Source organism: Bacillus swezeyi, from assembly GCF_001969815.1.
Taxonomy (GTDB): Bacteria; Bacillota; Bacilli; order Bacillales; family Bacillaceae; genus Bacillus; species Bacillus swezeyi.
Genome location: NZ_MRBK01000028.1, coordinates 1 through 47,053, shown reverse-complemented (window position 1 = coordinate 47,053; position 47,053 = coordinate 1). Strand labels below are relative to the sequence as shown.

General features: G+C 42.2%; 49 protein-coding genes and 4 pseudogenes. 43 read left to right on the top strand and 10 right to left on the bottom strand.

Features of this window, described 5'->3' with window-relative positions; genetic code table 11:
• A partial coding sequence (locus BTA30_RS18955) for an MGDG synthase family glycosyltransferase (RefSeq protein ID WP_434061760.1) occupies positions 1-333 on the bottom strand: 333 nt, incomplete at its 3' end.
• Between the two features lie 293 nt (positions 334-626).
• A complete protein-coding gene (metA, locus tag BTA30_RS18950) occupies positions 627-1,535 on the bottom strand; it encodes a homoserine O-acetyltransferase MetA (RefSeq protein ID WP_076762932.1) in 909 nt (302 codons plus the stop codon).
• A gap of 150 nt (positions 1,536-1,685) precedes the next feature.
• On the opposite strand from metA, the gene BTA30_RS18945 reads away from it, so the two are divergent.
• The 11 genes from BTA30_RS18945 (at position 1,686) to BTA30_RS18890 (ending at position 12,002) form a co-directional block, all read left to right on the top strand.
• Positions 1,686-3,365, top strand: a complete 1,680-nt coding sequence (locus BTA30_RS18945; protein WP_076762929.1) for a formate--tetrahydrofolate ligase — start codon at positions 1,686-1,688, stop codon at positions 3,363-3,365.
• Positions 3,366-3,379: 14 nt separating this feature from the next.
• On the top strand, positions 3,380-3,859 hold the full coding sequence (locus tag BTA30_RS18940; RefSeq protein WP_076762927.1) for a glutathione peroxidase: 480 nt from the start codon (positions 3,380-3,382) through the stop codon (positions 3,857-3,859).
• Positions 3,856-4,497 carry an HD domain-containing protein gene (locus tag BTA30_RS18935; protein WP_125921373.1) on the top strand — a complete coding sequence of 214 codons (642 nt, stop codon included), beginning with the start codon at positions 3,856-3,858 and terminating at the stop codon, positions 4,495-4,497. Before BTA30_RS18940 ends, BTA30_RS18935 begins: the two co-directional genes overlap by 4 nt.
• A 59-nt stretch (positions 4,498-4,556) precedes the next feature.
• A complete protein-coding gene (locus BTA30_RS18930; protein ID WP_076762922.1) occupies positions 4,557-5,696 on the top strand; it encodes a conserved virulence factor C family protein in 1,140 nt (379 codons plus the stop codon).
• A 368-nt stretch (positions 5,697-6,064) separates the two neighbouring features.
• Entirely contained in the window at positions 6,065-7,741 is a 1,677-nt protein-coding gene (ilvD, locus tag BTA30_RS18925) for a dihydroxy-acid dehydratase (protein WP_076762920.1), read from the top strand.
• A gap of 77 nt (positions 7,742-7,818) precedes the next feature.
• Positions 7,819-8,253: a BrxA/BrxB family bacilliredoxin gene (locus BTA30_RS18920; RefSeq protein WP_076762918.1), complete on the top strand. Its 435-nt coding sequence runs from the start codon at positions 7,819-7,821 to the stop codon at positions 8,251-8,253.
• A gap of 40 nt (positions 8,254-8,293) precedes the next feature.
• Positions 8,294-9,088 (top strand): class I SAM-dependent methyltransferase, encoded by a 795-nt coding sequence (locus tag BTA30_RS18915; RefSeq protein WP_239693709.1) that lies wholly within the window; start codon positions 8,294-8,296, stop codon positions 9,086-9,088.
• A 256-nt stretch (positions 9,089-9,344) separates the two neighbouring features.
• Positions 9,345-9,947, top strand: a complete 603-nt coding sequence (locus BTA30_RS18910) for a YpjP family protein (RefSeq protein ID WP_076762913.1) — start codon at positions 9,345-9,347, stop codon at positions 9,945-9,947.
• Positions 9,948-9,963: 16 nt separating this feature from the next.
• A complete protein-coding gene (locus BTA30_RS18905; protein ID WP_076762911.1) occupies positions 9,964-10,506 on the top strand; it encodes a phosphatidylglycerophosphatase A family protein in 543 nt (180 codons plus the stop codon).
• 368 nt (positions 10,507-10,874) lie between these two features.
• Entirely contained in the window at positions 10,875-11,363 is a 489-nt protein-coding gene (locus tag BTA30_RS18895) for a dihydrofolate reductase (protein WP_076762906.1), read from the top strand.
• A 15-nt stretch (positions 11,364-11,378) separates the two neighbouring features.
• Positions 11,379-12,002, top strand: coding sequence for a lysophospholipid acyltransferase family protein (locus tag BTA30_RS18890; RefSeq protein ID WP_076762904.1), 624 nt, complete (start codon positions 11,379-11,381; stop codon positions 12,000-12,002).
• Positions 12,003-12,063: 61 nt separating this feature from the next.
• Here the strand turns inward: BTA30_RS18890 and trhA are convergent, their stop codons facing one another.
• Both trhA and BTA30_RS18880 read right to left on the bottom strand, forming a co-directional pair.
• Positions 12,064-12,687: a PAQR family membrane homeostasis protein TrhA gene (trhA, locus tag BTA30_RS18885; protein WP_076762902.1), complete on the bottom strand. Its 624-nt coding sequence runs from the start codon at positions 12,685-12,687 to the stop codon at positions 12,064-12,066.
• A 15-nt stretch (positions 12,688-12,702) separates the two neighbouring features.
• Positions 12,703-13,704 (bottom strand): sigma 54-interacting transcriptional regulator, encoded by a 1,002-nt coding sequence (locus BTA30_RS18880; RefSeq protein WP_076762900.1) that lies wholly within the window; start codon positions 13,702-13,704, stop codon positions 12,703-12,705.
• Between the two features lie 235 nt (positions 13,705-13,939).
• Between BTA30_RS18880 and ilvA the strand changes: the two genes are divergently transcribed.
• The 7 genes from ilvA (at position 13,940) to ypmT (ending at position 18,890) form a co-directional block, all read left to right on the top strand.
• The gene (ilvA, locus tag BTA30_RS18875) at positions 13,940-15,208 is read left to right on the top strand and encodes a threonine ammonia-lyase IlvA (RefSeq protein WP_076762898.1); all 1,269 of its coding nucleotides are present in this window, start codon (positions 13,940-13,942) and stop codon (positions 15,206-15,208) included.
• A 90-nt stretch (positions 15,209-15,298) separates the two neighbouring features.
• The gene (locus BTA30_RS18870) at positions 15,299-15,550 is read left to right on the top strand and encodes a YpmP family protein (RefSeq protein WP_076762895.1); all 252 of its coding nucleotides are present in this window, start codon (positions 15,299-15,301) and stop codon (positions 15,548-15,550) included.
• A 144-nt stretch (positions 15,551-15,694) separates the two neighbouring features.
• Positions 15,695-16,537, top strand: a complete 843-nt coding sequence (locus tag BTA30_RS18865) for a DegV family protein (protein WP_076762893.1) — start codon at positions 15,695-15,697, stop codon at positions 16,535-16,537.
• Between the two features lie 18 nt (positions 16,538-16,555).
• A complete protein-coding gene (locus tag BTA30_RS18860; protein WP_076762890.1) occupies positions 16,556-17,137 on the top strand; it encodes an SCO family protein in 582 nt (193 codons plus the stop codon).
• 140 nt (positions 17,138-17,277) lie between these two features.
• On the top strand, positions 17,278-18,030 hold the full coding sequence (locus BTA30_RS18855) for an SGNH/GDSL hydrolase family protein (RefSeq protein WP_076762888.1): 753 nt from the start codon (positions 17,278-17,280) through the stop codon (positions 18,028-18,030).
• A 9-nt stretch (positions 18,031-18,039) separates the two neighbouring features.
• Entirely contained in the window at positions 18,040-18,615 is a 576-nt protein-coding gene (locus tag BTA30_RS18850) for a YpmS family protein (RefSeq protein ID WP_076762885.1), read from the top strand.
• A 74-nt stretch (positions 18,616-18,689) separates the two neighbouring features.
• Positions 18,690-18,890 carry a protein YpmT gene (gene ypmT, locus BTA30_RS18845; protein ID WP_076762883.1) on the top strand — a complete coding sequence of 67 codons (201 nt, stop codon included), beginning with the start codon at positions 18,690-18,692 and terminating at the stop codon, positions 18,888-18,890.
• Between the two features lie 38 nt (positions 18,891-18,928).
• Here the strand turns inward: ypmT and BTA30_RS18840 are convergent, their stop codons facing one another.
• Positions 18,929-19,609: a DUF4397 domain-containing protein gene (locus BTA30_RS18840; protein ID WP_076762880.1), complete on the bottom strand. Its 681-nt coding sequence runs from the start codon at positions 19,607-19,609 to the stop codon at positions 18,929-18,931.
• A 100-nt stretch (positions 19,610-19,709) separates the two neighbouring features.
• Here BTA30_RS18840 and BTA30_RS18835 point away from each other — a divergent pair, with 100 nt between their 5' ends.
• Both BTA30_RS18835 and BTA30_RS18830 read left to right on the top strand, forming a co-directional pair.
• Positions 19,710-21,041, top strand: a complete 1,332-nt coding sequence (locus BTA30_RS18835; protein WP_076762878.1) for an MATE family efflux transporter — start codon at positions 19,710-19,712, stop codon at positions 21,039-21,041.
• A 239-nt stretch (positions 21,042-21,280) separates the two neighbouring features.
• Complete coding sequence (locus tag BTA30_RS18830; RefSeq protein WP_076762875.1) at positions 21,281-22,381, top strand: GGDEF domain-containing protein; 1,101 nt, start codon at positions 21,281-21,283, stop codon at positions 22,379-22,381.
• Positions 22,382-22,456: 75 nt separating this feature from the next.
• Here the strand turns inward: BTA30_RS18830 and BTA30_RS18825 are convergent, their stop codons facing one another.
• Together BTA30_RS18825 and BTA30_RS18820 are read right to left on the bottom strand one after the other, a co-directional pair.
• Positions 22,457-22,705 carry a DNA alkylation repair protein gene (locus tag BTA30_RS18825; protein WP_076762936.1) on the bottom strand — a complete coding sequence of 83 codons (249 nt, stop codon included), beginning with the start codon at positions 22,703-22,705 and terminating at the stop codon, positions 22,457-22,459.
• A 71-nt stretch (positions 22,706-22,776) separates the two neighbouring features.
• Complete coding sequence (locus BTA30_RS18820; RefSeq protein ID WP_076762873.1) at positions 22,777-23,211, bottom strand: MarR family transcriptional regulator; 435 nt, start codon at positions 23,209-23,211, stop codon at positions 22,777-22,779.
• A gap of 368 nt (positions 23,212-23,579) precedes the next feature.
• On the opposite strand from BTA30_RS18820, the gene msrA reads away from it, so the two are divergent.
• From msrA to BTA30_RS18780, 6 genes are all read left to right on the top strand, one after another.
• Complete coding sequence (gene msrA / locus BTA30_RS18815) at positions 23,580-24,107, top strand: peptide-methionine (S)-S-oxide reductase MsrA (protein ID WP_076762870.1); 528 nt, start codon at positions 23,580-23,582, stop codon at positions 24,105-24,107.
• Positions 24,104-24,556 (top strand): peptide-methionine (R)-S-oxide reductase MsrB, encoded by a 453-nt coding sequence (gene msrB / locus BTA30_RS18810; RefSeq protein ID WP_076762868.1) that lies wholly within the window; start codon positions 24,104-24,106, stop codon positions 24,554-24,556. The genes msrA and msrB overlap by 4 nt, the downstream gene beginning before the upstream one ends.
• A 123-nt stretch (positions 24,557-24,679) precedes the next feature.
• Positions 24,680-25,450, top strand: a complete 771-nt coding sequence (locus BTA30_RS18805; RefSeq protein WP_076762865.1) for a GNAT family N-acetyltransferase — start codon at positions 24,680-24,682, stop codon at positions 25,448-25,450.
• An 81-nt stretch (positions 25,451-25,531) separates the two neighbouring features.
• Complete coding sequence (locus BTA30_RS18800) at positions 25,532-25,660, top strand: YjcZ family sporulation protein (RefSeq protein WP_076762863.1); 129 nt, start codon at positions 25,532-25,534, stop codon at positions 25,658-25,660.
• Positions 25,661-26,774: 1,114 nt separating this feature from the next.
• Entirely contained in the window at positions 26,775-27,002 is a 228-nt protein-coding gene (locus BTA30_RS24345) for a YkgJ family cysteine cluster protein (RefSeq protein WP_076762858.1), read from the top strand.
• A 562-nt stretch (positions 27,003-27,564) separates the two neighbouring features.
• On the top strand, positions 27,565-28,095 hold the full coding sequence (locus tag BTA30_RS18780; RefSeq protein WP_076762854.1) for a GNAT family N-acetyltransferase: 531 nt from the start codon (positions 27,565-27,567) through the stop codon (positions 28,093-28,095).
• Positions 28,096-28,287: 192 nt separating this feature from the next.
• Here the strand turns inward: BTA30_RS18780 and BTA30_RS18775 are convergent, their stop codons facing one another.
• Together BTA30_RS18775 and BTA30_RS18770 are read right to left on the bottom strand one after the other, a co-directional pair.
• Entirely contained in the window at positions 28,288-28,638 is a 351-nt protein-coding gene (locus tag BTA30_RS18775; protein ID WP_076762852.1) for a DNA ligase-like domain-containing protein, read from the bottom strand.
• 301 nt (positions 28,639-28,939) lie between these two features.
• Positions 28,940-30,019 carry a Rap family tetratricopeptide repeat protein gene (locus tag BTA30_RS18770; protein ID WP_076762849.1) on the bottom strand — a complete coding sequence of 360 codons (1,080 nt, stop codon included), beginning with the start codon at positions 30,017-30,019 and terminating at the stop codon, positions 28,940-28,942.
• Positions 30,020-30,570: 551 nt separating this feature from the next.
• Here BTA30_RS18770 and BTA30_RS18765 point away from each other — a divergent pair.
• The 10 genes and pseudogenes from BTA30_RS18765 (at position 30,571) to BTA30_RS18720 (ending at position 41,521) form a co-directional block, all read left to right on the top strand.
• Positions 30,571-31,302 carry a hypothetical protein gene (locus tag BTA30_RS18765; RefSeq protein WP_076762847.1) on the top strand — a complete coding sequence of 244 codons (732 nt, stop codon included), beginning with the start codon at positions 30,571-30,573 and terminating at the stop codon, positions 31,300-31,302.
• Between the two features lie 1,332 nt (positions 31,303-32,634).
• Positions 32,635-33,219, top strand: coding sequence for an MFS transporter (locus BTA30_RS23985; RefSeq protein ID WP_239693707.1), 585 nt, complete (start codon positions 32,635-32,637; stop codon positions 33,217-33,219).
• 159 nt (positions 33,220-33,378) lie between these two features.
• Positions 33,379-33,744: a hypothetical protein gene (locus BTA30_RS23980; RefSeq protein WP_239693706.1), complete on the top strand. Its 366-nt coding sequence runs from the start codon at positions 33,379-33,381 to the stop codon at positions 33,742-33,744.
• A 231-nt stretch (positions 33,745-33,975) separates the two neighbouring features.
• Positions 33,976-35,334 (top strand): aspartate aminotransferase family protein, encoded by a 1,359-nt coding sequence (locus BTA30_RS18750; protein ID WP_076762843.1) that lies wholly within the window; start codon positions 33,976-33,978, stop codon positions 35,332-35,334.
• Positions 35,318-36,007, top strand: a complete 690-nt coding sequence (locus BTA30_RS18745; RefSeq protein WP_076762840.1) for a CoA transferase subunit A — start codon at positions 35,318-35,320, stop codon at positions 36,005-36,007. The genes BTA30_RS18750 and BTA30_RS18745 overlap by 17 nt, the downstream gene beginning before the upstream one ends.
• Entirely contained in the window at positions 35,992-36,645 is a 654-nt protein-coding gene (locus tag BTA30_RS18740) for a 3-oxoacid CoA-transferase subunit B (protein WP_076762934.1), read from the top strand. Before BTA30_RS18745 ends, BTA30_RS18740 begins: the two co-directional genes overlap by 16 nt.
• Positions 36,646-36,658: 13 nt before the next feature.
• Entirely contained in the window at positions 36,659-37,927 is a 1,269-nt protein-coding gene (locus BTA30_RS18735) for a peptidase (RefSeq protein WP_076762838.1), read from the top strand.
• Positions 37,928-37,955: 28 nt separating this feature from the next.
• Positions 37,956-38,795: a putative beta-lysine N-acetyltransferase gene (gene ablB, locus BTA30_RS18730; RefSeq protein WP_076762836.1), complete on the top strand. Its 840-nt coding sequence runs from the start codon at positions 37,956-37,958 to the stop codon at positions 38,793-38,795.
• 91 nt (positions 38,796-38,886) lie between these two features.
• Positions 38,887-39,891: pseudogene (gene kamA, locus BTA30_RS18725) on the top strand (lysine 2,3-aminomutase); the annotation flags it as partial.
• Between the two features lie 61 nt (positions 39,892-39,952).
• The gene (locus BTA30_RS18720; protein ID WP_076762832.1) at positions 39,953-41,521 is read left to right on the top strand and encodes a recombinase family protein; all 1,569 of its coding nucleotides are present in this window, start codon (positions 39,953-39,955) and stop codon (positions 41,519-41,521) included.
• 567 nt (positions 41,522-42,088) lie between these two features.
• Here BTA30_RS18720 and BTA30_RS18715 read toward each other — a convergent pair.
• Positions 42,089-42,340 carry a hypothetical protein gene (locus tag BTA30_RS18715; protein ID WP_076762830.1) on the bottom strand — a complete coding sequence of 84 codons (252 nt, stop codon included), beginning with the start codon at positions 42,338-42,340 and terminating at the stop codon, positions 42,089-42,091.
• 311 nt (positions 42,341-42,651) lie between these two features.
• Here BTA30_RS18715 and BTA30_RS18710 point away from each other — a divergent pair.
• The 7 genes and pseudogenes from BTA30_RS18710 to BTA30_RS18675 all read left to right on the top strand — a co-directional run bounded on the left by BTA30_RS18710 (position 42,652) and on the right by BTA30_RS18675 (position 46,935).
• Positions 42,652-42,902: pseudogene (locus BTA30_RS18710) on the top strand (SunI/YnzG family protein).
• Between the two features lie 187 nt (positions 42,903-43,089).
• The gene (locus BTA30_RS18705; RefSeq protein WP_094777360.1) at positions 43,090-43,515 is read left to right on the top strand and encodes an SMI1/KNR4 family protein; all 426 of its coding nucleotides are present in this window, start codon (positions 43,090-43,092) and stop codon (positions 43,513-43,515) included.
• A gap of 13 nt (positions 43,516-43,528) precedes the next feature.
• Positions 43,529-43,765, top strand: a pseudogene (locus BTA30_RS24270) (SMI1/KNR4 family protein); the annotation flags it as partial.
• 166 nt (positions 43,766-43,931) lie between these two features.
• A pseudogene (locus BTA30_RS24535) lies at positions 43,932-45,199 on the top strand (ribonuclease YeeF family protein); the annotation flags it as partial.
• A gap of 42 nt (positions 45,200-45,241) precedes the next feature.
• Positions 45,242-45,874 (top strand): AHH domain-containing protein, encoded by a 633-nt coding sequence (locus BTA30_RS24530; protein ID WP_411813148.1) that lies wholly within the window; start codon positions 45,242-45,244, stop codon positions 45,872-45,874.
• Positions 45,875-45,906: 32 nt separating this feature from the next.
• Positions 45,907-46,371 carry a DUF4274 domain-containing protein gene (locus BTA30_RS18680; RefSeq protein WP_076762826.1) on the top strand — a complete coding sequence of 155 codons (465 nt, stop codon included), beginning with the start codon at positions 45,907-45,909 and terminating at the stop codon, positions 46,369-46,371.
• A gap of 99 nt (positions 46,372-46,470) precedes the next feature.
• Positions 46,471-46,935: an SMI1/KNR4 family protein gene (locus BTA30_RS18675; RefSeq protein WP_076762824.1), complete on the top strand. Its 465-nt coding sequence runs from the start codon at positions 46,471-46,473 to the stop codon at positions 46,933-46,935.
• Positions 46,936-47,053 lie beyond the last annotated feature (118 nt).

Sequence of the window (47,053 nt, the reverse complement as noted above, 5' to 3'; positions counted from 1 at the left end):
CGTATTGATGATGATATCGGGCTGATGTTTTTTAACCAGCTGGTCAAGCCGCTTGTTTCCCATCTTAAAATAAATATTAAATTTTCTTTTATTGTAAATTTTATCGACACCATAGTAAAAAAGGCGATAAAACTGCTTTCCGATTGAAAAACTTTTCAGGTAAAGATATTGGGTAATATCAGACACAATCGGATTTGATTCTTGATACAAATTCGAAACAGTTACATTCTTAAAACCGAGCCTTTCACACTCTTTGTAGAGCGTTTTGGCTACTTGAACATGGCCATTTCCGTAATTTGCAGTCAAAATTAATATATTTTTGTTGGTATTCAAACATATTCACCTCAATTAATTCAAACAACAAGAGCTATAATAGTAAAATAACAGGAGTCAATGTCCAATCATACCATACCATAATTATTATTTTAATTATAAATGATGAACAAAAATTAAGGTATTTTTAAAGTTTGGATCGACAGGAAAACAATGGATGCTGGAACTTTCCTTGTTCCGGGGAAATTCGTCCGAAACAAAATGGATGCTGTCCAAAACTTTTTATGGAATCTTAACCCAACTGTATTTTATCACATTTTGTATATCTTGCATCAGACCAGAGCATGAGAATTTCATTTCCACTCATACGGTGTTTCCTGGTAGACGTAATAGTTCAGCCAATTCATGAACAAAAGAGCAGCATGGGCTTTCCAGCGATTGACGGGCACTGTGCCGTTCGCTCCTTCGTTAAAATAGTGAACAGGCGGATCGATTTTTAAGTTTCTGGATAGATCTCTTTCATACTCTTCTTTAAGAGTATCGGTATCATACTCAGGATGTCCAGTCAAAAAAACCTGTTTTTCATCTTTTGAAGCAATTAAACAAACGCCTGCTTCATCAGATATGCTGAGCACCTTTAAATCGGGAACGGCTTTTAAATCATCCATATTTATATCTGTATGCCTGGAATGCGGGACATAGTAGAATTCTTCAAACCCTCTGACCAATCTTTCGTTCTTTTCTAAGATTCTGTGTTCAAAAACGCCAAATGCCTTTTTTGGCAGCCTGGTTTTGCGGATGCCGTAATGATGATACAGCCCCGCTTGCGCCCCCCAGCAGATGTGAAGCGTTGATGTGACATTTGTTTTGCTCCAGTCCAAGATTTCCTGAAGCTCTTTCCAATAGGACACTTCTTCATACGCCAGATGTTCGATCGGTGCCCCTGTAATGATCATACCGTCGAATTTTTTGTCTTTGATCGAAGAAAAAGTTGTATAAAACTGTTCCAAATGCTGCCTTGGTGTATGTTTTGGCGTGTGTGTAGACGGTATTAAAAAAGTGAAATATACCTGCAAAGGAGAATTTCCGAGCATCCTGAGAAGCTGTGTCTCCGTTTTGATTTTCTGCGGCATCAGATTGAGAATCACGATGTTCAAAGGTCTGATGTCCTGATGGAAAGCCCGTTTTTCATCCATGACGAAAATATTTTCACTTTCAAGAATCTGCTTTGCTGGCAAATCAATAGGTATGTTGATAGGCAACACGCCACCTCCGGTTTTCTCCGCTGATTTTTCTTCATTATAGGAACTTTTTGGCGATATTTCAATGTGTGAATTGTGTTACAATGAAAGAAGTATGTGAAAAATATGGAAACCCATCATGTGATATCCAAAAGGAGGCTTCTCTTTTTTATGAAATCCCGCTTATCAGACATTGAAATCGCTCAAAGCACTGATTTAAAACCGATTGCTGAAGTGGCTCGGCAACTCTCTATAGATGACGAAGAATTAGAGTGTTTTGGTTGCACGAAAGCGAAAATTTCTTTAAAAATATTTGAGCGCTTAAAAGATAAGCCTGACGGAAAAGTGATTTTGGTGACGTCCATCAACCCGACTCCGGCCGGTGAAGGGAAATCAACCGTCACCGTCGGGCTGAGCCAGGCGCTCTGGCAGGCTGGCAGGCAATCGATTGTTGCGCTGAGAGAACCGTCTCTCGGACCGACTATGGGTTTAAAAGGCGGTGCAGCAGGAGGAGGCTATGCACAGGTGCTTCCGATGGATGACATCAACCTTCACTTTACCGGTGATATGCATGCGATTACATCCGCGAACAACGCTTTAGCCGCTTTTATTGACAATCATATTCACCAAGGAAATGAATTAAACATTGATATCAGAAAAATTGTCTGGAAAAGAACCCTTGACCTTAATGACAGGGCGCTCCGTGAAACCGTCATCGCCCTGGGCGGCAAAGCGAACGGATTTCCGCGTGAAGACGGCTTTGACATTACGGTGGCCTCTGAAATCATGGCCGTTTTATGCCTTGCCACAGACTTGGATGATTTAAAAAAACGCCTGGCAGCGATGATCGTCGCCTACACTGCTGATCAAAAACCGGTAACAGTCGAGATGCTCGGGGTGCAAGGCGCACTCGCCCTGCTCCTAAAAGACGCGATCAAGCCGAATCTCGTCCAGACGATTGAAGGAACGCCTGCGCTCGTTCACGGCGGGCCGTTTGCAAACATCGCCCACGGGGCAAACAGCCTGATCGCGACGAAAATGGCTGCGAAGCTTGCTGATTATGTCGTCACTGAAGCGGGTTTCGGCGCTGATTTAGGGGCTGAAAAATTCATGCATATCAAAACGAGAGCGGGCGGATTTACGCCGGGAGCGGTCGTGATTGTGGCCACGGTAAGAGCCCTGAAGATGCACGGCGGAGCATCAGCTGAAGATTTGAAAAAAGAAGGGTTAGAGCCACTGAAAAAAGGAATCGAAAACCTTGAAAAACATATCGAAACGATTTCCGCCTTCGGACTCCCATATGTTGTAGCCGTCAACCGGTTTGTCCATGATACGGAAAAAGAGCTTGAAACCGTGCTTGGCTGGTGCAGGGACCACGGCCACCCCGCTGCCTTGTGCAATGTGTGGGAAGAGGGCGGAAAAGGCGGGCTGGATCTTGCCAAGGAAGTCATCCATGTACTGGAGAATAAAGATCATCAGTTTTCTTATTTATACGAATTAACCGACTCGGTCGAGGACAAATTAGCAAAGGTTTCACGCATCGTTTACGGAGCTGAAGGAGTAAAGCTTACAGAAAAGGCGAAAAAGCAGCTTCAGGAGATTAAAAAGAACGGTTTAGGAAATTTGCCTGTATGTGTTGCGAAAACCCAATATTCATTATCAGATGATCCGGAGAAAACCGGAAGGCCGAAAGATTTTTTCATTACCGTCCGCGAATTAAAACCGTCTGCAGGCGCCGGCTTTATCGTGGCCCTGACCGGCAGCATTTTAACGATGCCGGGACTGCCCAAGCGTCCAGCCGCACTTCAAATGGATGTGGATGAAAACGGCAGGGCAAAAGGGTTATTCTAATAGGAGGGATCGGCATGTCGATTTATGATATCAGCGTCAAAACGATAAAAGGCGAGGAAACGACGCTTAAGCCTTATAAAGGGAAGGTTCTTCTGATCGTCAACACAGCCAGCAAATGCGGGTTCACGCCGCAGTATAAACAGCTCCAAGATCTGTATGATACATATCAAGACCAGGGGCTTGTGGTCTTGGGCTTTCCATCCAATCAATTCATGAATCAGGAACCTGGCGATGAAAAAAGCATCGAGGAATTCTGCAGTTTGAATTACGGAGTGACTTTTCCGATGTTTGCCAAAGTCGATGTCAAAGGGAGTGGGATACATCCGCTGTTTCGGCATTTAACAAACCGGGCAAAAGGGATGCTCGGAATCAAAACGGTCAAATGGAATTTTACAAAGTTTCTCGTCGATCAAAAAGGAGAGACCGTTGTGCGCTTTTCTCCGCAGACCAATCCTAAAGAAATGGAAGAGACGATACAAAAATGGCTGGGATGAATCGGCAAAAAGAGCAACAGATCAGCCGGATGGCAAAGTGGGTAAAGGAAAAGCTCGCACATGAAGGCACAGGACATGATTGGCTCCACATTTCAAGGGTGCGCTCCTTGAGCCTTGTGATTGCAAAAGAGGAAGGCGCAGACCTGTTTATTACAGAAGCAGCCGCTCTTGTACACGATTTGATCGATGAGAAACTGTCCGAAAAGCACCGGGTTCCGCTCAGGGAACTGGCCAGCCGCTTTTCAGAATGGAATGTAGAGAGAAAGGCTGCCGAGAAAATCCTCGGCATCATTACGAGAATGTCCTTCAGAGATAGAGAAAAATATAAAGATACAGAGCTTTCAAAAGAAGGAATGGCTGTACAGGACGCAGACCGGCTTGATGCGATCGGTGCCGTCGGAATTGCCAGGGCATTCATGTATGCGGGCGCCAAAGGCCATTTGCTGTATGATGAGGAGGCTTCTGAAAAAAACATTCCTTCTGCGGCGAGCCATTTTGATGAGAAACTTCTTCATTTAAAAGATCTGATGAATACTCAAACCGGCAGAACGCTCGCTGAAAAAAGGCATGATCTGATGCTTACTTTCCTGAATGAACTGAAAAATGAGTGCTCTATGACGGGCAAACGGCCTTTATAGATCAAGAGTAGGGGTTATGGTAGAATAAGACCCTGATCTTTTAACAGAGGGGGACAATCATGAAAATTAAATCAATAGAACCGACGCCAAGTCCAAATACGATGAAGGTTATTTTGACCGAAGAACTGCCCGGCGGAAAAAGCAATAACTACAAAAAAGACCAGGCTGAAGGTGCGCCTCCCGTCATTCAGCAGGTTTTAAACATAGATGGGGTAAAAGGCGTCTACCATGTGGCAGACTTCTTGGCTGTAGAACGAAATGCCAGATTCGACTGGAAAGACATCCTTCCGGCGGTTCGTTCTGCATTCGGAATGGATGATGGGGAGGAAAGCGGTGCAGCTTCCGAAGAAAAAGAATCATTCGGCGAGGTCAAGGTATTTGTGCAAATGTTCAGCGGCATTCCGATGCAGGTCAAATTGACTGACGGTGAGCGCGAGGAGCGTTTTGGCCTGCCTGAGCGGTTTCAGGAGGCGATTCTAAAGCTCAAAACGGCATCTTCCAATGTCGTGCTTGAGCGTTCTTGGAAGGAACAGGGAGTCAGATTCGGCGATTTTTCCGAAATCGGCCGTGAAGTGACAGAAGAACTCCAAGCTGCTTATGATGACGAACGGCTGCGAAAACTAACGGAATCTGCCGCCTCACAGGATACGGAAGCGAAAAGGCATACCGTGCAGCGAACATCTTACAAAGTGACGCTTAGTATGCTTGATGAGGAAGATTGGCAAAAGCGCTATGCTCATCTGGAACAAATGGATCCAAAGGAAGAGGACATCCCTGTGCTTCAAAAAGCGCTCGATGATCCGAAAACATCCATCAGAAGACAGGCCGTCGTTTATTTAGGCATGATCGAAACGCCTGACGTTCTTCCGCTCCTATATAAAGCGCTGAAAGACAAAACGATTACCGTCAGAAGAACGGCGGGGGATTGTCTGTCAGATATCGGAAATCCCGAAGCCATCCCGGCAATGATCAAAGCTTTGAAAGATCCGAGCAAGCTCGTCCGCTGGAGGGCAGCCATGTTTTTATACGAAGTCGGCGATGAAAGTGCACTTCCCGCTTTAAAAGAGGCTGAAAATGATCCGGAATTCGAAGTCAGCCTGCAGATCAAAATGGCGATTGAACGGATTGAACATGGTGAAGAAGCGAAAGGATCCGTTTGGAAGCAAATGACGGAAAGCCGCAAGAAAGAAAACGGTTAAAAACAAAGACGCTGGAAACAGCGTCTTTTTTATGGATTCAGCAGAGATTTTGGAAGCATTCCCCATCAATCGTTAAACACGGGCAATGGCTATTGGATGATCTCTGAAAAAAACCAGTGTCTTGTTATAAAATATCACTTTTTCTATAAAAATATTTCGAATATTGTTGAAAAACAGCCTGAAAATATATATAGTAGTTAGCAATCATATGGAATGTGGAGGTTCTGATAAATGGGGAATGATTGGCAAATGGATGTCATAACAGCCGCCATCTTGAATGTCAGTCCAAGAAGCGGTTGATAGACAGTTTTTAAAACTGAATATTCAGAAAATATAGAATGTAAAAACGAAGGTTTAGGAGGATCACCATGACAGGTTTACGCAGTGACATGATTAAAAAAGGAATCGACAGAGCGCCGCACCGCAGTTTGTTACGTGCGGCAGGGGTAAAAGAAGAGGACTTCGGCAAACCATTTATCGCCGTTTGCAACTCATATATTGATATCGTACCGGGTCATGTCCATTTGCAGGAGTTTGGAAAAATTGTCAAAGAGGCGATCAGGGAAGCCGGCGGCGTGCCGTTTGAATTTAACACGATCGGAGTCGATGACGGAATTGCAATGGGGCATATCGGCATGAGGTATTCCCTTCCAAGCCGTGAAATCATCGCAGATTCCGTTGAAACAGTTGTCTCAGCGCATTGGTTTGACGGGATGGTATGTATTCCAAACTGTGACAAAATCACGCCAGGCATGATCATGGCGGCGATGCGGGTCAACATTCCGACCGTTTTTGTCAGCGGAGGACCGATGGAAGCGGGAAGAACTAGCGACGGGCGGAAAATCTCGCTTTCTTCTGTATTTGAAGGTGTAGGCGCCTATCAATCTGGGAAAATCGATGAAGAGGGGCTGCAGGAGCTTGAACAGTTTGGCTGTCCAACCTGCGGATCTTGCTCAGGAATGTTCACGGCCAACTCGATGAACTGCCTTTCTGAAGCGCTGGGAATCGCACTTCCAGGCAACGGCACCATTTTAGCGACGGCTCCGGAAAGAAAAGAGTTTGCCAAACAATCGGCACGTCAGCTGATGGAATTGATCCGCTCAGATGTAAAACCGCGCGATATTGTTACAGAAAAAGCGATTGACAACGCGTTTGCTCTGGACATGGCGCTTGGCGGATCGACGAATACGATTCTTCATACGCTTGCGATCGCCAATGAAGCAGGTGTTGACTATTCGCTTGAACGGATTAATGATGTTGCGGCAAGGGTTCCGCATTTATCAAAACTCGCGCCTGCATCTGATGTGTATATCGAAGATTTGCATGAAGCAGGCGGCGTATCAGCGGTCTTAAACGAACTGTCGAAAAAAGAAGGCGCGCTTCATTTAGATACGCTGACGGTTACGGGAAAGACGCTCGGAGAAAACATTGCCGGCCACGAAGTGAAAGACTCAGGGGTCATTCATCCAATCGACGAGCCGTTTTCAGAGCAGGGCGGGCTTGCCGTATTATTCGGCAACCTGGCGCCTGACGGAGCGATCATTAAAACGGGAGGCGTCCAGGACGGCATTACCCGGCACGAAGGTCCCGCTGTTGTCTTTGATTCTCAGGAAGAGGCGCTCGACGGCATTATCAATCGCAAAGTCAAAGCAGGAGATGTTGTCATCATCCGTTATGAAGGTCCTAAAGGCGGGCCTGGAATGCCTGAAATGCTTGCGCCGACTTCACAGATCGTCGGAATGGGACTCGGTCCTAAGGTCGCTTTGATTACAGACGGCCGTTTCTCAGGAGCTTCCCGCGGCCTTTCCATCGGCCACACCTCCCCAGAAGCAGCCGAAGGCGGTCCGCTTGCATTTGTAGAAAACGGCGACCATATTGTGGTGGATATCGAAAAACGGATCTTGAATATTGAGATTTCTGATGACGAATGGGAAAAAAGAAAAGCAAACTGGCCGGGTTTTGAGCCTAAAGTGAAAACAGGCTACCTTGCCCGCTATTCCAAACTCGTCACTTCAGCCAATACAGGCGGCATCATGAAGATTTAAGTCTGACGTTTGAAATTCCGTCCCCTCTATAGTATCCTTGACATCAGTAGTCAAAGGTTTATAGAGGGGGCTTTTATATGTCAACAGCTTATGAAGAATACATGCGCCAGCTCGTTGCTCCAATGCGTCAGGAATTGGTGCAGGCCGGCTTTATGGAGTTAACAACCGAAGAAGAAGTGGAGAATTTCATGGAAGCTTCCGAAGGCACAACGTTCGTCGTTGTCAATTCAGTCTGCGGATGTGCCGCTGGACTGGCAAGACCTGCCGCCGTTCAGGCTGTCTCAGGGAGCGAGAACGGACCTGATCAGACCGTTACCGTATTCGCGGGGCAGGACCGGGAAGCGACGGCAAAGATGAGGGAATATTTTGAAGGATTTGAACCTTCTTCTCCTTCCATGGCTTTGCTGAAAGGAAAAGAAGTCGTTCATTTCATCCCGCGTGAAGAAATTGAAGGCCGTGAGATGACAGAGATTATGAAAAACATCACGGACGCTTTTGAAAAACATTGTTAACATGCCCTCTGGAAGGGCATTTTTTACGGAGAAAAATATGATTATCACAACAAGCTACAGACCCTCAGAGGAGACCGTATTCACAGCAAAAAACATCAGCCGGACGCTTAATGGCCGTTTTTCCGAACGGAGAAAACGGCCGATCTATCAAATTCAGCAGACTGAACAAGATCAGGTTCTCGTGGTCGGGAAAGAGCGTTTTGAGCTTTATTTCACGGATGGAGAAAAGTTTTTCTTTCATCCCAACTCGGCGATGTTTCGCGCCAAGCGGTTTTTAAAAGGGGAAGCAGATCCGTTTATCGAAGCGGCTCAAATTGAGCCGGGCGACAAGGTGCTTGATTGTACACTCGGGCTCGGCTCAGATGCGATCATTGCGAGTTTGGCCGCCGGTGATGAGGGAACAGTCCGCGGAATTGAAAAAAGCCCGCTCCTGGCCTTCCTTGTTAAAACAGGGCTTCAGACATGGGAAACGGATCTTGTACCTATGAATGAAGCCATGAAAAGGATTCAGGTGCTGTCTGAGGACAGTTTTGAATACCTCAATCAGCTCGATGATGATTCAGCAGATGTCGTCTATTTCGATCCGATGTTTGATGAAGGAATCAAAGAATCTGACGGCATCGCTCCTTTAAGAAAACTGGCGCACTCTGATTTTACGCTTTCCGCAAGTTTGAAAGAAGCCCTTCGGGTAGCCAGAAAAAGAGTGGTCCTGAAAGACCACTGGAAGAGTCCGCGATTTGAGAGATACGGTTTTCGCGTGCAAAAACGAAAAACCGCCCTGTTTCATTACGGGGTTTTGGAAGCTAAGCCGAACGATGAAAGCTCAAGGTGTTAAATCCTTGGGTTTTTTTAGTCTGCGATTTCCATGACAATAAAATAAGCGAGGGTTATTAATGAAGCTGTGATTAAAAGCCCTTCTACCATAAAGGATCACTCCCAGTTTTGGAATTTTCATCTTTGATTGTAAACGTTTTAGCGAAAAAAGAAAAGGCGCTTTTGCTTTTCATGTCCATTGTTTTTTGAATGACTGAAAATTCAACATATGATAGAATAAGAGAAAATGAATGTAATCAGAAGGGAATTAATCAGTCATGAAGATGTGGATGAGAAAATCTCTTGTAGCCTTGTTTACAATTGCGACGTTCGGTCTTGTGTCTCCTCCTGCCGCCTTAATGGCGGACAAGCCGACTGAACATCAGAATATCAAACAAACCGGATATACGGCTGTCTATCAAAAGCAGGAAGAATCACAGCCCAACGGGGAACAGGAGTCTAAATCTTCTTTTAACCTCTACAAGAATGAACTGCTGAATGATGCAGAAGACCAATCATTTATCAAATTTGGAGACCGGATTTCGCCTGTAATCGAAGAGGAGTACAGGGAAGAAGTCCTTCCAAAGATTGAAGAGGCCATCGTCAGCCATCTCATGACACTAAAGGACAATGATGACTACCAGGATCTGGTGATTTCTAAAAGACCGGCAGCGGGAAAATCAGAGAAAATCTTCCATGTGTATAACCGGAAGACCGGTGAAGATGTCTTGAGATTTCATGTGCGCAGGGACAAGCCCCCGCATAAAGGCTACTGGTTTAATTTTCATTACCACACCGCAGAAGACGGGTTTCAAAAACATCATGATCTTGGCAGCATTTACTGGGATCGCAATACACCGCCTAACTGGATGAGTCACTAAAGGAGATTGATTGCAGATGAAGAAATACACGATGAATGAAATGGTCCATCTGACAAAAAACATGCTGAATGAGCGTGGAGTCAAGATTGAAGATATCGGGCTCATCGTTCAAAAGCTTCAGGAAAAATATCACCCCGACCTGCCGCTCAGTGTATGTATTGAAAATGTCGAGAAAGTGTTGAACAAAAGGGAAATCGTTCATGCCGTTTTAACGGGTATCGCGCTTGACCAGCTCGCTGAGAAGAAGCTGCTGCCTGAACCGCTTCAATATTTGGTGGAAACGGATGAACCGCTTTATGGAATAGATGAAATCATTCCTCTTTCTATCGTAAACGTATATGGTTCGATCGGTCTTACAAACTTTGGCTATTTAGATAAAGAGAAGTTTGGAATCATTAAGGAGCTTGATGATTGTCCTGAGGACGAGGTTCATACGTTCCTTGACGATATCGTGGCAGCGCTGGCCGCCGCTGCTGCAAGCCGCATCGCCCACACGCATCAGGATCTTGAAGATGAAGAGAAGGAAGAGAAAAACGAGCAGCCCACCATAAAAAGCTGATGACAATAACAAAACCCGCCATTCGGCGGGTTTTTTATGTGGGCATATTTTATGATGGTTTTCTGAAAAATGTCTTGTTTTCCAAAGGCTAATCGAGATACACTACAAAAGGATGAAAAAAATGAAACAAAATCGGGATTTATGCCGTCATATGTTTAGATCACGGGGAACAAAAAAGCATTCAACAAGAACGGGGAATTCAACAGTGCGTTCGGCTGCCTGGTCAGATCAGCCTCCTGTAAGGCTTGCCTTGATTAACACAACTCCATCTTCTGCATTACTGTTCATTGATGATCATAAAAAGAAGACAATTGCATGATCCGGCATTGCCCAGTATTTACATATTATAGATAAGGAGCTGTGAGCACATGATCTCGTTCATCACTGCAATGGACCGAAACCGTCTTATCGGTAAAAACAATGATTTACCATGGCATCTGCCGCAAGATTTGAAATACTTTAAAGAGGTCACAAACGGTCATGCCGTCATCATGGGAAGAAAAACATTTGAATCAATCGGAAGGCCGCTGCCGAACCGGAAAAACATTGTCGTCACAACTGATAAAGGGTTGGATATACCGGGCTGCGAAGTGCTGCATTCGGCAGAGGAAGCGGTGCAGTATGCAAAAAACAGAGATGAAGAATGTTTTGTCATCGGCGGTTCAAAACTATATACAGAGCTCCTTCCTTTTGCGGATAAACTGTATGTGACAAGAATCGATGAAACCTTTGAGGGAGACCGCTACTTTCCGGCATTCGGCGAAGATGAATGGGACGTCGTCTCAAGGCAAAAAGGCATAAAAGATGACAAAAACCTTTATGACTACGAATTCCTCGTTTATCAAAGAAAAGGATAGAGAGGAGGGATTTTCTTGATTCGCTATGGTTTTCTGTTGATTTATGCGGCATATATGCTCATGAAGCATATCAGGCTGTTAAATGAGCTTCAGACGCTTGATCCGCGTCTTTCCTACGCCAATCAGATGAAGGCGGTTTATGATAAACCGAAAGCCTTTATGAGAGGATGCATCGGCCTCACCGGTTCAACCGTATCCATTCATCAGTTCGGAAAAACGCCGGCGGGTCCTGTACTTTATGTCCATCCGAAGCTTAATCTGGCGGAGCTGGCTCTCCTGCTCGGCCACCTCGACAAAACCGCCTCATTTTTTGCAGATCCGCGCGCATTTCGTTATCCGCTGATCAGGCAGTGGCTGAATAAAATGGCTGTGGTTAAAAAAGGCGCGGACAAAACAGCAGCAGTTGAAGAAATAGAAGAAATCGTGCGTAAAGGCCAAAGCTTCATTCTTTCAGAAGATGATGGAGTCGATTACCAATCCTTGTCAAAGCGGCTTGGCGTTCCGATCGTTCCGATCGAGACAGCCGGTATCGCTGATATGAAAAAAGGTGTGTTTTTCAAAAGGCTCAAGCCTGTTGATATCGATTTGACGATCCATCCGGCCTATGTCATTTCCGAAAAAGAGCAGCTTCAAGCTTAGTGCAGAAGGTGTCAGATTCAAACAAAAAACCAGGCTTTAAAAAGGAGCCTGGTTTTTTATATTATGCGACGTAAAAGAGCACACAGAAAAACATTGAGGCGCTGCCTCCGAGTACGAAAGTATGCCAAATCGCGTGGTGGTAGGGGATCTTTCTCCATAGGTAGAAGATCGTTCCAACAGAGTACAAAATGCCTCCTAAAAGAAGCAGGGCAAACCCTTCTCCTGTTAAAGCCGTATAGAGCGGTTTGATGGCGATGATCGCCATCCAGCCCATCAATAGATACATCAATGTACTGACGACGATAAAACGTTTGACAAAAAAGATTTTAAAAACGATGCCGCAAAGGGCAAGCCCCCAGACGATTGCAAGCATCGTATAGCCTAGCGCGCCTTGAAGCGAGCTGAGAAGAAGCGGTGTATAGGTACCCGCAATCAAAACATAAATGGCTGAATGGTCAATGATCTCCAGGATATCTTTCGTTTTTTTGTGCTGAATGCTGTGCAGAAGTGTGGAGCTTAAATAGAGAAACAGCATTGAAGCTCCGAAAATCGAAAAGCTGACAATGTCCAGCGGATTTCCGTAGCGCACCGCAAATATCACTAAAAATACAATGGCGGGAATCGACAGCAAGACACCGATTCCATGTGTAATGGCATTGGCGATTTCTTCTTTGATTGTGTACAAAACGAGTCACCCTTTCTACTCTTGGATAATGTGATTTTTTAACGAGCTTAAAAAACGCAGGCCTTCAAGGGTAATTTTTGTTCCGGCTCTTCCGCGGCCTTTTGTGACATATTCCCTTTTTTCCAAATAATCCAGTCTGCTGCGCACCTGCTGAGGTGTGAGCTCTGATTTTCCGCTTTTGCTTTGTTCAGACAGCACCCTCCGGCTGGCCGGCTCCCCTTTTTCATTTAATTGCTTAATCGTTTCCAGAAGATAGGCAAATTCCTCTTTTTCCATTAATGTGAGCGATTTTGCCACCGCTTTTTTATCTTTTGTTTTGTTCTTTTCAACCTGTTCCCTTAAAACCGGGGGTGTGTCATAAAGCTGAATGGTTTTTTGGTCTGAGACGGTTTTCATGTATTCCGTCATGTTTTTCAGCTCTCTGACATTGCCTTTGAAATCGTACTGCTCCAACGCCTTCCAAACGATAGGTTCGACATATATATCATGATCTCCGCTTTTAAGAAAATGATGTACGAGAAGAGGAATATCGTTTCTTCGTTCTTCAAGAGAAGGCAGCCGCAGATCAAGCACATTGAGTCTGTAATACAAATCCTTGCGGAACTGATTTGTTTCAATCCGCTCGATAAGAGGGATACTTGAAGATGAAATCACTCTTTTGTGCATGCCTTTTTCAATTGCTGCCAAGAGCTTTCCCTGAAGGGGTAGAGAAAGACCCCACACCTCATCGAGAAACAAGGTGCCAGGCTGATTTTCGGGATTGCGTAATAGCTCTTCTGCAGGATCTTCTTCATGCAGCGTACTGCAGCTGACCTGCACGAAAGGACCCTTTCTGAAAGATGATTCATCATGAATGGCCTTCGCAAACAGCCCTTTGCCCGTTCCGGTTTCTCCATGGATGAGAACCGGGTGAGCAGACTGTGCAAATTTTTTTGCTCGGTTTTTCGCCAGTAAAAAAGAATCGCTTTCTCCGATAAGCTCGGCGACTGCAGAAGAAGGATGTTTGCTTTGTATCATAACTATGCTCCTTTTGGTTCCAATTGGTTATATTATAACACCCAATTGGAACAAATAAAGACTTTTTTGAAAAAAGATTCGGCTCGCTGTCATAGTGCATGAAACATTTGTGGCTATCGTATATATAGAAAAGTGTATAATATTCAGTAAATAACAAAGAATCGCCCTTTAAATTTTGAATATTCATGATATAATGGCGTATTAAATAAAGCTTTATAAAGAAAGGATCCTATACATGAAACCGTTGCTTAAAGAAAACTCTCTCATCCAAGTCAAAGATATTTTAAAAGCCCACCAAAATGTAAAAGATGTTGTTATTCATACCCCTCTTCAAAAAAATGAGAGACTGTCTGAGAGGTACGATTGCAACGTTTATTTAAAAAGGGAAGATTTGCAGGTTGTCCGCTCATTCAAGCTGAGAGGCGCTTACTATAAAATGAAGCAGCTTTCAAAAGAAACGACGAAAAACGGCGTTGTCTGCGCGAGTGCCGGAAATCATGCACAGGGAGTTGCTTTTTCGTGCAAGCATCTCGGCATTCACGGCAAGATTTTCATGCCTTCGACAACCCCGCGACAAAAAATTTCCCAAGTCGAACTGTTCGGGAAGGAATATGTCGAGATCCTTCTGACCGGAGATACATTTGATGACGCATACCAGAGCGCCGTCGCCTGCTGTGAGAAAGAGGAGCGCGCATTTATCCATCCGTTTGATGATCCTGCGGTCATGGCCGGCCAGGGAACGGTCGCTGTTGAAATATTAAACGATATCGAAACAGAGCCCCATTATTTATTTGCAAGTGTGGGGGGAGGCGGCCTTCTTTCAGGGGTAGGAACCTACATGAAAAACGTTTCCCCTGAGACAAAGCTGATCGCGGTTGAGCCTAAAGGAGCGCCTGCACTTTTTGAATCCAACAAAAAAGGCGAAGTTGTCACGCTTGAAAAGATCGATAAGTTCGTTGACGGAGCAGCCGTGCAAAAAATCGGCGAGCAGACCTTTAAAACGCTTGAAACCGTCGTGGATGATATTTTGCTTGTTCCGGAAGGCAAGGTATGCACCGCCATTCTTGAATTGTATAACCAGTGCGCGATTGTCGCTGAACCGGCCGGAGCCTTGCCGATTGCCGCTTTAGATCTGTATAAGGATGAGCTTAAAGGGAAAAATGTCGTGTGCGTCATCAGCGGAGGAAATAATGATATCGGCAGAATGCAGGAAATCAAAGACAGATCGATGATGTACGAAGGGCTTCAGCATTATTTCATTGTGAATTTTCCGCAAAGGGCCGGAGCTCTGCGTGAATTTTTGGATGAGGTGCTCGGGCCTAATGATGATATTACCAGGTTTGAATATACAAAGAAAAACAATAAAAGCAGCGGGCCTGCCCTTGTCGGCATCGAACTGAAGCAGCGGGAAGACTACGATCCGCTGATTGAGAGAATGGACAGAAAGGGATTCCGGTATGTTGAAGTCAATAAAGACGAAGGGCTGTTCAATCTGCTGATTTAAGAACTTTTTTTGAAAACGTGCATCATTCAAAGACAACGGCTCCTCAGATTATGTATAATAAAGAAAATATCAAAAATGAGGATTGATAACTTGTTACTTAAAAGCCTAGAGTTCAAACGATCGGATGGACAGCAGGTGAAGGTGACGGAAATACCTTTGTTAAAGGAGGACGACCCGCATTTTTTCATGGCGAATCTGAGGCTTGAAGCGTATTTAAAAGAGCTTTATGGCTCGAAGCGGAAAAGGAGCGTCTACTCCTTCAGGGAATACTTAAAAAGAGCGTTGAAATGGCAGGATTATCTGGCCATTTACCAACACGATGAACTGAAACATAATGCATAATATGTAAAAGCATTCTTTGCCGGCTAACAAGGAAAGCCGCTTGAAAAGGCGGCGGGTGGCTTATGGCCGGCAAAGAATTTTTCATGCGGTTTTTGGCCGGCACCATGTATGACATCATTTGAGACTGACAGGATGTGAAGGGAATTGACAAGCATTAAAATTATAACGGATTCCACAGCTGATTTAGGCGAGGAAATACTGCGCAAATACAACATTTCCGTACTGCCGCTTTCCATCGCGATTGACGGAATTGTATACAGAGATCAACTGGATATTCAATCAGACGAATTTATTGAAAAAATGGAGTCCGCGAAAGAACTTCCGAAAAGCTCGCAGCCTCCTTTGGGCGCTTTTATTGAGCTGTATGAAAAGCTTGCGGCAGACGGGAGCGAACTGATCAGCATCCATCTTTCAAGTGAATTGAGCGGTACGTTCCAAACGGCTGTAAGCGCTTCGAACATGGTCGACGCCAGCATTACGGTAATCGATTCCATGTACATCTCAAAAGGTTTGGGTTTTCAGGTTGTCAGGGCGGCCGCACTTGCCCAGCAAGGCTGGACGGCCGATGCGATTATAAAAGATCTTGAAGATTTAAGAGACCGCATTTCCTTGTATGTGACAATCGACAATTTTGAAAACTTAATAAAAGGCGGGCGCATCGGGAGGGGAAAAGCGCTGCTCGGTTCACTGCTCAAAGTGAAGCCGATTGCAAGGCTTGAGGACGGCATCTATACACCTGAGAAAAATGTCCGCAGCACCAGCCAGCTTATCCGTTATTTAACAGGCCAATTTCTTTCAGCTGTCAAAGGCAGAACTGTGCAGGCGATCGGAATCGCCCATGCCGATGCATTGGATCTGGCAAATAAATTGAAAGCTTCTTTGCTTGAGCATATACCCGGGATCGATATTGATGTTTCCTATACGACGCCGATCATCTCGGTTCATACGGGCAAAGGAGCGATCGGTTTTACCTTTTATACCGATTGATAAAGGGGATGGGAGGATTTGAAAAACGTTTTCACCATATTTTTTGCAGGCGTGCTCATCGTCATCTTATGCGCTTGCGGAAACAGCAAAATAAAAGATCCTTTGAATTATGATGTTGAATCGTTTTCTTTTCAAAATCAAGAGAAAAAAACGGTGTCGCTAGAAAGTTTAAAAGGGGAAGTTTGGGTGGCGGATTTTATTTTTACAAACTGTGAAACGGTCTGCCCGCCGATGACCTCGCATATGGCAGAACTGCAAAAGCAAATGAAACAAGAGAATGTACAAGCCAGGATTGTCTCATTTAGTGTTGATCCCGAAAATGACACTCCTGAAAAATTAAAGAAATTTGCGGCTAACTATCCGCTCACCTTTGAAAACTGGGACTTTTTAACCGGGTATTCACAGGCTGAGATCGAAAAATTTGCGCTGAAAAGTTTTAAGGCAATCGTAAAGAAGCCTGAAAATGATGATCAGGTGATCCATCAAACATCATTTTATTTAATCGACCAGGAAGGGAAAGTTGTTAAAGATTATGATGGTGTGAAGGATACGCCGTACACCGATATTATCGCTGATATTAAGACGCTGGAAAACCGTTGATGAGGGCGGGGGCACCGGCAATTAAGCCTGTTTCGTAAACACGGAAAACAGGCTTTTTTTACACCTTGCAAACGATTTTCAAAAGAATCAAAACATGGTACACTTTTTTTTAGGTCATCAAGAAGGAAGGGGCATCGTTATTGAACATACGGTATATATCACTCATGATGGCCCTTATCTGTCTGCTCTCAGCCTGTGTAAAAGGCGGCACTGGAGCCGAAAAAACATCGGCAGCACCTAAGCGCAATATTGTCATTGCCGCATTGGGCGATTCGATGACAGAGGGCGTAGGCGATCAAGAAGAAAAAGGCTATATCGGCATGGTTGCCGAACAGCTGGAAAGCCGAAGCGATGTAAAATCGGTCACGATTAAAAACTATGCCGTTAAAGGCTATCGGACTGATCAGCTGCTTAAAAAACTGCAAGATCAAGAGGTTCAGCAGGGATTGAAGGATGCAGACTATATCCTGTTTACAATCGGGGGCAATGACCTGATGAAGGTGGTCCGGCAAAACTTTGCACATTTAACGCTGAAACCCTTTCGCAGCGAACAGAAGGTTTTTGAGAAGCGGTTTGCGAATATTTTGGCAGATATCAGAAAACAAAACGGCAGTGCCAAATTGATATATGTCAGCATGTACAATCCGTTTAAGTTCACACTGTCTGAACTGAGGGAAGTTGATCAAGTCGTAGAGGAATGGAATCAAGGGGCTGAAAAAAAACTCAAAAAAGTTCCGGATGCAAAGATGGTGGATATCGCTGATATATTTGAAGAATACAGCGATGAAAAAAAGATTGCAGAAGATGAATTTCATCCCAATCAGTACGGGTATTCATTAATAGCAAAGCGAGTGTACGACCAGATTAAAAAAGAAGACCTCCCAGCAGAATAAGGTGATAAGATGAAGAAATGGAAAGGCTTATTTTTTATTTTAGCAGCAGTCAACGTGATCATAATCATCGGGGTTTTGATTCTCATATTCCTTCCCGGCGCTCAAAAGGAACAAGCCAAACCGACTCCAAGCGAGTATGAATTAAATGTGACCAGCACGAAAGAGTCTTTGGCGGCATTCATTAATACGTATTTAGAAAAGGAATCTTCGCCAGATCTTGACTACAAGATAGAAATTGATGATGAGTTCCACATTGTCGGTGCGATCCGCGCCTTTTCCTCAACGGTCGATGCAAAGGTTTCCTTCCGGCCGACGGTAGAAAAGAACGGGGATGTGGTCCTTGAAGTGACGCGGTTTTCGATAGGCAAATTAAATGTTCCCATTTCCGTTGTATTAAATTACATGGATCAGTTTTATGATCTTCCGGATTTTGTGCATGTCCGGTCAGGGGCTAAAGAAATTCAAGTCCGTCTGTCAGAGATGCCGCTTAAAAACGGGATGTATATTAAAGCAAAAAACATTGATTTAGAAAAAGATCAAATCGAATTTATCTATTATCAGCCGGCTGTATCGTCAGATTCATAAGGTTGACGAAAGCTGTAAAATGAACGAAAATAATAAACAATTGATCTGTTCTTTTTAAATACAGGGGTGAACATATGGAACGCATCTACGGATATTTCAGCTTGCTGTCGCTGTTATTTTCACTGTACTTCGGCAGCCTTGCCGCTTTCAGTTTTTTCGATGAAAATATGGATAAGTTGTATTTAAATATCGGCTACTGCGCTTTATTTTTAAGCATTATGATCTTTACACTTGATGTGAAAAAACACAAAAAAACAGACCGGACCAATCAATAAAAAAAGAGACATGAGAGTCTCTTTTTTTTCGCTTGTATTTAAGCTTCCTTCACTTCAAGTGAAGGAGCACCGTTGGCAAAGCCGAGGCAAAACAAATTGACGTGCCGGCCGGCCTCGAGCTGGAGTTTCGGCACGTTCAGCAAGACGGTGTTTGTGCCGGCGGCCCTTATGTCCAGGTCGATTTTTTGCGATGCAAGCGCAACGTGACGGCTGGCCTTTGCAAAGGGGATGTCTGCGAAAAGAACAGGTCCGTTTCTGACTGCAAGATCGAGAGCCGGAGCGTCCGGGGAGAGGTGGACGAATCTCATGCTGCGAATGTCCGGATCGGCCGCTTTATGGTCAGATACGCTGACCGGAAACAGCTGTCTCGCTGTGCCTGCGGCGGCGATCGTATAATATCCGCCGGGCATCACATGAACATAAGCTGTGAAGAGGGGACGGCGGAAACTGCCTGTTTTAAAAATGGCGATTTGAAGAGAGCCGCCGGGGAGCCGAACATAAGAAGACAGCTCTCTGTACGATACATTTCGAAAAATCATCATCCCGTTGACGGCCACATCTATATTTTCCGTGTGGGGAGCGGCATGGAGCAGTCTGAGCATGACGGCTCCTCTTCCGCTTGCAAAAACGGGGGACGCCATTAAGCTTTCGACATGCCGATGATGATGCCTGCCTTCGAAGTATGCTGCCAGCCGGGCATCTTGTATTGTACAGATCATCTTCTAAAACGCCCCTTTACATTCTTTCTGTCATCATATGAAGCCGGCAGGTCATCTGTCACTTCGCTTAAAAAGCCGGGAGAAGAAGAAGGAGAAACAAATGAAAATGGATTTTACATATGGAAATGTATTGAAACAGCTGATATTTTTCTCAGCGCCAATTATTTTAGCCAATCTATTGCAAATCTCTTTTCTATTCATCGACAGCTTGTGGGTCGGAAACCTGCTCGGCGCCCAAGCGCTTGGAGCCACGGCCGTATCCGGGACGGTGTTCTTTACGGTATTGTCATTTGTACTGGGGGTCAATAATGCAGCTCTGACGATTCTCGCGCAGCAGAAAGGGAAGGGCGATCAAGGAGAACTTGCCTCATATGTCAATGCGTTCGTCGTTCTGATGGCGGTGATGAGTCTGCTGCTCGGCGTAGTCGGCTATGTATTCACAGAACCGCTGCTTGCTCTCTTGCAGACACCCGACAATATGATCGGCTTAGCTGCCGGCTATTTAAAAATTCACTTTATCGGGATTATTTTTTTATTTGGTTATAATTTTATCAGCACCGTGTTACGGGCTGTCGGAGACAGTCAAACACCGCTGCGGTTTATCCTGCTTGCTGTCATCTTAAACGTTTTTATGGATCCGCTATTGATTTCCGTGTTTAAGCTGGGAATTTCCGGTGCGGCTTATGCAACCGTCATTTCGCAAGGGATCGCTTTTTTATACGGGATCGTCTATACGGTCAAAAAAAGACTTGTTCCTTTTACAATGCCGGCGCTTCCTTCGTTTAGTGAGACGTCCGTCATTTTGCGGCTCGGGGTTCCGGCAGGACTGCAAATGATGGTGATTTCCGGAGGTTCCATGGCGATTATGAGCGTTGTTAATTCATTCGGAGAAAGCGTTGTTTCCGGGTTTGGAGCAATCCAGCGCATTGACAGTCTTCTCATTCTGCCGGCGATGGCGATCGGTACAGCTGTCAACAGTATGGCGGGTCAGACAATCGGAAGCGGTGATATAGGGCGTACGAAAAAAATTGCAAATGATGGTGTACTTTATGTCATGATATGCATGCTGGCGATCAGCGCCATCATTTTCTTGACAGGGTATCATGCGGTAAGGCTGTTTATTTCTGAAGCGGAATCGGCGGCGTTTGGGGAACAGTATTTAAAAACAATCGCTTTTTTCTATCCATTTATCGGTATTAATTTTGTGTTGAACGGGGTGGTGAGGGCATCAGGTGCGATGTTCCAAATTTTAGTTCTGAATGTGATATCTTTCTGGGTTTTACGCTATCCGTTTACATACATGTTTTCGCAATGGATCGGAGAAAACGGCATTGCGCTTGGAATCGGAATGAGCTTTCTGTTAAGCAGCCTGACAGCGTTTTTGTATTACCGCTACGGAAAATGGAAGCACCTCGTTCTGTTTGAAAAATGAGAAAGCATGTCCTGGCTTGATTGAATAGTTCTTTTATTGATAGTCCTTTTACACTAAACTATCTTACGGTAAGCCCCTTATCCAAAATCAAACCTTCGCCTGGAAGAAGCATGATGAAGCAGGTATTTTTCAAGGCATGTAAAAAATGAAACAGCAAAAATGTCTTAAATCATCTTTTAACGTTATGTGATCTGACGATATAAACAATATAAAAAATGATTTTACGGCTGGGGGACGTCATGTTTTTAATCGATTTATTTTTGAACCTGTGCATTTTAATTGCTTTGCTCTTTATTTATACTCAGTTAAAGTGGAATATCATCTCCCGAAAAGTTACAGTTAAACAACTGGAGTGGATTGACGGCTTAATGGGCGGTTTGCTTGGAAACCTGCTCATGTTCTTTTCTATACAGGCATCCGATGAAACGATCATTGATTTGCGTTATGTGCCTGTCATGATTCTGTTTTTGTTCACTGGAGTTTTTCCGGCTTTTATCTGTTCCTTGCTCATTGTCGGGGGAAGGTTTATATATGGGTGGAATATCTCATCTATCGTTGCATTAATAGGGATGATCTTTATATTTATAGGGTTTTATCTTATTCTCAAAATCATGGGTAAAGATGCTGGTACATATAGTAGAACATTTGCCTTGGTTGTGTTCGCTAATCTTTCAATTTCATTTGTCATTTCGAAGACCCTCCATGATCTCTTATTATTAAAAATATTATTGACGTGGTACTGGATTTTATCTACTGTCGGCGGTTTTACCTCAGCATACGTTGTCTGGTATTTAAGAAAATCTCATTTTTTATTAAAGAAGTATGAAGAGGAGTCGTCCATTGATTTTTTAACAGGATTAAATAATGTCCGCAATTTTGATGCGATATGGAATGCTCAAATATCAAACGCAAAGGAAAAGAACGAAAAACTGTCTTTGCTGCTGATAGACGTAGATTATTTCAAAAATATCAATGATACGTACGGTCATTCAATTGGAGATGCAATTTTAAAAGAATTAGGAATGATTTTGAAAAAATCAACTCGCACGGTTGATATCGTTTCAAGAAACGGCGGGGAAGAGTTTTCAGTCATATTGCCGAACTGTTCAAATTCGCGGGCCGCAGAGATTGCTGAAAGGATACGAAATGAAGTAGAAGCACATACTTTTAACATTTCTTTTTCTATAAAAATTAATATTACGGTTTCAATTGGTGTGGTCACATTTCCGGAGGTGATTGAAAATACAGACGAGTTGATTAACAAAGCCGATCAATGTTTGTATAAAGCAAAACAACTTGGTAGAAACCGAGTGTGTACAACACTTGAAACCTCCGTTTGATCCACTCAAGATATACAAAAAGGATAGATGAAACCATGATCATCTATCCTGTCTTATTGTTCTATTTATACTGTATTAGCGTTTATCGAATTCCGCAAGTTTGACGAATGTCTTTTCATCCTCGATTAATCCGCACGCTCCGCACTGTACTTTCATAGCAGGACCGCTGTACGGAAGGTGGAAAGGAGAGCGCTCGCCTTCTGAATACGTTTCCATAATTTCCCCCGTTGATGGGTCAAGTTTGACGGAGGTTGGCGACTGTTCAATTAAATTAAACCGCGTGCGGTTTGTTTTGCAGTTTGGGCAGAGATAAGGAGCTGTCATCATCTTTGCACCCCTTTTTGATATTATGATGCGACAGATGAGCTCATTTTATGTGAAAACCTTTTTTGGTTTTAACGCTGTTCTCTTTTTTTGTCCAGCTTGCTGAACAAATCGATTAATGTTTTCAGCTCTTCATCGCTGAAGCTGCTGAATCGTTTAAAATAATATTCCGTTTTCTTTTCTTCGAAATATCTGATGATTTCTTTACCTGCATCTGTCAGGTGGATTTTGATAATTCGTCTGTCTTCTTTGGATCGGACTCTTGTAATCCATCCTTTTTCAACCAATGCATCGGTTACAGCGGTGATGTGGCTCGCAGAAACCCCCAAGATCGTTGCAAACTCTGTCACTTTTTTTGGACCTTGTTCACTGAGCAGGCGGAGGATCATAAATTCATTGCGGGACATCTCTTTTTCGAGCAGTTCATTTATTTCATCACGTATCTGTTTAAATACTGTGCGAAGCAACGCTTCCATATCATACATCATCTGTTCTCTAGCTTTCAAAATTTCGCCCCTCCATATTAATTAGCAAATTTCAGCTTTCGTTTTTAAAGGAATGACCGAATCAGCATGAATTTTATTTTTCATGAACATGATATCAATATGATACCATAATTTTTGCCTTTCAAGTGAATGTTTAAGAAGATTTTTAGTTCATTTGACCATCAATTGAATGAAGGTAAAAAGTGAACATGCCGGGAAATCTGCTGTTTTCTTTCAAAGGCGGGGATATTAAAGGACAAATTTTTGTCACAGTTTTGCTGTCATCACCATGACGAGCTGTTTCACGCTATGAGCAGCAGAAAGCTGGAAATATAGCGGCTATGATATAATAATATCCATCAGTTCGAATAGAAGGAGGCAGAAACGAGATGGCTGAAAAACGGGAACTCGCTACATTTGCCGGAGGCTGTTTTTGGTGTATGGTCAAGCAACAGCCGGGCATTATAAAAGTTGAATCCGGCTATACTGGCGGCCGCACGGAAAAGCCGACATATGAAGAGGTTTGCAGCAATACGACAGGACATAGGGAAGCGGTTCAGATTACATTTAATCCGGATGTGTTTCCATATGAAAAACTGCTTGAACTGTATTGGCAGCAGATTGATCCTACAGACAATGGGGGGCAGTTTGCAGACCGCGGCGAGTCTTATCGGACGGCGATTTTTTATCATCATGACGAGCAGCGGAGGCTTGCCGAAGAATCAAAGAAAAAGCTTGAAGAAAGCGGCATTTTTAAAGATCAGATCGCTACCGACATCCTTGAGGCCGGGCCGTTTTATCCGGCGGAGGAGCATCATCAGGATTATCACAAAAAACATCCGGAGCGCTATAAGAGATACCGTGTCGGCAGCGGCCGGGAAGGGTTTCTTCATGAGCATTGGGGGCATAAGGCATGACAGTCAATAAAGAAGAACGGTTGAAACAGCTGAATCGGGTGCAGTATGAGGTAACGCAGAAAAACGGAACAGAACCGCCGTTTCAAAACGAATACTGGGCCCACAAGGAAGAGGGCATCTATGTCGATATTGTTTCCGGGAAACCGCTGTTTTCCTCCCTTGATAAATTTGATGCCCATTGCGGCTGGCCAAGCTTTACGAAACCGATCCATTCCGTCGAAGTTGAAGAAAAGCTTGACACGTCCCACGGCATGATTCGGACCGAAGTCAGAAGCAAGACGGCGGATTCCCATCTCGGCCATGTTTTTCCCGACGGCCCCGGACCAAACGGTCTGCGTTATTGCATTAACTCAGCCGCGCTTCGTTTTATTCCGAAGGAAGAGCTTGAGAAAGAAGGCTACGGAGAATACGCCGAATGGTTTAAGAAGAACTCGAAGGAAGAAGACTGAGGGCTCAGGAAGATGATCCTTCTCCGTGAAGGATCATCTTTTTTCTTGACTTTTCTAACAGGAGGTCTTCCTCTTGATGGCGAAAAAAATAGGTGGAGAAATTGACGAAAAGAGGCTGCCATCATGAAATCCATTTCAAAAGCGGAAGAAAACTATCTGTTATTGACATGCAGCAAACAAACTAAACCATTCTATGATGTATATACTGACGATCAGCTGCCGCAAATGTTCGCTTTTCATTTCATACAATTGCAAGACGCTTATCCGCTCGCAGATTTATACTCGTTATTGGTTCGAGTTCCTGTCATATTAAAAAGAAATTATATTCATGTGAAAAGTTCATTTGGAACGGACATCCCCTATTCTATGAAAAAAGCTCTCTTTGACTTTGGGTATGTTCTTGATGAAGAGCTGTTTTACAGCATCAATCTATCTGATTGGAAAGAACTTCCCGTCGCCCGGCGAATAGAATGGGGGACGGAAAAATCGCTCCGCGATGCCTGCAGGGTGATGCTGGTTTACGATTCTTTAAGCATAGATGAAGCATTTGCAAAAGAAAAGCTGCGCCGCAAGTATCCTTTTTATGAACAAGGCACCATCCAGCTGTTTGTCAGCTATTCAGATGAGGGGACCCCTGTCGGCTGTGCTGAGCTTTATCTCGATCACAGAGAGAAAATCTCTAAAATCGAAGAGGTTGCCATTTTAGAGCCTTATCAGCGTAAAGGTTATGGAACACAGCTTATTCATGGTATGCTTGCCGCATCCAAACAGTCGGGGATGGAGTCGAGCTATCTCGTTACATCTGGCAGCGATCAGGCGAAATGGTTTTATGAAAAGATCGGTTTTCAGGAGACGGAACATCTCACAACGATTTTTAAATATTTGTTTGGGTGAATGTAGGCAGGTGCACAAACCAATGACGACTTGGCCTGCATAGGCTGGGGTGTAGACTTTATAAGAAAGGATGATTGGCCTGTGCACCACTCCCATTATTGCTGCCCTGTTGGCGGATATGGCTATGGATTTCAGGGAAGAAGTACTTTCGTATTAATCGTCGTACTCTTCATTTTACTCATCATCGTTGGAGCCGCTTTTATTTGCTAAGCAATCAATCAAATACCGGTACTTGACATGCTCGCAAAACCTTCCAAATGGAAGGTTTTTTGCCGTGAAGTCAAAACGGATACCCGGCTCGGCTGTTAAATATTACATTTGTTTATAAAATGATCCTGTGGCTGTTTGCCATTCCTGCATCAAACGGAGGCATACGTATTCCGAACAAGCAAGGGGGATTCGATTGCAATATGCATGGGTTGTAAAAGGCGATTTTTTTCAGATTATGGTCTGGGACATTTTTGTCTCTTTTAAGTTCCGTTCTTTTTTATTATTCATTGATGTGGTGGTCTTTATATGAAACCGGCAACGGGCTTCAGGGAGGTGTGCTGATCGGAATCGGGCTGGCCGTGTCTGTTGTGGTTTCACCGTTTACCGGATGGCTGTCTGACAGGTTTCACAGGAGGAAGGGCTATGGAGCTTCTGCCTGATATGAAAGATATACTCGAGGATTTTAGAGAAGGTTCTAATCCTGGTGTATTGCAATAGAAGATTTTTTTATAACAAGGAAGTAGCAATCAAATCTATAAAGTCACTAAGAATATTGATCCTGGGAAAGCAGTTCGTCTAAGTTCCTTTCAAACCAAACATGAATACAAATTGCGGGTTGTACGTATTTATTGAGTCGATTTTTTGATGAAATACATATAAAAAAGGAAGCGGAATCATAAGATTATACAGCAGCATGAGTTTGATAAACAAACAAGCAAACAAATTTATAAAACAAGTCGACATCAAATTGAAGTAAAGGAATGTTATACAAATATATTCAATATTGCTACTTCTTATACCAAAAAGACTCATTCAGGAGAGTGGAAGATGCCTATGGCTTCATATCATCAATCGAGAATATTATGGTTAGACATTGCTTTATTGTAGATAAAGAGGGGCGTGCAATTGATCTGACTCTGTTTGCAATAAAATCTTTTGACGAAAACAGCCATAGCAATCACGTGTCATTTGCAGTCACAAAGGGTGTTATAACTGCTGTTATGAAGATTTCCCAATAACTGAAATTGAGTTTGAATTTATTATGCGTGAATTGAAAACTTGGAACAAAGATCGTGTAGAATAAGTATTTGATATTGCCCTGGGCCAGTGTGAAATGATTAAAAATGAAAAACCTGAAACATGGAGAAATTTAGAGACATATGTCCCGGAAGATGATGGCACAATACTGTTTGAACAATTAAATCAGCACATGGCGACTGGAAGAAACGGTTTTCCTTGTCCTCTACTCGATCCGGCAACAAAATCATGCTCAGTTTACGATTCTCGCCCGTTAGTATGTCGTTCATATGGTTCGACTCATCATAGGATAAATGCAAATTGATGTGTTACGGTATGCGAGCATATACCTGCTTCAATAGAGCATGCTGCAATAACTCCAACCGTTGATGATGAATCTAAGGAGGCAAGGGGATATCAAAATTTGCGTCTACCAGATGGTAAATTAATTTATCAAAGACCCTATCCAATATATTACTGGTTTAAAATATTCTATGATCGGACCGGAAAAAAAGAAGCGCAGTATAATCATTATGACAGCCATGTCAATTTTAATCAGCCACTTGAACAAGCAAATTTGTTTAGTCTAAGAGGATTTAACCTGATTTAGCGGCGATCTTCCAAGAAAAAAGATTAAGAGCGACCCAGAACAATGCATATCAAAGACAAAAGTCATTCTTTAAATTTATTTTTTTGCTGATAGCATAAATCCTAAGCTAATGGGAGAGAGACAGTATTGATTTATAATAGGACAACGTAGCATTCCCCTCAGTTTTGATACATAAAAACAGCTGGCACCTATCACAATAAGTTCTTAGTTAAGTATCTATAAATAGAATAATTGAACTAATGATGTGTCAAAATAATAATTTATAGGAGGAAGGTTAATGTTTCCTAATCTAGAAACAGAGAGACTAATTTTAAGAGAAATAACTCTCGATGATGCAGAGGGGATTTTTGCTTGTTTTTCGAATGATAATGTCACACGTTTTTATGGGCAAGACTCGTTAGAAACTATTGATCAAGCAAGAGGTTTTGTAGATTTTTTTGCTAAAAATTTCAAAGAACAAAAAGGAATGCGTTGGGGGATTGAAAGAAAAGGCGAAAAAGGGTTGATTGGGACAATCGGATTTAACGCATGGTCTCCTAAACACAAACGTGCAGAAATAGGTTATGAAATTCATCCGGATCACTGGAGAAAGGGATATATGTCTGAGGCAGTATCAAAAATCCTTTCATATGGTTCTGAAACTTTAGGTTTAACAAGAATAGGTGCGGTTGTGTTTATTGAAAATGCAGCTTCAAACAACTTATTGACCAAGATGGGATTTCAAAAAGAGGGTATTTTAAAAAAATATATGTATCAAAACGGGAAGGCCTATGACACCTATGTTTATTCTTTTCTTCCACAAAAGTAACTAGAGTAGGTAAATAAAAAAGCACATGACTTAGAAGTGAACTGAGCCCCATATAATGGACAGTTTAAGAAAAAGGCCAAACAGTTAGTTTGTGATCTCGGTACTGAGCCGGGGTCATCTTTTTTAGACCCCATTTTACAAACTCGCAGCGGACTCTGACAAAGGGAATGAAAGTCGGAGAATCAAAAGAAATTAATACCCTCGTTCCTCCTGTCGTTCTATTGCTTTTTCAGGGGTGGCCCCCATGATCGATACGACATCACTTGAATTACCCCTTTCGATGTAGACTTCCCCGTCTAAAATCAACAAAGGATACTTCCGAAAGATTTTGTTAAGGTGGGGAACGTTGGGTGTTTTTTCAACAGGTAGGCCATCTTTTACTGAGACCCTGCGAGAAAAGAAACGGCTGCCGTCGTATTTCTCATCTGCAGCGTAATCGTCACTCTCCCATAGTTCATCCATTTTATCGAGGTCTTTTACTGTAGTTCCTCCCATAGGAATCAGGATTTCGTCTAACGGATAATCCCTTTTTGTTTTCTCCATTTGATCACTCCTTCCACATTAGCGATCGGAATATGTGTAGGAGTATAGTTGCGGTCTGAATTGTCGGGTAGCTCGAATATTCTCGGCGGGGAGGGAGAGGTAGACAGGGAACGAAGGAGCTGCAGACAAAAAAAATAAGAGGGAAGCCCTCTTATTCTTAGTATTTGAAGTAAACTATATCGAAATACGGGATTAAGTAGCCATTCTTTCGGCTACTTTAACAGTAGCGTCCTGTTGATGAAGGTAAGAAGCACCAACTACTCCTGAAACACCCAACACAATAGTTGCACAAATTAATAGTTTAGATTTCATTCAATAGTTCACCTCTTTGAATTTGTCTTCGGGCAAAGATGGCAAAGCGATAAAACGTGTTAGCTTCGGCATACTCTTTTCTGTCAGCAAGGAACTCCGCCACCAATACCCCATACCATTCCAAATCAGGGTACAATCTCTTCTCTTTGAAGAACTCAAATGTTTCTTTCACGAGGTTCAGATCGTAGGATAGGTAAAGCCCTTTAGTCATTTTTAATTTTTCGACAATTTCATGGTTGTCGTTTTGTTCCGCCAACTTTCTTCCTTCTTCGTATAAGCTAGCTGCTTCATCTAAGTTGTTAAGTCTTGCTTTTATGAATGATAAATTAAATAACCCTTTTGGTGTATAGCTGTGCCCATCCCGTTTATAGTAATCGACAGCCTTTTGGAAATGTTTCTCCGCCTCTCCAAGTTCTTCAAGTTGATTATAACATATTCCAACATTGAAATGCGATGAACCAATTAAATAATTGATATTCAATTCCGTTGCGTCTTCGAGTGCCTGAAAAGCGTTTTTTAACGCTTGCTCACTTCTCATGTTGTCTAACCAGTTCCCTGCACAATGTACTTGCTGTACACCGTATGTAGGGTATTTTCGAAATATCCTATATGCAAGGGAGGCGTAATGCATTGACATGTAAGTCTGTTTCATATGGTAATGAAGTTCAGCCATTTTGAAATAAAAATCAGCCTTTTCAATATCTGTATCTTCGCCATCAAGCGCCTCAATCTCTCGTTCAGCTCTTTTATAGAAATTCAAAGAGTGTGTCAGCTCTTTTTGCCTGAAATAGTACATCCCCATAAAAAAATAGTAGTAGTATTCGAGCATTCCGTGTAAGTTTCTGTTTCCTATGGTTGTTTTCAGTTTTTCGTACTGCTTATCTATATCTCTGTCGACGTTCGGATAGAGATAGTCGAGCATGAGTTCGTGTCGAAATTCCAATAAAGAGAAGTAAACAAGCACGTCCTGGTTTTCTTCCATCATTTTAATTTCCTGTTTGACTTCCTCTTTCATCTCTTCCGCGGCATCAGGTCGATTATTTTTCATGGCTACATACCAATAATTCATCTTGGTTGCAACTCAATCATAAGGTATTACGCTTTCGTTGCTCAACCTGTAATTCCCTCCTCAATTTTCGCTTCTATTTATTCCGTTTTATAACACAGGAAGGAAATATAAAGAGGAAAACCAACGCTTTTGTTCGAAAATTTTCAAAATTAATTCTATCTCTGTCTACTTCCGACTAAATCTAAATAAGTAATTAAGATTCATATTTTGAAAATATTGTTTATTTATTCCTTTGGTTGTGTTTAAATGGAAACGCAAGAAAAACTAGGAGGTTAGTAGCAATAGTGTATAAGAAAATAGTCATACTAGTTGTTTCAACCGGTTTGCTGTTTGCCGTAGCACCTTTTGGTCTAATCCGAATGAGAGGAGGAGATTGCTGCTTTAATTAATCGATATGTGTCCTACTTTGCCGATTACTGTGCCTTAGTGGTTACTTTTGAACCTTTAGACAGAGTGTGCAGGAGTTTCACATGACAAAATAGAAAATGTTACGCAATGTAAACGTGACAGTTTCGCCTGAGCAAAGTTATAATAAAAGGGAGTGTAGCTAAATGAGAAAGTTGCTTTTGTCTCTAATGTTAGTAGTTGTTTCTTTTGCCGGTTTCGATATGACGACGGCTCATGCTTCATCAGTAAATTCAGCAAAAGAACTCACTAAGCAATTCGTTGCCAAACCTGAATTATGGAAGGAATTTAACAACGAAGAAAAACGAAAGATAGTCGAGTTCACTAAAGAACCAGCGCAGAAAATCGAACAAAGCATACAAGATATGCTTAAAAGCAAAAAAATAAAGATTGAATCACAAGAAGCAAGTAATTTTGTTGAAAATTACATTAAGACGTTAAATGATGACGATCAGTTGGCATACATCTCCTCTTTGATTCCTGTGACTTTTGAAAAAAATGAAAGCGATTCAAATTTTTCTCTCCAAAAAACTGGTAGCAACTGGTTTAGGTATGCTATGCTGGGGAAAAACGTTTATGGCGGTAAACTATTTGAATTTTGGACATACAACCAATGGACTTACAATTGGGTTAAAATTTTATCGATAGCACCAAAAGAAGGTCATAAAATTTACTCTGGTGGATGGTCTTACGAAAAAAAGTCGGTAGAGCAGCATTACGAAACCAATAAGTATGATTATTTTAGAAATATTGAAGGACATTTCGAATTGAAAGTTATACACAGATGGCAAAAAGCAACTGTTCACTTAGATACAAAAATTCGTGCAAACGGGACTAAAAAACATACGGGGGATATTCAATGGGGTTGGTCGAGCTGATTTAAGGAATAATTAAAAAAGATGTTCATATGGTTTTATGGACATCTTTTTTTAAAATAGGAGGTTTACATATAAAATGTTAACTGTATTGTTGCCCAGTCTGCTTATACTTTCTGCCATAATCTTATTTTTATATTATATGGTCGTATTGGTAAAGGAAAACAAAATTAATCGTAAACAAAACGATGAAACTCAACATTTGCTTAGGGAGATATTAAAGGAAGTTAAAAATAAAGGTTCAAAGCTATAATAAACCTCACTAAAGCAGCAAATTTGGGTTGCTATCTTACTGCAGTTTCATTTATTAGACTCTGGCTAGTTAGAAACAAGAAGCGTACAAAGAAAGAGCCTAACGTTAAACTTCCATCCCTATGAAAGTCCGGATGTAATGAGGTTGGAGGCCTTATTCAGGAAAAACAAAGAAATTTACGATTGCCTGTACGCTGTTTTCTTGTTTCATAAAGAAAACAGCGAAGAAAAAATCTCCGCTCGTATACTTGATTGTTATGTCAAATATGAGTTCCCCAAAGCACACTCTGGTGTAAAACAATCATCGAAGATATTTTGGAGACTGAATGAGCCATTAACACAAGAGTGGGAACAAATTAAACGAAAATTAAATATTGAAGGTAATGAATAGAGCGCCATTAAGGCGTTCTTTATAGTTTGTGTTGGATAATACTACGAAACTCCGAAATGAGCTTTAACGACTTCAAAATCAATTGGGCGGTAATCAGTTAATTCAACCGATACACACCTGTACTTAGGTTGCCTACAAAACACCGAAAATATCCCAGGCTTTGAAAAGCTCTGAAAAAAGACTATACGGGCTCGCCGTAGCAAATGGTTGCGAATCGATCACCGGCCGTGATATGTTCAGATTAGCAGCCCCAAGGCATCCTTAATCATGCTTTATCTAAGCCCAGGGCATTCGGTATACGTCGGAAAGCTAAATGCCAAAGCCAATAGCAGTCCAGAACACTTTGTTAAATATGAAGATTCAATGCCTAAACCAAAGGGTACCGACCTGAATGGCGGAAGGTTACAGTCCCACCATGGATTACAGCAGCAATACTCGAGTATGGAAAACTTCTACGGAATGGTTCGATGTGGATTGTGTTAAAGTAATTAAAGGTAAATGTATGATAGAAGCAGAAGTCGATATAGACGATTGATAAATCGAAATGGATCCTATTTTTAAAATTCTGTCTCAAATAGCTAGTATTCTTAACATTTTGAGACAGAATTTTTTTCGAATAATCAACTTCCGAGAGGGAAGCTGATTGCCGCCTCAGATATGCTCATATCGGTCATTTTTTTGCTATCGGGATTTTGGCCCTTCAGGGAGTAAATCCGCTTCTTTTACTGGCAGTTGCAAGAGTGTTGGTTTCCACTTGTCTGACCGCGATTGAACCGGCCGCAAGATCCCTGCTGCCTGATACGCTTCAGCAAGAACAGATTGAAAAGGGAGTCGCTTTTCAGGAGGTCATGACTCAGGTCATACAAGTGCTTGTGCCTCTTTTGGCCGGTGTGCTGTTTTCGTTTTTGCATTTTGGCTGGATTTGGATGATCTGCGGAAGCCTCTTATTCTTGTCGATTTTTTTAGAGTGGAGAATCAAAGACAACAGGGGGAATCAGCAGCATATTTTATTCACAAATAAACAGCTGTTCAGCGGTTTTTCCAGCCTTTTTCAAAACAAGCCGCTCAAATATTTATTGTATGGGACAAGCATACAGCAGCTGGTGTTCAGCGGCTTTCCAATCTATATCCTGATTTGGTCCTCAATGTTATCAAAAGATCAGGCCTGGTTGGGAGGCGCTTTTCAATCTGTTTGGGCCTGCGGAACGCTCGGAGCGGCGCTGTTTTTATCATTTATTGCGAGCCGGAGCATGCGAAAGCAGCTTTACCCGCACTGATGCTGATTTTGGCCTGCTTTTATTTCCGCTCGGCTGGATAGACAATGCCATACTCGCCGTCGCCATTCTCCTCTTGACTGGAATGATCAGCAGGATTGTCAATATTTATATTGAAGGATATTTACAAAGATTGACTGAGGGTGAAACAGGGGACGCTCCTTGGGCGCCTTCTTTGCGGCGAACAGCGCATTGATGCCGCTCGGTTATGCGGTGGCCGGCACTTTGTCAGAGGCAGTCAGCCCGACATATTTATTTCTGATTGTTGCTTTGCCCGCTCCGCTTGCCGCATTCAGTATGCTGAGATCCTTTTCTTTATGGGAACAACAGTCAGGGGGCAAGATCACCTCTGAAAAAAAGCTTCAATGTAAGAAAAACCCATTGCTAATTGGACAAACATCGTTACACTTCTTCCAATTCCTCACAATGGCCGCCCAAAGTATCCGCATCTATTTCATTAAAAGCGAAGTGACTGAAGACTTCTCAGGAGACAGGTTCAATGAACCGAATTCCTCTTCCGTAAAGTAAAACCGAATCGGAATTCCAGCGCTTTTCTTTGTAGCGGCCTGGTTTTCAATATGGCAAGTTCGCCGTTCTAAATCATTCTGACTGGCGAACCTGTTATGAATATAGAAGGATCGTTCGAATTTTCACTATAAACAATTTCTGCTCATTGCCGCTATGAAAAAAGAATGCCGCCTTTTCCCGCTTCATACAATGTAAAGAAAAACCTTTTCATTGGGAAGGGGGGATATTTGCATGTCATTTTTGATTAAGCCGGATTTTCATGAAAGCTATCCGGTCGTTCAGTATGCGAAAGGAAGCTATATCTTTGACCAGTCCGGAAAACGATATCTTGATGGCTGCTCAGGTGCTGTCACTTGCAGCCTCGGCCACGGCGCATCAGAGGTCATAGCCCCTCTTAAAGAACAGCTGGAGGCTGTTTCTTTTGTATATCGTTCCCAGTTTACAAGCGAACCGGCTGAACAGCTTGCTGAGCTTCTGGCTGAGGTTCTGCCGGCTGATCTAAATTGGTCTTTCTTTGTAAACAGCGGGTCAGAAGCGGTAGAAACCGCGATGAAGATCGCCGTTCAATATTGGCAGGAAAAAGGGCAAAACGATAAAACGATTTTTCTTTCGAGGTGGAACAGCTATCACGGAATTACAAATGGAGCCCTGTCACTGTCAGGGTTTTATGAACGCCGGTATCGGTTTACACAGATGCTCCACAAATACCCAGCGGCATCTGCACCAAACTGCTACAGATGTCCGTATAAACTGTCAGCGCCGGCATGTGAAGCTGCATGTGTAAAGGAGGTTGAGCTTGCGGTTAAAAGAATCGGCAAATCATTTATTGCTGGCTTTGTGGCAGAACCGGTGATCGGAGCCGCAGGAGCCGCGATGACACCCCCTGATGGATACTACAAAAGAGTCAAAGAAATTTGTGAAGAAAACGAGATTCTTTTTATAGCAGATGAGGTGATGAGCGGCGCCGGCAGAACGGGGAAGATGCTGGCGGTCGAACACTGGGGCGTCACCCCGGACATTGCCGTTCTCGGCAAGGGAATTAGCGCAGGATACTCCCCGATTGCCGCTGCTGTGATAACGGATAGAATCATGAATACAATCAAAAATGGCTCGGGAGTGATCATGAGCGGCCATACGTACAGCGCAAACCCTTTTTCAGCAGCTGCCGCGCTTTCAGTTCTACGCTATATCGTAAAGCATGACTTGCCAAGACAAGCTGAGACAAAAGGGATAAAGCTAAAGACAAAGTTAAGAGAGGCAATGAAACAATCAAATATCATCGGAGACATTCGCGGCAAAGGGATGCTTTTGGGTGTTGAATTTGTCGCCGATCAAAAAAGCAAAAAGATTTTTCCTTCAACAATGTCGATGTCAGCACGAATCATTGCAGAAGCGAAAAGGAGAGGCCTGCTCATCTATCCGGCACAAGCAGGTATTGATGGCGGAGGGGGAGATGCCGTGATCATTGCGCCGCCGCTGACAATTTCGGAAACGGAGTTGGATGAACTTGTTCAACTATTCAAAGAGGCTGTAGATATGATTGAAAAACAAGCGGAAAAGGTGATACGGGCGGATGATGCTGTTCAATAAATGTATGTCAGTTGAAGATGCGGTTGCCGGATTAAAGGATGAATCGACCGTCATGTTTGGCGGGTTCGGCGGGGTTGGATCACCGCCGTCATTGATCAGCGCCATTTTGGAAAAAGGTGTGAAAAATTTAACGGTCATTTGTAATGATGCGGGATTTCCTAATATCGGCATCGGTCCATTGATCGTCAATAAACGAGTAAAAAAGCTGGTTGCTTCACATATCGGATCAAACCCTGTCGCAGGAAAACAAATGACAGACGGCATTCTTGAAGTTGAATTTTCGCCGCAGGGCATACTTGCCGAAAGAATACGCGCAGGCGGCATGGGTCTTGGCGGGATTTTGTCCGACATCGGGATTGATAATGAGATGGTGCTGGAAGGAAAAAAACGCGTTTCCTTCAATGGCCGCTCATATCTTGCCGAAGAAGCGCTGACTGCTGAATTTGCATTTATTTTCGGGAAAACGGCGGATGAGTTCGGAAATCTCACATATGACAAAACGGCCCGCAACATGAATCCGCTGATGGCGATGGCCGCTGATAAAACATATGCGGAGGTTGAGCAGGTTGTTTCGGCCGGGGAGCTTGATGAAGAGAAAATCGTGACACCCGGTGTTTTTGTTGCGGGATTGGCTGAAACGGGAGGGGTGAATTGGAAATGGGTTTGGGAGTAATGGTGCGGGAACAAATCGCGAAAAGGGCGGCTGAAGAAGTGAAAAACGGGATGGTTGTCAACTTGGGAATAGGCATTCCCTCTTTAGTTCCGAATTTTATAGATCCCGGTGTCTCCGTCATGGTTCAGTCGGAAAACGGGGTGCTCGGCATCGGGGAATCGCCTGAGGAAGGAAGAGAGGATGAGAATCTTTGCAATGCGGCAGGCTACCCAGTCACCGTTGTAAAAGGCGCTTCTTATTTTGATTCTGCCCTGTCATTCGGCATGATCCGAAAAGGCTGCATCGATTTGACGATCCTCGGTTCCCTGCAGGTCAGCCAGTCAGGAGATCTTGCCAATTGGATTGTGCCTGGCAAAAAAGTTCCTGGAATGGGAGGTGCGATGGAACTTGCCCAAAAAGCGAAAAAAGTGATCGTTGTCATGAGCCATACTGATAAAAGCGGAGCACCAAAGCTCGTTAAAAACTGCACCCTTCCTTTAACGGCCAAAGGATGTGTTGATATGGTGATAACCGATAAAGCCGTGATCACTATTGAAAACGATGGTTTTGTTTTAAAAGAGCTGATGAATGAAGCGGATCTTGAAGATGTGCTGCGGCTGACAGACGGAAAGATCAAGATCGATCAGACGCTTTCGTAAGAGGAGGAATTGGATGGAGAACATAGAGAGAAAAGTATGCGACTGGATCGATTCGCATGAAAAAAAAGCGGTTCGCCTTTTGAAAAAGCTCGTCGGTGAAAAAAGCACAAAGGGAGACGAGTTTCACGCCCAAGCCGTCGTGTTGGAAAAATTGCGGCAGTTTGATGCCGAAGTTGATGTGTGGGAGCCGAGCATCAAACAGTTGGAACAGCATCCGCTGTTTAAATCCGACAGAACCAGCTTCAAAGAAAGCCCGAACATCGCTGCCGTAAAACGAGGATCAGGAGGGGGGAAATCACTGATTCTGAACGGACACATCGATGTCGTGCCTGAAGGAAACCGAAAAGACTGGGACACCGAGCCGTTTCAGCCGATCATGAAGCAGGGAAGGATTTACGGGCGGGGCACCACAGATATGAAAGGGGGGAATACCGCGCTTTTAATGGCGATCGAAGCGCTTGAGCAATGCGGCGTCAAATTGAAAGGGGATCTCATTTTTCAAAGTGTTGTTGATGAAGAATGCGGAGGAGCAGGAACTCTCGCCGCCGTCATGAGGGGATACCGGGCGGACGGCGCTCTGATTCCGGAGCCGACAAACATGAAAATGTTTATTAAACAGCAGGGTTCGATGTGGTTCAGGATCACAGTAAAAGGGCTTTCCGCACACGGAGGCACAAGATATGAAGGTGTCAGTGCCATTGAAAAAAGCATGCTCGTCATCGAGTCCATCCGTCAGCTTGAAAGGGTGAGGAATAAAAGAATAACAGATTCATTATATGAAAATATCACGATTCCGGTACCGATTAACATCGGCACGATCAAAGGAGGCACATGGCCTTCATCAGTTGCTGACACCGTGGCGATTGAAGGAAGATGCGGCATCGCTCCGAACGAATCCCCTGAAGCCGTTCAGTCTGAAATGGAGAGCTGGCTTAAAGATCTCGAATATCATGATGAATGGTTCAAACATTATCCGACTGAAATCGAATGGTTTGGCGCCAGATGGATGCCCAATGACTTAGCTGAGAATCATGAATTAACGGCTGTCCTGACAAAAGCCTATCAAAAAATCACCGATGAACAGCCTGTCATAGAAGCTTCTCCATGGGCGACAGACGGAGGCGTCCTCTCACACGCGGGAAAGACGCCCGTCATCGTCTTCGGCCCCGGGGAAACGAAAATGGCCCATCAAGCCAATGAATACATCGAAAAGGACGCTCTCATCAAATCGGCGAAAATCATCAGTCTTTTTATTATGAATTGGTGTGATTATGAAAGGTGAAAAGACCAGCCGTTTTGGAGGGGAAGCCATGGCGGAAAAATGGAGCAATGACAGCTGCAGGCTTGAGATCGATCTTGATGTGCTGAATAAAAGAATCAGAATCATTCATTATGAAGGGGATGTGTGTACTTTTTTATATGACGTGCTGGAAACCGCAAAAGCGCATGATATTGAAAAAATCATCATGTTTGCGAAAAAATGTGACAGTACCGCTTTGCTGGAGCAGCTGTTTGAACCAGAAGGACAGATCGACGGATATTTTAACGGCCAAGATGCAGAAGTGCTTGTGAAATATTTAAAAGAAAGCAGACGAAAAACCGATGACTGGATGAAACAGGATCAAATGCTGGAAAAGTTGTTCCAATTACCGTCCGAACATCATAAAAAACAGTGTTCATTTACGATTAGGCGGGCCGTAAGAGAAGATGCTCCTTTATTGGCAAAGCTCTATAAGAACGTATTTCCGGTTTATCCGGCGCCGGTTTCCGACCGTGCATACCTAGAAAAGGTAATGGACGAAGGCAGCGTGTACTATCTCGCTTTTGACCAAACAAAACTCGCTGCGGCGGCATGCGCAGATGTCAATCCCGCTTTGGGGCATGCGGAAATGACGGATTGCGCCGTTCTGCCATCATACCGGGGCTTTTCTTTAACAAAGCGTCTCATCTCCGCACTTGAAGCCGATCTGAAAAAAGCGGGCATATTTTATGTGTTTTCAATTGCCAGGGCGGAATCCATCGGGATGAACGCAAGCCTTTATCATTTATCTTACCGATACAGAGGGCGGCTCATCAACAACTGTCTCATCTACAAAAGCATTGAAAACATGAACATTTGGTGCAAGGATTTAAGCAGGTTCCCGGGATGACGGCAGTTTATTTCAAAAATGAAGAGGCAATATCCTTGCCGGCCACATAAGTTGGAAAGTAATAGGGAAAATGCTGATAGGGGGATGTAATATGGCAAACGGCCTGTTCAAGCCGAAAAGACATTGGAAGGAAATTGAGCTTTGGAAAGATGTTCCCGAAGAAAAATGGAATGATTGGATATGGCAGCTGACCCATACGGTTAGAACGCTTGACGATTTAAAAAAGATAGTCAATCTGACAAAAGAGGAAGAAGAGGGAGTCAGAATGTCAACAAAGACAATCCCTTTAAATATTACACCTTATTACGCATCGCTCATGAATCCCGATGATCCCCGCTGTCCGATCAGGATGCAGTCGGTTCCGCTGTCTGAAGAAATGTATAAAACAAAATATGACCTGGAAGATCCCCTCCACGAAGATGAAGATTCACCCGTACCCGGTTTAACCCACCGCTATCCGGACCGCGTATTGTTTCTCGTGACAAATCAATGCTCGATGTATTGCAGATACTGTACAAGACGGCGGTTTTCCGGGCAGATCGGCATGGGCGTGCCGAAAAAGCAGCTTGACCATGCGATCGGATATATTCGCGATACGCCTGATGTCAGGGACGTCCTGATTTCAGGAGGAGACGGACTTCTGATTAACGACCAGATTCTTGAATATATATTAAAAAACCTGCGCGCCATCCCGCATGTGGACATCATCCGGATCGGCACAAGGGCGCCGGTCGTGTTCCCGCAGCGGATTACCGACAAGCTTTGCGATATCTTAAAAAAGTATCATCCTGTCTGGCTGAATACGCATTTCAACACGAGCATCGAAATAACGGAAGAAGCAAAGGAAGCCTGTGAAAAGCTTGTCAATGCCGGTGTTCCGGTCGGCAATCAGGCGGTTATTTTGGCGGGCATAAACGACAGCGTTTCCATTATGAAAAAGCTGATGCATGATTTGGTAAAAATCAGAGTCCGCCCGTATTATATCTATCAATGTGATTTATCAGAAGGAATCGGTCACTTCCGGGCGCCGGTGTCAAAGGGTCTTGAAATCATTGAAGGCTTAAGGGGGCATACGAGCGGATACGCAGTTCCGACTGCATTTTTTATTTCATGTTAAGGATAAAATAGCACCACCTTCCAGGAAAGGGAACAATTTTATGAAACGAACATTCGATCACATAAAACATGTTGCAATTTACCTAAGGATAAGTCAGGAAAAAAGGGGAGAAAATATCGAAACTCTTGAGAACCACCGTCAAATTCTTTTTGAGTTGTGTGACGAAAACGGCTATACGTATAAAGAATATGGAGAGGTCATTAGCGGAGGAAAATCTGAAATTGAACAAAGGAAAGAATTACAGAGGCTACTTGAAGACATTGAGAAATTTGACGCTATACTTTGTTTTGAATTAACAAGAATTTCACGTAATGGTTTGATCAGTCAGACTGTCAAACAATATTGCATTGATTATGACAAGCCTATTTTGACCCCATACCAAACATACGACCTTTCAAATTCAGAAACAGACAGACTTCTTTATGATGTTGGAAGTATGATTTCGAGTCATGAACATGGGACTATCGGTAAAAGAAGCAAGGCCAACAAAAAACAAATGTCTAAGGCTGGATTACATGTCAGCGGGAATGTTCCTTTTGGATACAGAAGAAACAATGAAACAAAAAAACTTGAAATTTATGAGGAAGAAGCTAAAGTGGTGAGGTACATTTTCAAACTTCACTCAGAAGGCTTGGGAAGCTTTAAGATCAGGGACATTTTAAACTCCGAAGGGTATAAATCAGCTACAGGAAAAGCATTTGAACTTCCAACAATTAAAAGGATAATAAAAAATCCTACGTATAAGGGTACAATTGTTTTTAATGATCGTAAAAAAATTAAAAAGAATGGCAAGTTTATTTACGAGCCCGTAGAAACAATTCAGGTAGAGAACGCTCATCCAGCAATAATCCCTCCAGCTGAATGGGATAGGGCAAACAGAGAACGTGTAAACCGAGCCAAACAAGCAGCTATAATACGGGAAAAACCTGCTACCACAACAGGAACTACCATGCTTAAAGATTTGGTCTATTGCGGAGTTTGCGGAAGGAAAATGAGGATATTTTTTGACGACAGAAGCAGTACAGGCTATGTGATACAGCGGTGTTATCATTTATATAACGGAGAAAAGTGCCCTAACCGCGGAATCAAACTTGAATTAGTCGAAGAAGAAGTCGCAAAAGCGCTCCCCAATTTTAAGAAAAGGCTTAAGAAAAGTGTGGAAAGGCTTAAGCAAGAAAAAGAAGCCGGAGTAGAAACAGATATCAAGCGGAAAATAAAACAGCAGGAAAAGAAATTAAAAGATTTAAATGAGCAGCAAGACAAATTAATAGACTTAGCGTTAAAAGGCATCTTCAATGATGAGGAGTTGCGAAACAAAAAACAGGAGATAATCGATGAGATTACCCATACTGATTCAACGATTACTTCTCTTAAAGAAAAAATCAACAATATTGATGTAGACGACCAAATAAATAGCCTTATGAGTATTATCGGACTTATTGAGAAACTTCCTAATATGGACACTGAAGAAGTAAATAATTCATTAAAAACGTTTATTCAGAAGATAGTATACACCAGGGTTTTACCTCCAGAGCTGCTTAAAAAATCAACCCGAAACAAAGAAAGAAAAGAATATCCATTTGAAATTGAAATTGAATTTATTGAATGAAGGCTAAAATAACTTTTAAGAAAAAACTTTGAGTAAGAAGGGTTTTTCTTTTTAAATCCTTATTTATAGAGTAATATGTTGAAAACCGTTCTGAGGCAGGGATTATTTATACGCTACAAAGGAGAAGGGGATAATGCGTAAACATAGGTGTTTTGTATACATTAATTTATAAAGTCAAAATCTAAAACAATAGGCAAGAGTGCAATACAAGGACAAATACCCCGAATAAAATAAAAAGAAAAGGGGGGTATCATGTATAATAACCACGCTTACAGTTCTTTTAACTACCTAAATCCATGTGAACAATGTCCGCCTGGTAGTCGAAGGGTAAAAAATTATTTCAAATACTGTTATTGGGGAATCTGTTTCTGTCAGGACGGCTGTTACCCTGATGACCCTGATGTTCCAGGGTGTGTAACGCCAATAGGTAAATGCAAACCCTGTATGACATGCATTTAATGTCAAGCACCTACAATCGTAGGTGCGCTTCAAAATGTAGACAAGCTTCTTTTTTCAAAAAGTCCTCTTTTCCCTTTTCAACCACACCTAAAATAAAACATCTACATACTATTCCCTCTTTTTAAAGGTCATGTATACCTCAAACACTTTAGTCTTGACATCTTTTTTGACTAAAGTAAAATCGACTTCTTTTATGGTGTATTTTTCCCTTTCGTCAGAATCGGGGACATCATAATTTAAGCCATACTGTTCTATGTACTGATGAAAAGTTTTAAAGTCCGAGAAAGTCATGTGCTTAATTGATATTGGATATGCCTCACCTGTTTTAAAAAGATAGACGTTTATTAATTCCCTTTCCATTGACTAGCCTCCTCTAGATGTTTTTTGATATATCTCTTATTAAATTTTAGTTTTTAACACTGAAGCTTCATTTATGCATGATACATAAAACAGAGGAATGTGAGATGCTTGTGTATTCCCGATAAAATCCTCATTTTATTTAAACCTGAAAGCAGCTTGAATACATCTTTAATATAAAGTATTCTGTATATGTATCCTGTATCCAATTATTGTGAATTTGATTTTTCTTTAATATCTTTGCATCTCAGTTTAAGAACTTTTCGTGGTATGTTAAATTTTACTGAATCCATTGCCAAAAGGGGAATGTGATGATGTTAGGGATTAAAGTTGAAAAATCAAATGAAACTTAATTATCAGTTGGCAGTTATCCAAAATTGAAATTCCAATAAAAGAAATAAATGATGTGTTTTTTGACCCGAACTATGGGGGAGAGGAGAAAAGCGCAGTAAGGATTGGTTTTCCTTATAGATCTACGGATAGAGTAGTGATAAAAACAGCAAATAACACTTATATTTTGTTCACCACTGATGCTGCTTCTATTATGAATAAGATCGTGTCTTAATAAAAAACTGGTGTCCATTTAAAATTTCGCTATTAAATGTTTCTGTGTAGTGAATTTTAGTGAGATCCTTTACAAAGGAGGAGCTTTTATGGAAGAAGGAAAGTTAGTTCAAATGACTATAAATGGTATTAAGAAAGCAGTTTCTAAATATGGTACATTCCCTATGTTCCATCATGGGGGGTATGTCATGGAAGATGCTACTTTTCATTTCGAAGATCCAGCAAGTCCTCAAGCAATTAGCGACTTAGAAAAGAAGTTAGGTGTTACTTTCCCTAATGATTATAAAGAGTTTTTGTTGCAACACAATGGGATGAAAATGTTTGATGGCGTTGAAATACTTAACATAGAAGGAATCATTGAATATAAAGATTTCCCCGAGGGATACGTCCTAATTGGATATCATTTTGACGGAAGATATGTCATAGACACAAACAAATCAAGAAACGGATTAGGTTATATGTTATATCTAGATTCAATTGATCCTATAGAAGATGCGGTTAACTTAGATTCTAATTTTGAGATATGGTTTGATATGTTAGTGTCTTCTAACGGGACGAAATATTGGGAAGTGAGTCCGAATATCCAAGAGTATTATAAACTGGTTTCAGAATAAGAAAAAAGGAGTTTTGTTTGAGGGTATTAATGGCATTCCAATAAGCCATCTCTTGGAAGAATGTCATCTAATCATTGACAAGGAAAGACTTAATCAAGGAGACCCCAACTATCTCTATTTATTCGAAGATGGGCTAGACTACAATCCATTAAATCTGAATTTCGAGATATTTTTAGATCGCTATATTATGTGTCAAGGAGAAGCATTTTGGGAATGGAGCTATCGGACAGCAGAGAATTATTATAGGTAAGATGATGAAGACAGTCGTATTGGCTGTCTTTTTTATTTGGAAATAGGTTTATTATCCTAATCCAAAGGATTCATTTTATTGGATAGACAGGATTGATTCACCATTTCCTTTCCGTAAAGTGGTAAACTCTATACTGATTGTACCCTAAGTATTAGAGGAGAATGCCATGAAGACTCTAGATGTTCAGGCGTTACACAACGCTATTGATCAAACACTGGAACAATTAAAACAACAATCAGATGAGATTTCCAAAGTCAAAAAAAGTGTTGAAGGCATCACATCACTTGATGATGCTTTAAAAGGAAAAGGCGGCGACGCGATACGCGCCTTTTATAAAGAATGTCACACCCCATTTCTACAGTTCTTTGAATCTTTCATTGAGGAATACAGTTCTGCACTAATGAAAATGAAAAGTGCACTGACTTCATTAGAACCGAATCACAACGGATATATTTCGCAAGCCTTTCTCGAACACGAATTAGAACAAGGCTTAAACGCTGCTGATCGCACAACGGAACATTTGTTTCTAAGGCCAACGCCACGATCGCAAAAGTCAGTCATATCGTTGATTTACCGGATTTGAATGACAGCGGTTTTCATGAACAGAATCAGAAAGCGTTAAAGGAAATCGGTACGACTCTTGAAAAGCTGCATGCATTTGACAGGGAACAGGCAAACGCTCTGAAAACTGCTGAACAAGACCTTGAGACGATGCAACAATACATCACAAGGCTTGAAAAAATGTATACAAGCCCTAAAATTGAAATCACTGGCTATCAAAAAGGATCGATATTAAAGCCGGATGAAATGGATGCTTTAAGCGGGAATCAAGAGACAGCGATGGGAGCCATGCTGGATAAGCTTGATAAGAGATCAGAACTTGAAAAAGAAGTTAGCGAAGTTAGTGAACATGATGTTAAAATGTACAAGTTAAAGAAGAAACTCGATAAGACAATTGACAATGGTGAATATATTAAAATTGCAGATGAGATTGGGTATGACAATCTGACAACCGAACAGAAAGTGATTTACAATCTGTCTAAATTCAATAAAACTGGTGATGACGTTCTTAATGGTATCGGTATTGGACTGAAAGACGTGGCTGTCGATACTGCTACAGGCATTTGGGACACAGTAACCCACCCTATAGAAACACTTGAGGGCATTGGTCATACCATTATGCATCCTGTAGACACATTCAATGTGATGAAAAAAGGGATCGAAGAATCTTTTGAGCGAGATGTTGTCAACGGTGATTCATACAGCAGAAGCAGATGGTTTACTTATGCCATCGGGATGGTCGGCACATCGATAGTAGGCACAAAAGGCGCAGATAAAGTAAGCAAAGTATCAAAAGCCGGGAAAATCGGACAGGCAGCTGCTAAAGCGACTAAAGGTTCTAAAAAAGTAGCGAGCAAAACAATTAAAGCATCGAAAGAAGCTGTGGAAAAAAGCGTTGCATCTTTCAAGAAATCGATGCAAAGGGTCGCTTCAAAAATAAAAGGGATTCAAATACATAACCCTTTTGCGCCTCAAGTTCAGTTGGCTGGTGGGGGAAAAGTTCCTTATAATATTATGGATGGCGAGAATATTAGAGATACTTTTATTAGGCGTATAAAGGTAATCACTACTGTTAGTAACGGTATAGGCGAAGGAAGGGTAATTCCTGGTAAGACAGGAGTCGTAACAGGTGGAAATTCTAGTAAACTAGGAAAAAATATGATGGAGAAGATGGGACTTAAACGTTCAACAAAATGGAGTGGTTATCAAGCTCAGCATATTGTTCCATCTGAAATGGCAAATAATCCTGTTATTAAAAAAATAGGAATGAATTTAGATGATGCGTCAAATGGTATTTTTCTAAGAATACCTGATAATGATATAAGTGCCATGTCTAGGCACAGAGGATATCATTCAGTTTATAATGAAGTAGTTGAAAGAGCATTAAACAAAATGGATATTAATCAAAGTGTTTATAGTTTGCAAAAACAAGTATTAGAATTACAAAATAATTTAAGGAAATTACAAGAAAAAGGGTTGCCTTTATATCCTAGTCAAGGTGCTACAGTGGAACTTTGGGAAAGAAAGCTTAAGCAATTGACAGATTAATTTTAAGAGTTTTCATTTAGGAGGTAAAAATAATGGATAAGAATGATATTAAATTCCTCGAAGAGCTGCTACATAATACAGAGAAAGACAGTGCAATAAGCCAGATAAGTAACATTGCAAACCCTTTGATTCTTCATGTTTATGCAGCAAATTATAATTGGAATAGCGGCTTTGATATTCCAAAAGCAATCCTTGAAAATGAGAATTGCGATTTTGGGACAGGGTTATTAATGTTTCATTGTGCAGATGGTTATCGTATGTTGGAAAATCCAGACGATGTTAAAACATCTACTTTAGAAGAGTGGAAGGATTTTTTAGTCCAAATTTATAATAGGCTTATAAATTTGCAGTTTAAATCTCAGAATATTTCATTCGACCCTGAATTAACAAAGGTTCAAAAGTTTAAGTTGAAAAAAAATAACCCGAATATTCCCGATATTTTACTTGATAAGTCACCAGGAAGTATGTTTGATATAATGCATTTCAAAAAACCTTGAAAGGCAGTTGCTATCAAGGTTTTTATTATTCAAATCCAAAACAGGTACTGGAAATGGAGAGCTAAGCAATATGAAAATAGGGACTGGAGGTGTTATGTATTGACTTACGAAAAAGTAGAAAAATTAATTGATGAAAACAAAGACCATGCGACTATTACAGGAGGAGTTTCTGAAGAAAAGGTTAAATTTATTGAAAATGAACTTAATGTTAATCTTCCGGAGAGCTATAGATGGTTTTTAAAAAAATATGGTTCTGGAGGTATCTACGCTGCTAACATTTTAGGCTACGATCTGGTAAGTGCATCTGTAGTTGAAAAAACTAAAGAGTATAGAGAGCTTTACAACCTAAATGAAGGATTAGTAGTGATAGAGGATATCGATATCTTTGCCTACTGCCTTGATACGAATAAAATGGTTGATGGAGAATGTCCTGTTGTTGTTTGGGCAATTCAAGCAGGATATGGAAGAACTGTTGAACAAGATTTCTTAACTTTTCTTTTTGAAAGGCTAAAAGAGAAAAAAGAAAACTGGGAAGAAGACGAAGATTGGGAAGATGAAGAGTGATTAAAAAACCCTCATCCTATATTAGGGTGGGGTTTTCTTTGGGAAATTATGAGACGGACTTTTTTGTAAGAATAAATTAAAAATCAATTGTTAAAGTTAAAAAAGTCCTATAAACTAT

Bases quoted from the DNA above. Each gene is read 5' to 3' on its own strand.
- BTA30_RS18920 (WP_076762918.1), top strand. From the start codon at position 7,819: ATGTCAACAGCTTATGAAGAATACATGCGCCAGCTCGTTGCTCCAATG.
- BTA30_RS18775 (WP_076762852.1), bottom strand. From the start codon at position 28,638: ATGGAGAAAACAAAAAGGGATTATCCGTTAGACGAAATCCTGATTCCT.
- ilvD (WP_076762920.1), top strand. From the start codon at position 6,065: ATGACAGGTTTACGCAGTGACATGATTAAAAAAGGAATCGACAGAGCG.
- BTA30_RS18720 (WP_076762832.1), top strand. From the start codon at position 39,953: ATGAAACGAACATTCGATCACATAAAACATGTTGCAATTTACCTAAGG.
- BTA30_RS18880 (WP_076762900.1), bottom strand. From the start codon at position 13,704: ATGATACAAAGCAAACATCCTTCTTCTGCAGTCGCCGAGCTTATCGGA.
- BTA30_RS24530 (WP_411813148.1), top strand. From the start codon at position 45,242: ATGCAAAGGGTCGCTTCAAAAATAAAAGGGATTCAAATACATAACCCT.
- BTA30_RS18780 (WP_076762854.1), top strand. From the start codon at position 27,565: ATGTTTCCTAATCTAGAAACAGAGAGACTAATTTTAAGAGAAATAACT.
- BTA30_RS18895 (WP_076762906.1), top strand. From the start codon at position 10,875: ATGATCTCGTTCATCACTGCAATGGACCGAAACCGTCTTATCGGTAAA.
- BTA30_RS18805 (WP_076762865.1), top strand. From the start codon at position 24,680: ATGAAATCCATTTCAAAAGCGGAAGAAAACTATCTGTTATTGACATGC.
- BTA30_RS18905 (WP_076762911.1), top strand. From the start codon at position 9,964: ATGAAGAAATACACGATGAATGAAATGGTCCATCTGACAAAAAACATG.
- BTA30_RS18835 (WP_076762878.1), top strand. From the start codon at position 19,710: ATGAAAATGGATTTTACATATGGAAATGTATTGAAACAGCTGATATTT.
- msrA (WP_076762870.1), top strand. From the start codon at position 23,580: ATGGCTGAAAAACGGGAACTCGCTACATTTGCCGGAGGCTGTTTTTGG.
- BTA30_RS18850 (WP_076762885.1), top strand. From the start codon at position 18,040: ATGAAGAAATGGAAAGGCTTATTTTTTATTTTAGCAGCAGTCAACGTG.
- BTA30_RS18750 (WP_076762843.1), top strand. From the start codon at position 33,976: ATGTCATTTTTGATTAAGCCGGATTTTCATGAAAGCTATCCGGTCGTT.
- BTA30_RS18765 (WP_076762847.1), top strand. From the start codon at position 30,571: ATGAGAAAGTTGCTTTTGTCTCTAATGTTAGTAGTTGTTTCTTTTGCC.
- BTA30_RS18745 (WP_076762840.1), top strand. From the start codon at position 35,318: ATGATGCTGTTCAATAAATGTATGTCAGTTGAAGATGCGGTTGCCGGA.
- BTA30_RS18930 (WP_076762922.1), top strand. From the start codon at position 4,557: ATGAAAATTAAATCAATAGAACCGACGCCAAGTCCAAATACGATGAAG.
- ilvA (WP_076762898.1), top strand. From the start codon at position 13,940: ATGAAACCGTTGCTTAAAGAAAACTCTCTCATCCAAGTCAAAGATATT.
- BTA30_RS18940 (WP_076762927.1), top strand. From the start codon at position 3,380: ATGTCGATTTATGATATCAGCGTCAAAACGATAAAAGGCGAGGAAACG.
- BTA30_RS18740 (WP_076762934.1), top strand. From the start codon at position 35,992: ATGGGTTTGGGAGTAATGGTGCGGGAACAAATCGCGAAAAGGGCGGCT.
- BTA30_RS18705 (WP_094777360.1), top strand. From the start codon at position 43,090: ATGGAAGATGCTACTTTTCATTTCGAAGATCCAGCAAGTCCTCAAGCA.
- BTA30_RS18830 (WP_076762875.1), top strand. From the start codon at position 21,281: ATGTTTTTAATCGATTTATTTTTGAACCTGTGCATTTTAATTGCTTTG.
- BTA30_RS18735 (WP_076762838.1), top strand. From the start codon at position 36,659: ATGGAGAACATAGAGAGAAAAGTATGCGACTGGATCGATTCGCATGAA.
- BTA30_RS18910 (WP_076762913.1), top strand. From the start codon at position 9,345: ATGAAGATGTGGATGAGAAAATCTCTTGTAGCCTTGTTTACAATTGCG.
- BTA30_RS18935 (WP_125921373.1), top strand. From the start codon at position 3,856: ATGAATCGGCAAAAAGAGCAACAGATCAGCCGGATGGCAAAGTGGGTA.
- BTA30_RS24345 (WP_076762858.1), top strand. From the start codon at position 26,775: ATGATTAAAAATGAAAAACCTGAAACATGGAGAAATTTAGAGACATAT.
- BTA30_RS18825 (WP_076762936.1), bottom strand. From the start codon at position 22,705: ATGACAGCTCCTTATCTCTGCCCAAACTGCAAAACAAACCGCACGCGG.
- msrB (WP_076762868.1), top strand. From the start codon at position 24,104: ATGACAGTCAATAAAGAAGAACGGTTGAAACAGCTGAATCGGGTGCAG.
- BTA30_RS18715 (WP_076762830.1), bottom strand. From the start codon at position 42,340: ATGGAAAGGGAATTAATAAACGTCTATCTTTTTAAAACAGGTGAGGCA.
- BTA30_RS18770 (WP_076762849.1), bottom strand. From the start codon at position 30,019: ATGAATTATTGGTATGTAGCCATGAAAAATAATCGACCTGATGCCGCG.
- BTA30_RS18840 (WP_076762880.1), bottom strand. From the start codon at position 19,609: ATGATCTGTACAATACAAGATGCCCGGCTGGCAGCATACTTCGAAGGC.
- ablB (WP_076762836.1), top strand. From the start codon at position 37,956: ATGGCGGAAAAATGGAGCAATGACAGCTGCAGGCTTGAGATCGATCTT.
- BTA30_RS18680 (WP_076762826.1), top strand. From the start codon at position 45,907: ATGGATAAGAATGATATTAAATTCCTCGAAGAGCTGCTACATAATACA.
- BTA30_RS18945 (WP_076762929.1), top strand. From the start codon at position 1,686: ATGAAATCCCGCTTATCAGACATTGAAATCGCTCAAAGCACTGATTTA.
- ypmT (WP_076762883.1), top strand. From the start codon at position 18,690: ATGGAACGCATCTACGGATATTTCAGCTTGCTGTCGCTGTTATTTTCA.